General features: G+C 67.3%; 54 protein-coding genes (1 of these 54 running past the window's edge). 18 read left to right on the top strand and 36 right to left on the bottom strand.

Going from position 1 to position 56,030, the window contains the following annotated elements; translation table 11 throughout:
* From ACTJKF_RS01440 to ACTJKF_RS01450, 3 genes are all read right to left on the bottom strand, one after another.
* A protein-coding gene (locus ACTJKF_RS01440) for a Na+/H+ antiporter (protein ID WP_440621759.1) crosses the window boundary here: on the bottom strand, positions 1-510 show its 5' portion. 1,074 nt of this gene lie to the left of the window's left edge; only the first 510 of its 1,584 coding nucleotides appear in the window; its start codon is at positions 508-510; its stop codon lies beyond the left edge, outside the window.
* Between the two features lie 251 nt (positions 511-761).
* A complete protein-coding gene (locus ACTJKF_RS01445) occupies positions 762-2,195 on the bottom strand; it encodes an aldehyde dehydrogenase family protein (RefSeq protein WP_440621760.1) in 1,434 nt (477 codons plus the stop codon).
* 28 nt (positions 2,196-2,223) lie between these two features.
* Positions 2,224-3,864 carry an acetolactate synthase large subunit gene (locus ACTJKF_RS01450; protein WP_440621762.1) on the bottom strand — a complete coding sequence of 547 codons (1,641 nt, stop codon included), beginning with the start codon at positions 3,862-3,864 and terminating at the stop codon, positions 2,224-2,226.
* Between the two features lie 434 nt (positions 3,865-4,298).
* On the opposite strand from ACTJKF_RS01450, the gene ACTJKF_RS01455 reads away from it, so the two are divergent.
* Positions 4,299-4,616 (top strand): type II toxin-antitoxin system RelE/ParE family toxin, encoded by a 318-nt coding sequence (locus ACTJKF_RS01455; protein WP_440621830.1) that lies wholly within the window; start codon positions 4,299-4,301, stop codon positions 4,614-4,616.
* A 3-nt stretch (positions 4,617-4,619) separates the two neighbouring features.
* A complete protein-coding gene (locus ACTJKF_RS01460; protein ID WP_440621763.1) occupies positions 4,620-4,919 on the top strand; it encodes an addiction module antidote protein in 300 nt (99 codons plus the stop codon).
* A 57-nt stretch (positions 4,920-4,976) separates the two neighbouring features.
* Here ACTJKF_RS01460 and ACTJKF_RS01465 read toward each other — a convergent pair whose 3' ends face one another.
* The 5 genes from ACTJKF_RS01465 to andAc all read right to left on the bottom strand — a co-directional run bounded on the left by ACTJKF_RS01465 (position 4,977) and on the right by andAc (position 9,781).
* Positions 4,977-6,263: a DUF445 domain-containing protein gene (locus tag ACTJKF_RS01465; protein ID WP_440621764.1), complete on the bottom strand. Its 1,287-nt coding sequence runs from the start codon at positions 6,261-6,263 to the stop codon at positions 4,977-4,979.
* A gap of 190 nt (positions 6,264-6,453) precedes the next feature.
* On the bottom strand, positions 6,454-7,674 hold the full coding sequence (gene andAa / locus ACTJKF_RS01470) for an anthranilate 1,2-dioxygenase system ferredoxin--NAD(+) reductase (protein WP_440621765.1): 1,221 nt from the start codon (positions 7,672-7,674) through the stop codon (positions 6,454-6,456).
* Positions 7,664-7,990 carry an anthranilate 1,2-dioxygenase ferredoxin subunit AndAb gene (andAb, locus tag ACTJKF_RS01475; protein ID WP_440621766.1) on the bottom strand — a complete coding sequence of 109 codons (327 nt, stop codon included), beginning with the start codon at positions 7,988-7,990 and terminating at the stop codon, positions 7,664-7,666. Before andAb ends, andAa begins: the two co-directional genes overlap by 11 nt.
* 16 nt (positions 7,991-8,006) lie before the next feature.
* Complete coding sequence (gene andAd, locus ACTJKF_RS01480) at positions 8,007-8,492, bottom strand: anthranilate 1,2-dioxygenase small subunit AndAd (RefSeq protein ID WP_440621767.1); 486 nt, start codon at positions 8,490-8,492, stop codon at positions 8,007-8,009.
* A 17-nt stretch (positions 8,493-8,509) separates the two neighbouring features.
* Positions 8,510-9,781: an anthranilate 1,2-dioxygenase large subunit AndAc gene (andAc, locus tag ACTJKF_RS01485; protein ID WP_269503531.1), complete on the bottom strand. Its 1,272-nt coding sequence runs from the start codon at positions 9,779-9,781 to the stop codon at positions 8,510-8,512.
* 213 nt (positions 9,782-9,994) lie between these two features.
* Between andAc and andR the strand changes: the two genes are divergently transcribed.
* On the top strand, positions 9,995-10,966 hold the full coding sequence (gene andR / locus ACTJKF_RS01490; RefSeq protein WP_440621770.1) for an anthranilate 1,2-dioxygenase regulatory protein AndR: 972 nt from the start codon (positions 9,995-9,997) through the stop codon (positions 10,964-10,966).
* A 144-nt stretch (positions 10,967-11,110) separates the two neighbouring features.
* Here the strand turns inward: andR and ACTJKF_RS01495 are convergent, their stop codons facing one another.
* Positions 11,111-12,022 (bottom strand): LysR family transcriptional regulator, encoded by a 912-nt coding sequence (locus ACTJKF_RS01495; RefSeq protein WP_440621771.1) that lies wholly within the window; start codon positions 12,020-12,022, stop codon positions 11,111-11,113.
* Between the two features lie 91 nt (positions 12,023-12,113).
* Here ACTJKF_RS01495 and ACTJKF_RS01500 point away from each other — a divergent pair, with 91 nt between their 5' ends.
* From ACTJKF_RS01500 to catC, 3 genes are read left to right on the top strand one after another with little or no spacing between them, the layout of a single operon-like run.
* Positions 12,114-13,247 (top strand): muconate/chloromuconate family cycloisomerase, encoded by a 1,134-nt coding sequence (locus tag ACTJKF_RS01500; protein WP_440621772.1) that lies wholly within the window; start codon positions 12,114-12,116, stop codon positions 13,245-13,247.
* 36 nt (positions 13,248-13,283) lie between these two features.
* A complete protein-coding gene (gene catA, locus ACTJKF_RS01505; protein ID WP_440621773.1) occupies positions 13,284-14,186 on the top strand; it encodes a catechol 1,2-dioxygenase in 903 nt (300 codons plus the stop codon).
* Positions 14,187-14,229: 43 nt separating this feature from the next.
* Positions 14,230-14,520: a muconolactone Delta-isomerase gene (gene catC / locus ACTJKF_RS01510; protein ID WP_440621774.1), complete on the top strand. Its 291-nt coding sequence runs from the start codon at positions 14,230-14,232 to the stop codon at positions 14,518-14,520.
* A 138-nt stretch (positions 14,521-14,658) separates the two neighbouring features.
* On the opposite strand, the gene ACTJKF_RS01515 is transcribed toward catC, so the two are convergent.
* Positions 14,659-15,444 (bottom strand): NAD(P)H-dependent oxidoreductase, encoded by a 786-nt coding sequence (locus ACTJKF_RS01515; RefSeq protein WP_440621775.1) that lies wholly within the window; start codon positions 15,442-15,444, stop codon positions 14,659-14,661.
* Positions 15,445-15,530: 86 nt separating this feature from the next.
* On the opposite strand from ACTJKF_RS01515, the gene ACTJKF_RS01520 reads away from it, so the two are divergent.
* On the top strand, positions 15,531-16,424 hold the full coding sequence (locus ACTJKF_RS01520) for a LysR family transcriptional regulator (protein ID WP_440621776.1): 894 nt from the start codon (positions 15,531-15,533) through the stop codon (positions 16,422-16,424).
* Positions 16,425-16,588: 164 nt separating this feature from the next.
* On the top strand, positions 16,589-16,993 hold the full coding sequence (locus ACTJKF_RS01525) for a DUF2471 family protein (RefSeq protein ID WP_440621777.1): 405 nt from the start codon (positions 16,589-16,591) through the stop codon (positions 16,991-16,993).
* Between the two features lie 205 nt (positions 16,994-17,198).
* Here ACTJKF_RS01525 and ACTJKF_RS01530 read toward each other — a convergent pair whose 3' ends face one another.
* Positions 17,199-19,232: an oxidoreductase gene (locus ACTJKF_RS01530; protein WP_440621778.1), complete on the bottom strand. Its 2,034-nt coding sequence runs from the start codon at positions 19,230-19,232 to the stop codon at positions 17,199-17,201.
* A gap of 76 nt (positions 19,233-19,308) precedes the next feature.
* Here ACTJKF_RS01530 and ACTJKF_RS01535 point away from each other — a divergent pair, with 76 nt between their 5' ends.
* The 3 genes from ACTJKF_RS01535 (at position 19,309) to ACTJKF_RS01545 (ending at position 21,637) form a co-directional block, all read left to right on the top strand.
* Positions 19,309-20,391: an AraC family transcriptional regulator gene (locus tag ACTJKF_RS01535; protein ID WP_440621779.1), complete on the top strand. Its 1,083-nt coding sequence runs from the start codon at positions 19,309-19,311 to the stop codon at positions 20,389-20,391.
* A gap of 101 nt (positions 20,392-20,492) precedes the next feature.
* Positions 20,493-21,038, top strand: a complete 546-nt coding sequence (locus ACTJKF_RS01540; protein WP_440621780.1) for a hypothetical protein — start codon at positions 20,493-20,495, stop codon at positions 21,036-21,038.
* Complete coding sequence (locus ACTJKF_RS01545; protein ID WP_440621781.1) at positions 21,035-21,637, top strand: hypothetical protein; 603 nt, start codon at positions 21,035-21,037, stop codon at positions 21,635-21,637. The genes ACTJKF_RS01540 and ACTJKF_RS01545 overlap by 4 nt, the downstream gene beginning before the upstream one ends.
* Positions 21,638-21,657: 20 nt before the next feature.
* On the opposite strand, the gene ACTJKF_RS01550 is transcribed toward ACTJKF_RS01545, so the two are convergent.
* The 3 genes from ACTJKF_RS01550 to ACTJKF_RS01560 form a co-directional block, all read right to left on the bottom strand.
* Positions 21,658-22,101, bottom strand: coding sequence for an aconitase X swivel domain-containing protein (locus tag ACTJKF_RS01550; RefSeq protein ID WP_440621782.1), 444 nt, complete (start codon positions 22,099-22,101; stop codon positions 21,658-21,660).
* A complete protein-coding gene (locus ACTJKF_RS01555) occupies positions 22,094-23,341 on the bottom strand; it encodes an aconitase X (RefSeq protein ID WP_440621783.1) in 1,248 nt (415 codons plus the stop codon). Before ACTJKF_RS01555 ends, ACTJKF_RS01550 begins: the two co-directional genes overlap by 8 nt.
* 69 nt (positions 23,342-23,410) lie before the next feature.
* The gene (locus ACTJKF_RS01560) at positions 23,411-23,839 is read right to left on the bottom strand and encodes a MarR family winged helix-turn-helix transcriptional regulator (protein WP_440621784.1); all 429 of its coding nucleotides are present in this window, start codon (positions 23,837-23,839) and stop codon (positions 23,411-23,413) included.
* A gap of 91 nt (positions 23,840-23,930) precedes the next feature.
* Between ACTJKF_RS01560 and ACTJKF_RS01565 the strand changes: the two genes are divergently transcribed.
* The 5 genes from ACTJKF_RS01565 to ACTJKF_RS01585 all read left to right on the top strand — a co-directional run bounded on the left by ACTJKF_RS01565 (position 23,931) and on the right by ACTJKF_RS01585 (position 29,593).
* The gene (locus ACTJKF_RS01565) at positions 23,931-24,851 is read left to right on the top strand and encodes a LysR family transcriptional regulator (protein ID WP_440621785.1); all 921 of its coding nucleotides are present in this window, start codon (positions 23,931-23,933) and stop codon (positions 24,849-24,851) included.
* Positions 24,852-24,958: 107 nt separating this feature from the next.
* Positions 24,959-25,393 carry a MarR family winged helix-turn-helix transcriptional regulator gene (locus ACTJKF_RS01570; protein WP_440621786.1) on the top strand — a complete coding sequence of 145 codons (435 nt, stop codon included), beginning with the start codon at positions 24,959-24,961 and terminating at the stop codon, positions 25,391-25,393.
* A 64-nt stretch (positions 25,394-25,457) separates the two neighbouring features.
* Positions 25,458-26,546 carry an HlyD family secretion protein gene (locus ACTJKF_RS01575; protein WP_440621787.1) on the top strand — a complete coding sequence of 363 codons (1,089 nt, stop codon included), beginning with the start codon at positions 25,458-25,460 and terminating at the stop codon, positions 26,544-26,546.
* 13 nt (positions 26,547-26,559) lie between these two features.
* Entirely contained in the window at positions 26,560-28,134 is a 1,575-nt protein-coding gene (locus ACTJKF_RS01580) for a DHA2 family efflux MFS transporter permease subunit (protein ID WP_440621788.1), read from the top strand.
* 16 nt (positions 28,135-28,150) lie between these two features.
* Positions 28,151-29,593, top strand: coding sequence for an efflux transporter outer membrane subunit (locus ACTJKF_RS01585; RefSeq protein ID WP_440621789.1), 1,443 nt, complete (start codon positions 28,151-28,153; stop codon positions 29,591-29,593).
* A 129-nt stretch (positions 29,594-29,722) separates the two neighbouring features.
* Here the strand turns inward: ACTJKF_RS01585 and yfcF are convergent, their stop codons facing one another.
* The 9 genes from yfcF to ACTJKF_RS01630 all read right to left on the bottom strand — a co-directional run bounded on the left by yfcF (position 29,723) and on the right by ACTJKF_RS01630 (position 41,020).
* Positions 29,723-30,355: a glutathione transferase gene (gene yfcF, locus ACTJKF_RS01590; protein ID WP_440621790.1), complete on the bottom strand. Its 633-nt coding sequence runs from the start codon at positions 30,353-30,355 to the stop codon at positions 29,723-29,725.
* Positions 30,356-30,469: 114 nt separating this feature from the next.
* Positions 30,470-30,880 (bottom strand): TIGR02594 family protein, encoded by a 411-nt coding sequence (locus tag ACTJKF_RS01595; protein WP_440621831.1) that lies wholly within the window; start codon positions 30,878-30,880, stop codon positions 30,470-30,472.
* A gap of 231 nt (positions 30,881-31,111) precedes the next feature.
* Positions 31,112-32,929, bottom strand: coding sequence for a glutamine--fructose-6-phosphate transaminase (isomerizing) (gene glmS / locus ACTJKF_RS01600; RefSeq protein ID WP_440621791.1), 1,818 nt, complete (start codon positions 32,927-32,929; stop codon positions 31,112-31,114).
* 47 nt (positions 32,930-32,976) lie between these two features.
* Positions 32,977-34,077 (bottom strand): hypothetical protein, encoded by a 1,101-nt coding sequence (locus ACTJKF_RS01605; protein ID WP_440621832.1) that lies wholly within the window; start codon positions 34,075-34,077, stop codon positions 32,977-32,979.
* Positions 34,078-34,168: 91 nt separating this feature from the next.
* Complete coding sequence (locus ACTJKF_RS01610) at positions 34,169-36,334, bottom strand: polysaccharide deacetylase family protein (protein ID WP_440621792.1); 2,166 nt, start codon at positions 36,332-36,334, stop codon at positions 34,169-34,171.
* Between the two features lie 338 nt (positions 36,335-36,672).
* The gene (locus tag ACTJKF_RS01615) at positions 36,673-37,443 is read right to left on the bottom strand and encodes a hypothetical protein (RefSeq protein WP_440621793.1); all 771 of its coding nucleotides are present in this window, start codon (positions 37,441-37,443) and stop codon (positions 36,673-36,675) included.
* Positions 37,444-37,457: 14 nt separating this feature from the next.
* Positions 37,458-38,474, bottom strand: coding sequence for a YaiO family outer membrane beta-barrel protein (locus tag ACTJKF_RS01620; protein WP_440621794.1), 1,017 nt, complete (start codon positions 38,472-38,474; stop codon positions 37,458-37,460).
* 11 nt (positions 38,475-38,485) lie between these two features.
* A complete protein-coding gene (locus tag ACTJKF_RS01625; protein ID WP_440621795.1) occupies positions 38,486-39,481 on the bottom strand; it encodes a polymer-forming cytoskeletal protein in 996 nt (331 codons plus the stop codon).
* 3 nt (positions 39,482-39,484) lie between these two features.
* Positions 39,485-41,020, bottom strand: a complete 1,536-nt coding sequence (locus tag ACTJKF_RS01630; protein WP_440621796.1) for a glycosyltransferase family 2 protein — start codon at positions 41,018-41,020, stop codon at positions 39,485-39,487.
* Between the two features lie 1,205 nt (positions 41,021-42,225).
* Here ACTJKF_RS01630 and wecB point away from each other — a divergent pair.
* Positions 42,226-43,443: a non-hydrolyzing UDP-N-acetylglucosamine 2-epimerase gene (wecB, locus tag ACTJKF_RS01635; RefSeq protein WP_440621798.1), complete on the top strand. Its 1,218-nt coding sequence runs from the start codon at positions 42,226-42,228 to the stop codon at positions 43,441-43,443.
* Between the two features lie 125 nt (positions 43,444-43,568).
* On the opposite strand, the gene ACTJKF_RS01640 is transcribed toward wecB, so the two are convergent.
* The 11 genes from ACTJKF_RS01640 to ACTJKF_RS01690 all read right to left on the bottom strand — a co-directional run bounded on the left by ACTJKF_RS01640 (position 43,569) and on the right by ACTJKF_RS01690 (position 53,749).
* Positions 43,569-44,357, bottom strand: a complete 789-nt coding sequence (locus ACTJKF_RS01640; protein ID WP_440621799.1) for a hypothetical protein — start codon at positions 44,355-44,357, stop codon at positions 43,569-43,571.
* Positions 44,358-44,458: 101 nt separating this feature from the next.
* Positions 44,459-46,321 carry a methyl-accepting chemotaxis protein gene (locus ACTJKF_RS01645; protein ID WP_440621800.1) on the bottom strand — a complete coding sequence of 621 codons (1,863 nt, stop codon included), beginning with the start codon at positions 46,319-46,321 and terminating at the stop codon, positions 44,459-44,461.
* A 175-nt stretch (positions 46,322-46,496) separates the two neighbouring features.
* Positions 46,497-47,177: an OmpA/MotB family protein gene (locus ACTJKF_RS01650; RefSeq protein WP_440621801.1), complete on the bottom strand. Its 681-nt coding sequence runs from the start codon at positions 47,175-47,177 to the stop codon at positions 46,497-46,499.
* 18 nt (positions 47,178-47,195) lie between these two features.
* Positions 47,196-47,960, bottom strand: coding sequence for a flagellar motor protein (locus tag ACTJKF_RS01655; RefSeq protein WP_440621802.1), 765 nt, complete (start codon positions 47,958-47,960; stop codon positions 47,196-47,198).
* Between the two features lie 23 nt (positions 47,961-47,983).
* Positions 47,984-49,222 (bottom strand): Crp/Fnr family transcriptional regulator, encoded by a 1,239-nt coding sequence (locus tag ACTJKF_RS01660; RefSeq protein WP_440621803.1) that lies wholly within the window; start codon positions 49,220-49,222, stop codon positions 47,984-47,986.
* Positions 49,223-49,563: 341 nt separating this feature from the next.
* Positions 49,564-50,034 carry a DUF3761 domain-containing protein gene (locus ACTJKF_RS01665; RefSeq protein WP_440621804.1) on the bottom strand — a complete coding sequence of 157 codons (471 nt, stop codon included), beginning with the start codon at positions 50,032-50,034 and terminating at the stop codon, positions 49,564-49,566.
* 61 nt (positions 50,035-50,095) lie between these two features.
* The gene (locus ACTJKF_RS01670) at positions 50,096-50,233 is read right to left on the bottom strand and encodes an HHHH-motif protein (RefSeq protein ID WP_174993086.1); all 138 of its coding nucleotides are present in this window, start codon (positions 50,231-50,233) and stop codon (positions 50,096-50,098) included.
* 366 nt (positions 50,234-50,599) lie between these two features.
* On the bottom strand, positions 50,600-51,367 hold the full coding sequence (locus tag ACTJKF_RS01675; protein WP_440621805.1) for an ABC transporter ATP-binding protein: 768 nt from the start codon (positions 51,365-51,367) through the stop codon (positions 50,600-50,602).
* A gap of 33 nt (positions 51,368-51,400) precedes the next feature.
* Positions 51,401-52,114, bottom strand: a complete 714-nt coding sequence (locus tag ACTJKF_RS01680) for an ABC transporter permease (protein WP_440621806.1) — start codon at positions 52,112-52,114, stop codon at positions 51,401-51,403.
* Positions 52,111-52,800, bottom strand: a complete 690-nt coding sequence (locus ACTJKF_RS01685) for an ABC transporter permease (RefSeq protein WP_440621807.1) — start codon at positions 52,798-52,800, stop codon at positions 52,111-52,113. Before ACTJKF_RS01685 ends, ACTJKF_RS01680 begins: the two co-directional genes overlap by 4 nt.
* A 175-nt stretch (positions 52,801-52,975) precedes the next feature.
* Positions 52,976-53,749 carry an ABC transporter substrate-binding protein gene (locus tag ACTJKF_RS01690; protein ID WP_440621808.1) on the bottom strand — a complete coding sequence of 258 codons (774 nt, stop codon included), beginning with the start codon at positions 53,747-53,749 and terminating at the stop codon, positions 52,976-52,978.
* A gap of 494 nt (positions 53,750-54,243) precedes the next feature.
* Between ACTJKF_RS01690 and hutC the strand changes: the two genes are divergently transcribed.
* Entirely contained in the window at positions 54,244-54,939 is a 696-nt protein-coding gene (hutC, locus tag ACTJKF_RS01695) for a histidine utilization repressor (protein WP_440621809.1), read from the top strand.
* On the opposite strand, the gene ACTJKF_RS01700 is transcribed toward hutC, so the two are convergent.
* Together ACTJKF_RS01700 and ACTJKF_RS01705 are read right to left on the bottom strand one after the other, a co-directional pair.
* Complete coding sequence (locus ACTJKF_RS01700; RefSeq protein ID WP_440621810.1) at positions 54,915-55,172, bottom strand: hypothetical protein; 258 nt, start codon at positions 55,170-55,172, stop codon at positions 54,915-54,917. The genes hutC and ACTJKF_RS01700 overlap by 25 nt on opposite strands.
* A complete protein-coding gene (locus ACTJKF_RS01705) occupies positions 55,169-55,783 on the bottom strand; it encodes a TetR family transcriptional regulator (protein ID WP_440621811.1) in 615 nt (204 codons plus the stop codon). Before ACTJKF_RS01705 ends, ACTJKF_RS01700 begins: the two co-directional genes overlap by 4 nt.
* Positions 55,784-56,030 lie beyond the last annotated feature (247 nt).

Raw genomic sequence — 56,030 nt, forward strand, 5'->3', positions numbered from 1 at the left:
GGCCGCGACCGCGAAGCGGAACAGCACCAGGCCCGCCGCGTCGTTCAGCAGGCTCTCCCCTTCGAGCAGCACCATCAGCCGGCGCGGCAGCGCGACGCGTTCGAGCACCGCCTTCGCCGCCACCGCATCGGGCGGCGACACGATCGCACCGAGCGCGAAGCACGCGGCCCACGGCAGCGACGGCACGACCCAGTGCACCGCAAAGCCGACCGCGAACGTCGTAAACACCACCGCACCGATCGCGAGCATCAGGATGCCGCCGACGTTGCGCTTGAACTCTTCCCACACGGAGAAGTACGCGCCGTCCATCAGCAGCGGCGGCAGGAACACGAGCAGCACGAGTTCCGGATCGAGGTTGATCGGCGGCAGGCCGGGGATGAACGCGATGCCGATACCGCCGAGCAGCAGCGCGGCCGCGGGCGGCAACCGCAACCGCTTGGCGATGCATTCGAGCGCGACGATCGCGAGGAATGACAACAGAACCAGCTTGAATGCCGAGACGGGGGACATGAATCGACCTCGTGAAGAATGAATGCGCATGCCAGCCGGTGTCGCACCCCGGTTGGCGATTTCGCGCGATTACATCACGATGCGATGCTTGCGGTCGAGCCCGTTCGGCCGGCGCGGCGCGACGTCGTCACGCTTGCGCGCGCGGCACCGCCGTCGCGCCCCGCGCGTACGCCGCAACGAAAACGGCACGTGGGCCGGCGCGTTGCGCCCGCCCGCGTGCCGCCGCGGCAGCGCGCCGCCTGGCCGTTGCGCTAGCGCCGCCGCACGACCATCAGCCGCGGCTCGGTCATGTCCTCGATCGCGTAGCGGATCCCTTCGCGGCCGAGCCCCGAATCCTTCACGCCGCCGTACGGCATGTTGTCGACGCGGAACGACGGCACGTCGTTGATCACGACGCCGCCCACCTCCAGTTCGTCCCACGCGCGCTGCGCATGCGCGAGCGAATCGGTGAACACGCCGGCCTGCAGCCCGAAGTCGCTGTCGTTCACGCGCGCGAGCGCATCGTCGAAGCGGTCGAACTTCTCGAGGATCGCGACCGGGCCGAACGCCTCCTTGCGGTACAGGTCCTGTTCGCGGCCGACGTTCTCCAGCAGCGTCGCCTCGAACATCGCGCCGTCGACCTTGCCGCCCGCGACGATCTTCGCGCCCGCCGCGACAGCCGCCTCCATCCAGCCCGACAACCGGCGCGACTCGGATTCGGAGATCATCGGGCCGACGAACGTCGACGGATCCTTCGGATCGCCCATCTTCAGCGCACGCGTCTTTGCGATCAGCTTGTCGCGCAGCGCGTCGTACAGGTCGGCATGCACGAGGATCCGCTGCACGCCGATGCAGCTCTGGCCCGACTGGTAGTACGCGCCGAACGCGAGACGCTCGACCACGTAGTCGAGCTGCGCGCGCTGGTCCGCGTCGACGATCGCCGCCGCGTTGCCGCCGAGCTCCAGCACGACTTTCTTCTTGCCGGCCTTTTCCTTCAGCGCCCAGCCCACGGCCGGCGAGCCGGTAAACGACAGCAGCTTGAAACGCGCATCGGTCGTGAACAGGTCCGCGCCGTCGCGATGGGCGGGCAGCACCGAGAACGCGCCCTTCGGCAGGTCGGTTTCCGCGAGCACCTCGCCGATGATCAGCGCGCCGATCGGCGTGCGGCTCGCGGGCTTCAGCACGAACGGACAGCCCGCGGCCAGCGCGGGCGCGACCTTGTGCGCGGCGAGGTTCAGCGGGAAGTTGAACGGCGAGATGAACGAGCACGGGCCGATCGGCACGCGCCGCGTATAGCCGGTGTAGCCTTGCGCGCGCGCCGAGATCTCGAGATTGATGACTTCGCCGTCGATCCGCACGGCTTCCTCGGACGCGACGCGAAACGTATCGATCAGCCGCGTCACTTCGCCCTTCGAATCGTTGATCGGCTTGCCGGCCTCGATGCACAGCGCCTCGGCCAGCTCGTCGAAACGCTCGCGAAAGCGCGCGACGCAGTGGTCGAGCACCGCCTGCCGCCGGTAGGCCGGCAGCTCGCGCATCGGCTTCGCGGCCGCCACCGCCGCGCCGATGGCCGCATCGATCGCCTTCGCGTCGGCCAGCGCGACGCGCGTCGCGACCTTGCCGCTGAACTTGTCGGTCACGTCCAGATCGGTGTTCGCGTAGACGGCTTCGTTGGCCAGATAGTACGGATAGGTATCCTTCAGCATGGAACGCTCCTTCCGGTGAACTGCGGATTCAGAGTTGCGCCGACAGGCGCTTGATTTCGCGGTTGAGCACGCGCTCGTTGTCCGAATAGTCGATCGGCACGTCGATCACGTGCACGCCCGGTGTCGCAAAGCAGTCGCGCAGCAGCGGCTCGAGATCGTCGGCCGCTTCGACGCGATGCCCGTGCGCGCCGTAGCTCCGTGCATACGACACGAAATCGGGGTTCTGCAGCGTCATCGCGAAATCGGGGAAATTCATGTTTTCCTGCTTCCAGCGGATCATCCCGAACGCATCGTCGCGCAGGATCATCACGACGATGTCGAGCTTCAGCCGCACCGCCGTTTCGAGTTCCTGCGAATTCATCATGAAGCCGCCGTCGCCGCACACCGCGATCACCTTGCGCTGCGGATGCACGATCTTCGTCGCGATCGCCGACGGCAGGCCCGCGCCCATCGACGCGAGCGCGTTGTCGAGCAGCAGCGAGTTCGGTTCGTGCGCACGCCAGTAGCGCGCGAACCAGATCTTGTACATCCCGTTGTCGAGGCAGACGATCCCGTCGACCGGCAGCGCGTTGTATAGGTCGTTCACGATCCGCACCGGATACATCGGGAAGCGCGGGTCGTGCTGGCCCTTCTGCAGGTGCGCGTCGAAATGCGCCTTGATCATCTTGAAGCGCTCGAAATCCCAGTGCGATTGCGGCGTGACCGCCTCCTTCATCTGCCACACCGCGTTCGCGATGTCGCCGACCACCTCGATCTGCGGGAAATAGACCGGATCGACCTGCGCGCCGAGGAAGTTCACGTGGATCACGGTCTTGTCGTCCGCGCGCATGAAGAACGGCGGCTTCTCGATCACGTCGTGGCCGACGTTGATGATGCAGTCGGCATGCTCGATCGCGCGATGCACGAAGTCGCCGTCGGACAGCGTCGCGTTGCCGAGCCACAGCGGATGCGTTTCGTCGATCACGCCCTTGCCCATCTGCGTCGTGAAGAACGGGATGCCCGTCTTGTCGACGAATTCGAGCAGCATCTTGCAGGTCGTCTTGCGATTGCCGCCCGCGCCGATCATCAACAGCGGGTGGCGCGCGGCCTGGATCGCGTCGATCGCGTGCGCGATCGCCTTCTCCTCGGCCACCGGCCGCCGGCTGTAGCTGCGCGGAATCGGCTTGCCGTCGCCCTCCTCGTGCGCGATGTCTTCCGGCAACTCGAGGTGCGCGGCGCCCGGGCGTTCTTCTTCCGCGCGGCGGAACGCCTCGCGCACCGCCGACGGAATGTTGCCGATCGACACGATCTGCCGCGTGAACTTCGTGAGCGGCTGCATCATGTCGACGACGTCGACGATCTGGAAGTGACCCTGCTTGCTGGACTTGATCGGCTTCTGCCCGGTGATCATCAGCATCGGCATGCCGCCGAGCTGCGCATATGCGGCAGCCGTCACGAAGTTGGTCGCGCCCGGCCCGAGTGTCGCGAGACACACGCCGGTGCGGCCCGTCAGGCGGCCGTAGGTGGCGGCCATGAAGCCGGCCGCCTGCTCGTGCCGGGTCAGCACGAGCTTGATCTTCGAGCGCCGCAGCGATTCGAGCAGATCGAGGTTTTCCTCGCCGGGAATGCCGAACACGTACTCGACGCCTTCGGCTTCCAGCGCCTTCACGAACAGATCCGATGCTTTCATGGGGGACTCTCGGTTGATGCCGCCTGCCCGGCTTACGGGCGCGCGACGTTCGGAACGCGCGCCGGCCTACGGCACGCGGACGCTTTACCTAAGGGCCTGCGTTCCATATGCAAGCAGACCCGAGACACTGACCACGGCACTGCCCGCCGTGCGAAGCAACCTGTGCGACGCACCGCGACGCCTCCTGTGCAGGAGGACAAACGGATCCGCCCGCACGCGGCAAGCCAGACGACAACCAGCGCGCGCGGGCGGCAAGGACGTTTTTGATTGTAGACGGATTCGCGGAATGCCGACTTCGACCGAATGGCCGATCCGGCCTCGACAGGATCGGCCTGACGGCCAATTTGGCCCCAAACGGCGCGCGCCGCCCTACTGTAGGGGCCACCGAATTCCATTCACCGGATTTGTGAACCATGGTTGACATCCTGCAATCCATGCCCTACAGTGCGCCTACATTCAGCATCCGGACCACCGACGTCTTCGACGCATGGTTTGCCAGCCTGCCGGATCGCGTCGCCCGGCGGCGCATCCAGGCGCGCATCGATCGCCTGTCGATGGGCAATCCGGGCGACTGGAAATCCGCCGGCTCCCCCGTCGTCGAAATGCGTATCGACCACGGCCCCGGCTATCGCGTCTATTACGTCAGGCGCGGAACGATATGGGTGATCCTGCTCTGCGGCGGCGACAAATCGACGCAACAGGCGGACATCCGCGCCGCGCACGCGATGCTCGCGCGGCTCGACCTGGAGTGATCGATGGACAAGATCAAGACCCGGCCGTGGGATTCGGCCGAACACCTGAAAACCGACGACGACATGGCCGATTACTTCGAGGCGTGTCTGCAGGAAGCCGGCGACGACCCGGCCTTCATCGCGCATGCGCTCGGCGTGATCGCCCGTGCGCGCGGCATGTCGCAGGTCGCGCGCGACGCGGGCCTGTCGCGCGAAGGGCTGTACAAGGCATTGTCGTACGACGGCAATCCGAGCTTCGGCACGATCCTGAAAGTCATCAAGGCGCTTGGCCTGCAACTGCACGGCGCGAAGGCGCACGCGTGATTGCGCGGCGCGCGGCGGCGGGCGATGCGCGTGCTGCGCACGATGGCTGCCGCCGCGTCAGTGCAGCCAGCCGCCCGCCCAGCGCGGCACCAGCGACACCAGATACAGCCCGAGCCCGATCAGTCCGCCGACCAGCGTGCCGTTGATGCGGATGTATTGCAGGTCCTTGCCGATGTTCAGCTCGATCTGCCGCGACATCTCCCGCGCATCCCAGTTGCGCACCGTATCGCGGATGTGACGCATCAGGAAATCCGCGAAATCCGGCGCCATCTCGTGCACGGCCTTCTCGATGTGCTCGTTCAGCGACGCGCGCAGCGCCGGGCTCTCCGCGAGCCGCGCGCCAAGCCAGCCGCCCAGCGTCGCGGCCTGCCGGTGCAGCGCCGAATCGGGGCGCGCGAGATCGGCCTTCAGCCACGCGCGCAATTGGTCCCACAGATCGCGCGCATACTCGTTGAACGCGTCGCCATCGCGGATGTAGCGCCTGATCTCGTCGCCCTTCGCGATGAAGGCGGGGTCATGCTTGAGCCGTTCGGTCAGCCGCACGACCGTGCGATCGAAGCGCTGCCGCAATTCGTGCTCCGGATCGGCCGCCACGCCTTCGAGCACGCGGCTTACGGCACGCGCGAGCATGCGCGCGCCGTTCTCGCCGAACCACTGCGTCGGCATGATCTTCTCGACCTTCGGGTATTGCGTCTTCAGCCATTCGACGATGAAGCCCGCGATCACCTCGCGGTTCTCCTCCTGGCCGAGCACGTCGACCACCTGTTCGATCGCATCGTCGAGCAGCGCCTGGTGGCGGCCGTCCTTCGTCAGCGTATCGAGGATCGCGCCGGCCGACTGCGACAGGTCGATCCGGTCGATCACCGCACGAAACGCATCGTGGACGAACGACTGGATCCGCGCGTCGTCGGTCATGTCGAGCGCGAAGCTCATCAGCTTCGTCACGTAGCCGCCGAGCGCGTCGGTATTCGCCGGCTCGCCGAGCCACGCGCCGAGCTTCTGCGCCGGGTCGTGCTGGCGGATCTGCGCGGCAAGCGCATCGGGCCCGAGGAATTTCTCGCGCACGAAACTCGCGAGGTTGTCGGCGATCTTGTCCTTGTTCTTCGGGATGATCTCCGTGTGGCGCGACACGAACGGGATCGGCACGCGGCGGAACAGCGCGACGACCGCGAACCAGTCGGCGAGCGCGCCGACCATCGCGGCCTCGGCCACCGCCTTGAAACCGTCGACCCATGAGCCGCGCGGCAACAGGATCGTCGTGACGAACACCGCGACGGCGGCCAGCAGCAGCCAGAGCGCGCGGCGCTTGCTGCGTTTCAGTTCGAGGGCTTTGTCTGGCGTCATGGGCGATCGGTTAAACGGCAACGCCGCCAATATGCACCGATCATCGGCCCGCGACAAACCCGCGCGCGTGGCGCGCGCCGGAAAGGGTGTCCGGTACGGGTTGGCTTCTGTCTTCCTTGTCGGGCCAGCCGCACACCGCAGCCCGATACCGGCGCGAACACGGCCTCGACGGCCGCGTTCGCGCACCGCGTCAGAGCAACGTCTTCAGGTTCACCGCCGGATCGGCGAGTTTCACCGGATCGGGCACGGCACCGGCCGCGATCAGCCGCCGCGACGCGCCGATGTCGCGCCCAAGGTTTGCCGCGGCCACCGCCGCGATCTTGCCGTGGTCGTCCAGGCCGAACACCGTAAACGTCCCGCTCGCCGGATCGCCGCGCACGACGGTAGTCCGCTCGCCGCCGAACAGCCCGAGCATCTGCAGGTTGCAGTCGTACTGATCGGACCACAGCCACGGCAGCTCGGCATAGGCTTCGTCCGCACCGAGCAGGTTCGCGGCCGCGACGGCCGGCTGGTTTTCCGCGACCTGCCACGACTCGACGCGCACGTGACGCCCGAGCAGCGGATTGAAGTGCATCGTCACCTCGCCCGTCGCGAAGATCGCGCGATCGGCCGTGCGGCAACCCGCATCGACACGAATCCCGTTGTCGACGTCGAGTCCGGCCGCCTGGGCCAGCTCGACATTGGGCACGACGCCGATGCCGACCACGACGATATCGGCCTGCACGTCGCCGCGATCGGTCTCGACGATCGCGCCGCCGCCCGGCGCGCGCCGAATCGCGCGCGGCAGCGTCGCCATCTGGAAACGCACGCCGCGCGCGTCATGCAGTTGCCGCGCATACGCGCCGACGACTTCCGGCAACGCACGCTGCAGCAAGCGCGCGGCCGGATCGATCACCGTCACGTCGCAACCGAGCTGGCGCGCCGCAGCCGCCACCTCGAGGCCGATGAAGCCGCCGCCGAGCACCGCCACGCGGCGCCCCGGCGCGAGCCGCGCCCGCAGCGCGCGCGCATCGGCCACGGTGCGCACGTAATGCGCGACGATGCCTTCGTCGACCGGCCCGCCGAACGCACGCACCCGCGAACCCGTCGCGAGCACGAGTCGCGCGTACGGCACCGTCGCGCCATCGTCGAGCCGCACACGCTGCGCGTCACGCTCGATCGCATCGACGCGCGTACCGAGCCGCAGCTCGATGCGCTGCGCGTCATACCACGCGGCATCGCGCACGAACGCGCGCTGTTCGCCGCCGTCGCTCAGCAGCGCGTCCTTCGACAACGCGGGCCGGTCGTACGGCAACTCGCGCTCCGCGCCGATCATCACGATGCGCGCGTCGCCATCGCGCGCGCGCAGCGCCTCGGCCGTGCGCCGCGCCGCGTGGCCGGCGCCGACGATCACGAACGGGTCAGTCGACATTGACTTCCACCTGCCCGTCGACGATCCGGACCGGATAGACCCGCACCGGCTCGGTGATCGGCGCGCATTTCGGCGCCCCCGTGCGAATGTCGATCAGCCCCTGGTGCAGCGGGCATTCGACGCAGCCGTCTTCCACATAGCCTTCGGACAAGCGCGCGTGACCGTGCGAACACAGGTCGTGCATCGCGAACAGTTCGTCGCCGATCCGGAACACCGCGATCGGCTTCTGGCCGGCGACGCGCGCCGCCGGTTCGTCTTCGGAGAATTCGTCGAATGCGCCCAGCGGATGCCATTGGGCGAGCGTTGCTTCTGTCATGTCGATTCCTTGGCTGTCAGATCGGGGTCGCGAGCAGCGTCTGCACGCGCGACGTGTCGTAGATCACGCGCTTGGTCTTGTAGCGCAGCCCGTCCGGCGTGCGCACGACCGTGTCGTAGTACTTGCCGGCCTGGTACACGTTCGATTCGCCGTTGCTGCGCGTCTGCACGACCACGTAGTTGCTCTCGGTGTCGATCTCGCCGTCGCGTTGCGCGACGATCGTGAGACCCGACGTCATGTGCCGGTACGTGTGCTCTTCGAAGATGTTCGCGTGCCGCAGCGACACCACGCGATCACGCAGCATCCGCTGGTTCGTGCAGTGGACGATCCCGACCGGCAGCCCGAGATCCGCGTTCTCCTTCGGCACGATCTCGTACGTGCAGTCCTCGGTGAACATTTCCGGCCAGTGTTCGAGCCGGTCGTTGTCGAGGTGGCCGATATAGCAGTTCTGGAGCATGTAAATCTCGAACCACGTCTTCATGTCTTCCGTCAGGTGTTCCATCGTTCCGCGCTCCCGCCTCAATAGCCCATCAGCTTCTGATAACCGACCCAGAACTTGCGGATCAGGCTTTCGGTGATCACCGTGTCCTGCTGGTCCGGATTGCCGCGCGACATCTCGATCACCGACGTCGCGTCGGCATCGCGCACCGTGCCGCGCTGCACGAGTTCGGTCGCCTCGGTGTCTTCCATCGAGATATAGCCGGCCGGCCCGACCAGGTTCGCCTGCTTGATGCGCAGCGCGCGCAGTTCGGGCGTGTCGTCCGCGTAGCCGAAGAAGTGGAAGATCAGCTCGAAGTTGTCCGGCCCCTTCGGCAGGATCTGCCGCGCGACCAGCGTGTTGTGGATCTGCTGGATCACGAGCTGCGGGAAGATCGGCTGGATATGGTTCGTGCAGTCCTCGTCGTATTCCGACACGAGATCGAGGATCGACTCGTCCTCCAGATGGAAGCCCTCGTCGAACGAACGGATGTTCTGCTGCTTGTACGCGGCCGACGTGTCGTCGCCCGTCTTCGTCACCGTGATGATGCTGTGCAGCCCGTGGTTCGCATCCGGAATCGAGCGCGCCTTCATCCCGACGCGGAAGATGTTGAAGGTCGTATGGAACAGGTGCAGCATGCTCGCGTGATACGGATCCTTCACGTTCTCCATGTACAGCTTCCAGTTCGACTTCGAATACTGGCGCGTGCAGCCGAGATACTCGATCGGCTTGTGGAAGATCCGGTCGATCCACGGCCGCATCTGCTCGCCGAGATAGTCCGGCAGCGGCATCACGTCGTCGCTGAAGGTCGCGAACACGAGCCCGCGATAGCTGTCGACGCGCAGCTTGCGCAGCCCGTGCTGCTTCGGGTCGAAGTCGGCCGGCATCCCGGTCATGCCCTTCTGGCCGCGCCGGAACGGCACGCCGAGCAGGTTGCCCTGGTTGTCGAAGCTCCACTGGTGATACACGCACGTATGCGAGCTCGCGTTGCCGCGCGACTTGCGGCAGACCTGCGCGCCGCGGTGCGCGCAGCGGTTCACCCACGCGGACAGCGTGCCGTCCTCGGTGCGCGTGACGACGACCGGCGTATCGCCGACGAACGTGCTCTTGAAGTCGCCGGCGTTCGGGATTTCCGCTTCCAGCGCGACGAAATTCCAGGTCGGCCCGCGGAAGATGCGTTCCTGCTCGCGATCGTAGACCGCGCGCGAGCTGAACACCTTGTACGGCACGCGCGAGCCGTCGTCGTGCGGAAAGTGCACGTCGGACGCGTCGTCGCGCGCGGCGAATACGACGGGCGATTCTGTCTGCTCCATGTCGGACTCCTTGTGGTTCCGTTTCGTTGATTGCATGGAGCCCATTTTTGAAAAGCTAATATTCGGCGTCTATCCGGAAAGTGCGATTGCGGCGGCGCAATATCCACTTTCGGCGGATTTCTGCGCTAGCATGGCGACACACGCGACGCCGCGCACGATCACGCCCCATTCGTCGGATCGAAGCGCGCGTTGTCCATACCAAGGCCGATGCCCATGTCCCCAACGTCGTTCGAGCCGCTCGCGCTGCGCGCGCACCGGCTGTTCGAATCCCGCGATCTCGACGAGACGCGCGAGCGGATCTCGCGCGTGATGCAGCCGCACGCGCTGCTGCCAAGCGGCCGCGTGCACGGCGCATCGCACATGGATTTCGTCCGGCTCGGCGGGCTCGGAATGGGCACCATCGCGTTCGGCGACGCGATGCGCGTGCAGGTCGACGCCGTCGACGGCTATTACCTGCTGATGTTCTGCCTGTCCGGGCAGGCGGAAGTGCACGCGATGGGGCGCCGGCTCGGCGTGGACGGGCAGACGGGCGTGCTGTGCGCGCCCGGCGAGCGCTTCGACGCGGTGCTGTCCGCCGACTGCGAGCAGTTCGTGCTGCGCATCGACGCGGCGACCGTCGGCTCGCTGACCGGCGACCCGCGCGCGACGCTCGACCCCGTGCTGCACATCAGCGACACCGCGCTCGCCGCGTGGCGCCAGCAATTGATGCTGGTCGCCCGCTCGCCCGAACTGCTCGAACGCGCGAACGCCAATCCGCGCGTCGCGTCGCAGCTCGAGCACCTGCTGATCGACCTGCTGATCGAAGGCCACCCGACGTCGGCGCTGAGCGCACGCCACGATCCGGCACCGGGCTTCGTGCGGCGCGCGCAGGAATTCGTGAACGCACACTACGCGCAGCCGCTGCAGCTGGCCGATATCGTCCAGGCGGCCAACGTGCCCGAGCGGACGCTGCGCGACGCGTTCCTGCAGTTCCGCGGGATGAGCCCGATGCAATACCTGCGCGCGACGCGGCTCGATCATGCGCGGGAGTTGCTGCGCGGGTCGGTGTCCGAGCGACGGGTCGCCGATATCGCCCTCGACTGCGGGTTCATGCACCTCGGACGGTTCGCGATCGCGTATCGGGAGAAGTTCGGCGAATCGCCGTCGGAGACGCTCGAGGGGACGCGGCAGGCGGGCGCGGGCTGACGGGCCCTGGGCCCGGCGGCCCGATGACTGGCCGATCCAGCCGGCCTGCCTCTGGTCGCTGCGGACGTCACCGGCGCATGACATCGCGTCGCGATACCCTCTCCGCATTCGGCCCGGCACGCTGAAATAGACCGTTAGTTGCAGTTAAGACACAAACGGCAGCCCCTGCGCCGCCGGCACGATCATTTCCCGCGCGATCGCACAGAACGCGGTCGTCGCGGCGCTTTCGCCGTGCAGCCGGCGGCTCATGATGATCGGCGACGTCGCCGTGGGTTCCGGCAGCCGCCGGTAGACGACACCCTTCACGCGCACGCCTTCGACGCTTTCCGGCACCAGCGACACGCCCACCTGCGCGGCGACGAGCCCGAGCGCCGTCTGCAGTTCGCGCACCTCGTGAACGGCCGCCGGCACGAGCGCGCCGTCGCGCAAGGCCGACAGTTGCTGGTCCGCGAAGCTCGGCCGCGGCGTGCTCGGATAGACGATCAGCGTCTCGTTCGCGATGTCCGCGAGCGTCAGCGGCCGGTCCGGATCCGCGAGCGGATGGCCGGCCGGCAAGGCCGCGATCAGCTTTTCCTCGATCAGCGCTTCGCGCACGAGCTGGTCGTCGTCGAAACGCAGGCGGCCGAATCCGACATCGATCCGCCCGCCCTTCAGCGCGCCGAGCTGCTCGAGCGTGAACATTTCGATCAGCGACAGCTCGACGCCCGGCTGCGCCTCGCGAAACGCGCGGATCACGTCCGGCAGCGCGCCATAGAGCGTCGACGGCACGAAGCCGATCACGATCCGCTCCGACAACTGCGCGAGCCGGCGCGTCAGCGGGCCGAGCTCGTCCGCCTGCTCGACGACCCGCCTCGCCTGCGCATAAAACACGCGGCCCGCGTCGGTCAGCTTCAGCGGCCGCGCGCCGCGCTCGAACAGCGGCAACCCGACTTCGTCCTCGACCGCCTGGAGCTGGCGGCTCAGCGGCGGCTGCGTCATGTGCAGCCGCTCCGCCGCCCGCGTGATGTTCATTTCCTCCGCGACGGCGATGAAGTACCGGAGCTGGCGCAATTCCATTTCATGCCTCAAAGGTATGGAAGTAGTCGGAAAGAGTGTTGGACGACGCCGGGCGGGAATTCCTACCATGTGCACCAACAGGAGGAATCGCATGATAGCAACTGCCGCCACCATCGAACGCATCGAGACGTTGCTGGTCGACGTGCCGACGATCCGGCCCCACAAATTATCGGTCGCCACGATGAATTGCCAGACCCTCGTGCTGGTCCGGGTTCGATGCACGGACGGTATCGAAGGCGTCGGCGAGGCGACCACGATCGGCGGTCTCGCCTACGGCGAGGAGAGCCCCGAGAGCATCAAGGTCAACATCGACACCTATTTCGCACCGCTGCTGCAGGGCATGGACGCGACGCGCCCGGGCGCCGCGATGGCACGGGCGCGCAAGCTGTTCCAGGGCAACCGGTTCGCGAAGTGCGCGATCGAGACCGCGCTGTTCGACGCGCAGGCGCGCCGCCTCGGCGTGCCGCTGTCCGAGCTGTTCGGCGGCCGCACGACCGATGCGGTCGACGTTGCGTGGACGCTCGCGAGCGGCGACACGCAGCGCGACATCGCGGAAGCCGAGGCGATGCTGGACGCGCGCCGCCATCGCGCCTTCAAGCTGAAGATCGGCTCGAATGCGGTCGACGACGACGTCGCGCACGTGATCGCGATCAAGCGTGCGCTCGGCGAGCGCGGCGACGTGCGCGTCGACGTGAACCAGGCCTGGAGCGAAACCGACGCGATCCGCGCCGGCGCACGACTGGCGGACGCCGGCGTGAGCCTCGTCGAACAGCCGATCGCCGCGACCAATCGCGCGGGGCTGAAGCGCCTCACGCAACTCGCGCGGATCCCGATCATGGCCGACGAAGCGCTGCACGGCCCCGTCGATGCGTTCGCGCTCGCGCAGGACCGCGCGGCCGACGTGTTCGCGGTGAAGATCGCGCAGTCGGGCGGCCTGCTCGGCGCGGCGAGCGTCGCCTCGATCGCGTCGGCGGCCGGCATCGACCTGTACGGCGGCACGATGCTCGAAGGCGCGGCCGGCACGATGGCGTCCGCGCAACTGTTCAGCACGTTCGGCTCGCTGAAATGGGGCACCGAACTGTTCGGCCCGCTGCTGCTCACCGAGGAAATCCTCGTCGAGCCGCTGCGTTACCAGGATTTCCAGCTGCACCTGCCGGCGACGCCCGGCCTCGGCATCACCTTCGACTGGGCCCGCATCGAACGGATGCGACGCGACGCCCGCTGATCCCACACGACACGACAACCGAAACCGGAGACACAGATGAACAAGCAAGCCATCGACGCCCTGCTGAAAACCTTCGACGACGCCGCGGAAAAGCCCGGCAATCCGCGCGTGCGCGCGATCGTCAACCGGATCGTGAAGGACATCTGCTACACGATCGAGGACTTCGACGTGCAACCGAGCGAATTCTGGACCGCGCTGAACTACCTGAACGAAGCCGGCCGTGAATTCGGGCTGATCGCCGCGGGACTCGGCCTCGAGCGCTTCCTCGACGTGCGGATGGACGAAGCCGAGGAAAAGGCCGGCATCCAGGGCGGCACGCCGCGCACGATCGAGGGGCCGCTGTATGTCGCGGGCGCACCGGAATCGGTCGGCCATGCGCGCCTCGACGACGGCACCGATCCGGGCCAGACGCTGATCATGCGCGGCCAGGTGCTCGGTCACGACGGCGCGCCGATCGCGAACGCGCTCGTCGAGGTGTGGCACGCGAACCATCTGGGCAACTACTCGTACTTCGACCCATCGCAGCCGGCGTTCAACCTGCGCCGCTCGATCCGCACCGATGCCGACGGCCGCTACAGCTTCCGCAGCGTGCTGCCGGTCGGCTACAGCGTGCCGCCGGGCAGCAAGACGGAGCAGCTGCTCGACCAGCTCGGCCGCCACGGCCATCGTCCGGCGCACATCCACTTCTTCGTTTCCGCGGACGGATATCGTAAGCTGACGACGCAGATCAACATCGAAGGCGATCCGCACATCTGGGACGACTTTGCATTCGCGACCCGCGAAGGGCTGATCCCGAAGGTCAAGCAGGCCGAGGGCGACCAAGGCAAGCCGTATGGCATCGACGGACAGTTCGCGCTGATCGACTTCGATTTCTCGCTGCTCAAGGACCAGCAGGACGTGCCGGCGAGCGAAGTCGAGCGGGCGCGGGCGCAGGCCTGAGCGGCCGTTCCGTTCGACGAATCGACAACGCAAGGAGTGCAGGATGCTGTTTCATGTGGAAATGACCGTCCGTCTGCCGACGGACATGGATCCGGTCAAGGCGGCCACGCTGAAGGCCGAAGAGAAGGCGATGTGCCAACGGCTGATGAACGACGGGACCTGGCGGCATCTGTGGCGCATCGCGGGGCAGTATGCGAACGTCAGCATCTTCGATGTCGAGAGCGTGCAGCAACTGCATGACCTGTTGAGCCAGCTGCCGTTGTTTCCGTATATGGAGATGGACGTGCGGGCGCTGTGCCGGCATCCGTCTTCGGTGCGGGACGATGATCGGTAAGTGACGGCGAAGCGCGCCGTTTCCGAACGGCCGCAAGACACGCCACACGGGCGGCAGGCGCGCACATCGCCTGCCGCCCGTGTCGTTTCGCAGCGCTTGCTTCGCGTATTGCGACGCCTCACGTCGATGTCGCGACGATCACATCTCGCGCGCCAGATGCGCGGCAAATCCCGCTTTCCCCGGCGCGATCTCCTCCTTCAACGTCAGCGCCGGAATCTCGTAATCGCCCGCGTTCTGCCGCCGGAACGGAATCGGCTGTGCCGTCCACAGTTCATCGAGGCGCTTGCCGAGCGCGGCACGCGTTTCGTCGAAGCGCGCGCCGTTCATCTTTCCCGTCCGATAGATCACGAACGGCGGCAGCACGTCGAACCCCGGGTAATACAGCATCCCGTGCTGGATCGGGAACAGTACGTCGTCGATCGGCCCGTTGATGCCGCGCGCGCTGTAGTGCGACGCCCAGCCGCCCGCCGTGACGATCAGCATCGCGCGCTTGCCGGCGAACGACCCTTCGCCATAGCGATCGCCCCAGTGCGTATCGGAATGCTCGCCCACGCCATAAGCGAAACCGCACGCATAGACGCGCTCCACCCAGCCCTTCATGATCGCGGGCATCGAGAACCACCACAGCGGGAACTGCAGGATCACCGCATCGGCCCACTTCAGCTTCTCCTGCTCGTGCGCGATGTCGTCGCTTTGCAGGCCCGCCGCAAACGCATTTTTCGAGTCGAGCGACGGATCGAAACGCGCATCGGGCGCGCGACCGGTCACGTCGTTCGCATCGAACGCGGCCTTCCAGTTCATCGCATACAGATCGGTCACCTGCACGGTGTGGCCCGCCGCTTCGAGATGGTCGACCGCGAAGTCCCGCAATGCGCCGTTCAGCGAGCGCGGTTCGGGATGGGCATAGACGATCAGCACGTTCATGTTCACTGCTCCGTTGATTGAATGACTGCAGGATGCCGCCGCCAACGATATAGTTGAAATGAATTCCTGATATTCCAGGTATAGCCATGAACAATCTCAGACGACTGGACCTGAACCTGCTCGTCACGCTCGACGTGCTGCTCGCGGAGCACAACGTCACGCGTGCCGCGGACAAGCTGAACATGTCTCAGCCGTCGGTCAGCGTGCAGTTGCAGAAGCTGCGCGACCTGTTCGGCGATCCGCTGCTGCTGCCGGGGCCGCGCGGAATGCGGCCGACCGCGCGCGCGGAAACGCTGCGCGAGCCGCTACGGGATGCCCTCGAAGCGGTCGAACGCGCGGTGCTGACGGCCACGCCGTTCGATCCGGCGACCGCGACGAACACCTGGCGCGTGGCCGCGACCGACTATGGCGAATCGACGATCGTCCTGCCCGCGCTGAACACGCTGCGTTCAGCCGCCCCCGCGACGCGGCTCGCCGTCGTCGAGCTGGTGCCGCCGCGCATCGAGCAGGATGCCGAACGAAACGGCATCGACCTGGCGTTCCATACGACCGAAGGGTCGCCGGAAGGGATGCGGCGCCTGCCGCTGTTCGTCGAGCGCTACGTGCTGGTCGGTCGCGCCGGCCATCCGAAGCTGAAGCGGCGCCCCACGCTCGCGCAGTTCGGCGCGCTGGAACACGTGATCGTGTCGCCCGACGGCGGCGGCTTCCTCGGCGTGACGGACGAAGCGCTGGCGAAGGCAGGCGCCGCGCGACGCGTCGTGTTGTCGGTCCCGCATTTCCTGTTCGTGATGTCGGCCGTTGCCAGCACCGACCTCGTCGCGATGCTGCCCGAGCGGCTGGTGCGCGACGTCCCCGCGTTGCGCGTCGTGGAGGCGCCGGTCGAGGTGCCCGGCTACGAGATGTCGATGCTGTGGCACGAGCGCGTGCATCGCGATCCCGCGCATCGCTGGCTGCGGGAGACGATCGCGGCATCGGTTTGAATCGCGTGCCGGGGCCGCGCGCCGATCGACAAAAACCCGTCGCCGCACACGCCTATTCATTCGGGACTTGAAACCGCCTCGAACACTGTATATATTTACAGTGTTTTTGCACCATTTGACCCGAATTCCGTCACCCATGACGGACGGACTTTTGTGAGGCGACCATGTTCCAGTCATCCGCATTCGATCCCGAGCAACCCGGCTTCAACCCCGCCCACTTCGAGCGTGCCGCGCAGCGGGCGGTCGTCGACCTGCAGCGTGTCGCCGGCGGCCCCGCGCAACGCGCGCTCGGCCTGCGGCGCCGCACGCATCCAGCGGCCGCCCGCACGATGAGCTGGCAGGCGCTGCTGAACATCGAGGAGCTCGCCTTCTCGAATACCGGTTTCCTGAGCCGCAACGACCCGACGGTCGTCGACGCGTTCATCCGCCTGCGCGACAGCCGCCTGGTTGCCGCGGACGTCGAGGAGCCCGTCGACTGGCGTCGCGACGACGACGACCTGCCGGCCATCTATCTGATCGTCAAGGCGATGCTCGAAGCGGAAGCGGAAGAACGGGCCGAAGCGGCCTGACGCGCGCCGGCCGGCGGCGGATCGCTATCTGCCGGGATCGCGTCGCCACGTTGCAGGGCGACGCCGTCCATTCGTTCGACGCAGGTCGGCATGCCCGCGCATGCCGCCAGCATCAGCGGGCGCAAGGCCGCGAGTCGCCGCCGCACGGCCCCTTCGCCTCACGACCGGCCTCACCACCGGCCTCACCACCGGAAGCGACAGCCCGTTACAACCGCGCCGCCAGCCGCGAGCCCTGGTCGATCGCCCGCTTCGCATCGAGTTCGGCAGCCAGTTCCGCGCCACCGATCAGGTGCACCGAGCGTCCGGCTGCCTGCAGCGGCGCGAGCAACGCACGCTGCGGTTCCTGCCCCGTGCACAGCACGATCGTGTCGGCTTCGATCAGTTCATGGCCGGTGCGCTGCTCGCCGTACGACACGTGCAGCCCGCACGCATCGATCCGCTCGTAGTTCACGCCGCCGATCATCTTCACCTGCTTCATCTTCAGCGTCGCGCGATGAATCCAGCCCGTCGTCTTGCCAAGGCCCTTGCCGAGCGGCGCGGCCTTGCGCTGCAGCAGCGTCACGTCGCGCGCGGGCGCCGCAACCTGCGCGCGCGTCACGCCGCCGCGCGTCGCGGCCGGATCGGTCACGCCCCACTCCGCTTTCCATTCTTCCAGATCGAGCGTCGGCGACGCGCCGTCCAGCACCAGATACTCGGCGACGTCGAAGCCGATGCCGCCCGCGCCGACCACGGCAACACGCCGGCCGACCGGCTGCCGGCCGGTGAGCACGTCGATATAGCTGAGCACGTTCGGTCCGTCCTGCCCGGGAATCTTCGGGTCGCGCGGCGCGACGCCGGTCGCGAGCACGATCTCGTCGTAGCCACCCGCGATCAGGTCGCTCGCGTCGACGCGACGATTCAACTGCAGGTTCACGCCGGTCAGTTCGACCTGGCGGCCGAAGTAACGCAGCGCTTCGTCGAACTCCTCCTTGCCCGGAATCCGCTTCGCCAGGTTGAACTGGCCGCCGATCTCCGCCGCGCTGTCGAACAGGTCGACGCGATGGCCGCGCTGCGCGAGCACGGTCGAGCAGGCGAGCCCGGCCGGCCCGGCACCGACCACCGCGATGCGCTTCGGCTGCTGCACGCGTACATAGATCAGCTCCGTCTCGTGGCAGGCGCGCGGGTTCAGCAGGCATGACGCGATCTTGTTCTTGAACGCATGGTCGAGGCACGCCTGGTTGCAGCCGATGCAGGTGTTGATCTCGTCGGCGCGGCCCTGCGCGGCCTTGACGACGAACTCGGCATCCGCGAGCAGCGGGCGCGCCATCGACACCATGTCCGCGCAGCCGTCCGCGAGAATCTGCTCGGCCACTTCGGGCCGGTTGATCCGGTTGGTCGTCACGAGCGGGATGCCGACCTCGCCCGTCATCTTCTTCGTCACCCATGCGAACGCGCCGCGCGGCACGGAGGTCGCGATCGTCGGCACGCGCGCCTCGTGCCAGCCGATCCCCGTGTTGATGATGGTCGCGCCCGCGCGCTCGACCGCCTTCGCGAGCTGCACGGTCTCGCGCCAGTCGCTGCCGTCCGGGATCAGGTCGAGCATCGACAGCCGGTAGATCAGGATGAAGTCGCGCCCGACCGCTTCGCGCGTACGCTCGATGATCTCGATCGGCAGGCGAATGCGATTCTCGTACGAGCCGCCCCACTGATCGCTGCGCTTGTTCGTGTGCATCGAGATGAACTGGTTGATCAGGTAGCCCTCGGAGCCCATGATCTCGACGCCGTCGTAGCCGGCCTCGCGTGCGAGCTGCGCGCAGCGGACGAACGCGCGGATCTGCCGCTCGACACCGCGCGCGCCGAGTTCGTGCGGCGCGAACGGCGAGATCGGCGACTTGATCTTCGTCGGCGCGACCGCGAACGGGTGGTAGCCATAGCGGCCGGTATGCAGGATCTGCAGCGCGATCTTGCCGTCGTCCGCATGCACGGCGTCGGTGATCACGCGATGGCGCCGCGCGCCGGCCGACGTCATCAGCGTGCCGCCGAACGGCTTGGTCCAGCCGGCCACGTTCGGCGCGAAGCCGCCGGTCACGATCAGGCCGACGCCACCGCGCGCGCGTTCGGCGAAATAGTCGGCGAGGCGCGGCAGTGTCTTGCGGCTGTCCTCGAGGCCCGTGTGCATCGAGCCCATCAGCACGCGGTTCTTCAGCGTGGTGAAACCGAGATCGAGCGGCGCGAGCAGATGGGGGAAAGAGGTCGTCATGATGATCCTGCCGGTAAGCGATGGGTGTCATCGTAGGCCGCCCGCCGCCTTGAACGTGAGGGGGCAAACAGCCATAATGCTTGTCATTTCCGGCCAAAAAGACATGACCTCCCTGCCACGCAAGGACCACCTCGGGCTACGCCGGCCGACGATTCCGGTCGCCTATACGCGCCTGCTGCTGCAGGCGCTGGCCGCGCGCGGCGTTGATCTGGCCGCGGTGCGCGCGGGCACCGGGCTGCGCGACGCGGTGTTGGCCGAACCGGACGCGCGCGTCGCGCCGACGCAATGGGGCCGGCTCGTGCTCAACGCGATCGAGATCGGCGGCGATCCGGGCATCGGGCTCGCGTTCGGGCTGCTGCTGAAACCGACCGTGCACGGCTTCCTCGGCTACGCCACGCTGACCGCGCGGGACATCCGCGACGCATTGGTCGTCACGCACCGCTACTTCCGGATGCGCAACCGTCAATATCGGCTGACCTATGCGGAAGACGAACACGGCGCGACGCTCGAACTGCACGGCGTGCAGACGAGCCCCGTGCTGCAGCATCACGTGATGTTCGAGTTCGTGCTGACGGGGCTCGCGCAAAATATTTCGCAGTGGTCCGGGCGCGCGTCGCCGCCGATCGCGCTGCGCTTCACGTGGCCGGAACCCGGCTATTTCGCGCGCTATCGCGATCAGTTGCCGCCGGTCGAATTCGGCTGCGCGGCGAATGCGCTGTGGATCGCGCGCGACGTGCTGGACTGGCCGCTGCCGCTCGCCGACGACGTCGCGCACCGGCAGGCGCTCGTGCAGGTCGAGCGCGAGTATGCGCAGGTGCGCCAGGAGGAAGGCGATCTCGTCGAGCGCGTGCGCGCTGAACTGGCGCGCACGGCCGGCGACTATTCGAGCCCGGAGGCGCTCGCCGACGCCCTGCTCGTATCGACGCGCACGTTGCGGCGCCGGCTCGAGGAAGCCGGATGGAGCTACCGGCAACTGCTCGACGAAGCGCGGTTTCGCGACGCGAAGCAGTTGCTCGCGGCATCGGACCTCGACCTGAAGACGATCGCCGAGCGGCTGCAATTCACCGACCCGGCGAATTTCACGCGGGCGTTCCGACGGTGGGCCGGGCAGACGCCGAGTGCCTATCGGGAAGCGGCGGCGGGCACGGCGCTCGAATGACGGGAAAACGCGGGCGGCGCCGCGCGCCGGGCCTGCACATCACTTCATCGGTATGATGAATGCCACGTCAACGTGATACGGGCCGACGCCCACTTTCAGCCATGCGCAATCACACCACCGTGATCGAGTCGACGATCGACCGTATCGATACGAATCTCATCCGTATCGCGGCCAATACCAACCAGGTGCCGCTTTATCGCCTGACGATGCAGGACACCTGCTACTTCATCGCAGCGGGCGACGTCGATGCAGAAGCGTTCAAGCAGATCGATAGGCTCCAGCCCGGCATGCCGGTAAGCGCGTGCATTTTCGACGATCATGGCCGTCGCAGAATCGCGTGGATCGTCAGCAACGATCTGGCGATTCCACCCTACGACGCGCTCGCGCAGAGGGAACACAACCTGTCGCTGCTCACGTGGGCATCGTGCGTGTTCGTGCTGAGCCTGCTGATCGGCAGCGCCGCGTTCAACGGCGGCTGGGCACTCGTCTTCGCACTGACCGTGTTCGTCAGCATCATCAGCCTGCTGGGCACGCTGATCGCGATCGGCGGCTTGTCCGAACTGGTGTTCCGGCCGCAACGGCGCGAAGCCCAGGAAAAGTGGCAATGCCAGCCGCCCCGACTCACGTTCGAACGGAGCAACGTATGACGGATCGTTCCATGCGAATCGCGTCCGGCTGCGTGACGTCCGTCGGCCAGAAGACGATCAGTACGAAGGTATGGAGCAACAACCTCGGCTGGACGACGCAGAGCATCGAAGAGATCGAGCTTCGACTCGACGCATTCGATGCGCCGCTCACGCTCCGGACAGGCGGGACGCGCAACCTGTTCGTCGTTGCAGGCGACCGGCTGCATGTCGCGTATGCCGAGGGCCGCGATAGTCTCGCGATCTACGGCATCCACAACGTGACCGACGGTTCGATCTATCTCGTTCGTCCCGCACGCGTCGCCAGCGCCCGAACCGATGTCATCGCGACGATCGGCATTCTGATCGCCGTGGCGTTCGCCATCGGCATCATGTCGGTGCTACAAGGCAGCACGAACGGCATGCTCGACATCTTTGCGTGGTTTGGCGGAACCGCACTCGGCTTCTTCGTGCTGAGCGCGATCCTGCGTTCGGCGTTCGGCCTGATTGGCTGGCCCGAAATCCGGCGGCTCAAGCAGCCAGGCGGCAGACGCGAGATGAATGCGGCAAAACATGCGCTGTCGCTCACCGCGGACGATGCGCCGCGCATCCGCTTCCTCTGAACCGACGAGCGCGCGATGCGTCAGCCGCCTATACCAATGCGCGCACCGCCCTCCCCCGCCTCGATCCGCACCTCGCCGTTCGCGGCGACGATCGCGTCGTACACGGCATCCGTCACGCACACCACCGGCACCGCGATCGCATACAGCTCCGCAGCGACGATCGCGCCGATCGAGATGATCAGGTCGCGCTCCTTCAGCACGATCCCGACCGGCCCCGTGCCGTTGCGCACCGCTTCCGCGAGCACGCTGCTGCTCGAACTCGAGCCCTTCGCGTGCGGCATCACCATGATCCGGCCGGCCAGGCTCGCGCCGGCCTGCGGATGCCCGCGATCGACGATCCGCCCCGCGCCCGAGTCGTAGCCGCCCCAGAAACTGAGCGGCTTGTCGAGCACGATCGTGTTCGCGCATGCGCTGCCCGGCACGAGCGTGTCGCCCGTCAGTTGCCCGTTCGTTGCGTCAGTCATCGAATCGCACCTTGCCTTCGAACGCGGAGCGCACGCACTCGCGCATGCTGCCGTACGCCACCGTGACGCCGATGTTCGCCGGCGCATACGATGCCCATTTCCCCGAGTTGGTCATCACCAGGCCCGACAGTTGCTTCATCACCGGCGTGATGTACGTGCAGGTGTCGACGACGATCTGGATGCCGCGCGCATCGAATTTCGACGCGAGCCCGAGCTCGCCCAGTTCCCACAGGATGAAGCGGCTCGTGTTCACGTAGAAATCGCACTTCGGCTTGCCGTCGAACCGGTCGAGCAGCGCGTCGAGCGTGCGGAATTCGGCCAGCGAGAAATGCGGCGTGCCGAGCGCGACCGCGACGAGCGCATCGCCCGCCGAGCCATGATTCAGCGTGCGACGAATCTCGTCGAGATCGGCCATCGCGACGTCGACCGTGCGTTCGGCGGCGCGACCATGCAACGCGGCATCGAGCGTCGGCGCCTCGGGCGTGACGCCCACCGCATGGAACAGCGCGACCGCGCCGCTCGATGCGGCGGCCGCGCCGAGTGCCTTGAGTTCGTCTTCGCTGGTGTCCGCGGGCAGCCCGACGATCGCCGGTACGATCGCGCCGGCGATCCTGCCGATCAGCAGCCCAAGCGCCGCGAAATAGATGTCGCGCGACGGCCGGCCGCCGAAGTCCGGCGCGTTGAACACGATCCGCGCCGCGCGATTCGCCTCCACGTGCAGCCCCGCATACGGCGCGCGGCCGGTGATCGCGGCGGCCAGATCGAGAAAGTCGCCGTAGCGGCTGGTGCGCGCACCGAGCACCGAATTGGCGAACACGATCGCATTCGATTCGGCCCATGCGATCTGCTCACCGAGACGCGGACGATTCTTCAGCTGATACGGCGCGCACGTGAAACTCGATTCGCAGCCGAGTTGCAGGTGCGCATCCATCAGGCGCTGCGCGTCGCGCTGGATCGTGCGGTCGCCGTGATAGAGCTCGGGATGGATCAGGTCGAGCGACCCGACGTTCAGCGTGGTCGGCACCGCGACTTGCGCGCCGGTGTCGACGAAATACTCGACGAAGTCGAGGCTCGTCTGGCCGTGGTAAAGACAGCCGTCGATATGCGCGGACGTGATGTCGATCAGGTGCGGCGCCGACATGACTTCGGCCGTGCGCGCGACGATCCGCATCGCGCGCGCGACGCCGTCGCCGAATGCGCCGCGCAACATCGCGTCGTCGCGCTCGCTCAACTGCAGCATGGGGGGTGCTCCTCGTGTCTCGTCCGGTGGATCCGGATCGCCTTTGCAATACTACCGTGCGCGCCGGGCCTAGCGCATCGCCGTCAGGCTGAACAGCTCGTCACGCAGCGCCTTGGCCCGGCCGCGGCCGAACTGCGTCTCGAACTCGTCCTGCGCGGCCTGCCACGCGACTTTCGCCTGCGCATAGGTGCGCTCGCCGAGCTTCGTCAGGCTGAGCGCATGCGCGCGCGCATCATGCTCGGACGCCGCCGCGGCGACGAATCCGTCGCGCTGCAGCGGCTTCAGCGCGCGCAACAGCGTCGTGCGATCCATCACCAGCGTATCGGCGAGCTCGCTCATCACCAGCCCGGGCCGGTGCGACAGGTTCGCCATGATCGAGAACTGCGCGGGCGTGACCCCGACCGGGGCCAGATGCCGCTCGTAGCGTTGCGTGACGAAGCGCGCCGCCTGACGCAGCGCGAGGCAATTGCAGGCCTGGGCCATCTGGAGATCGTTCATGACCGGCAATTTATATGTGCATATGCATAAAGTCAATGTACACTCCGCCGTAACGGCGCCGGCGGCCGGCCACCGCGTCAAGGAGACGGACATGGACTACATCGACAAGCTGCGGATTTTCCGGTCGGTGGTGGAAACGCGCAGCTTCACGCGCGCGGCCGACATGCACGGCCTCGCACGGCCGGTGGTGTCGCGGGCGGTCGCGGATCTGGAGGCGCGCTTCGGCAGCCGCTTGCTGCACCGGACCACGCGCCAGGTGTCGCTGACCGAAACCGCCGAGCGCATCTACGAACGCTGCGCGGCCGTGCTCGACGAACTCGATTCGCTGGAAGCACAGGCGCAATCCCATACGCGCGAACCCGAGGGGCTGCTGCGCCTCGTCGCGCATACAACGGCCGCGCTGAACCGGCTCGTGCCGCTGATCGCCGGCTTCAAGGCCGCGCATCCGAAGGTGCGCCTCGACGTCACGCTGACCGAGCGCCCGGTCGACCTCGTCGGCGAAGGCTACGACATCGGCATCGTCGTGCCGTACATGTTGACGAGCGAGACGACCGTCGTGCGGCTGGTCGAACGCATCCCGGTGGTGATCGTCGCGACGCCTGCGTATCTGCGCACGCATCCGCGCCCGGCAACGCCAGCCGAGCTCGCCGGGCACGCGTTCGTGCCGATGTCGCCGTCGCTGCGCCGGCCCGCGCTGTCGTTTCGTGTCGACGGCGATTTGCTGACCGTGCCGTTGAACTTCGACATCGCGTCGAACAGCCCCGTCTTCAATCGCGAAATGGTGATGCACGACTTCGGCATCGGCGTCGTGCCGAGAACGCTCGTCGAGGTCGAACTCGCGTCGGGCGCGCTCGTGCAGTTGCTCGAAGGCGCCGATCTCGTCGACGCGTTCGTCGAAATCAAGCTCGCTTACGCCAACCGCGCGCTGCTGCCGGCGAAGGTCAAGGCGTTCATCGACTACACGGCCGCGTACTGTGACCACGAAGGCGGGATTGTTCCCGCCGCGGCCTGATCCGGCGCGAAAACGCGCCGTCCGGCCATCGATTGGTACAGCCACGGCACCAATCTGATCCTGCGCCGCCGCTCGCTTCGCCTCGCCGTGCCACCTAATATGTGCACATGCACACGACCAAGCTTACCGATGACGATTGCTTCGCGGTTCGGCAAGCCGCACGGCGGGTCTCGCAGTTCTACGAGCGCTATCTGTCGCGGGCGGGCGTCACGCCGTCGCAGTACAGCATTCTCGCGCTGCTGCGGGAGCGCCCGGGCCTGACGATGGCGACGCTGTCGGCCGCCCTGGTGATCGAGCGCACGGCGCTGCTGCGGGCCCTCAAGCCGCTGATCGGCGCGGCGCTGGTGACGGGCCGGATCGAGCCGCGTTGCCGCCGCCAGACGTTCGCGCTGACCGCGCACGGCGAAACGAAGATCGCCGACGCGCATGCGCACTGGCTCGCCGCACAGCAAGCGTTCGAGCAGCGGTTCGGGTCGGCCCGCGCGGCCCGCCTCAGAGACGAATTGTTCCGGATTACGCACAACCTGCCGGAGCGCGATTGACGACTTCCCCGATCGGCGACGTGTCGTCGGTCGCTTCAATAAGTGCATATACATAGGTGAATCGATGGAAACGACCCCAACCGCTGCCGCCCGCGACGCAGCCACAATCGACCGGCCGGCCACGCAGCGCCGCGTGCCGTGGATGCGGATCGCGGTGGGCGCCGTCATCGTCGCGGTCGCGGCCGCGACGCTCGACTGGCTGTGGGTGCTGCGCTTTCAGGAAAGCACCGACGATGCGTATGTCGGCGGCGACGTCACGGTGCTTGCGCCGAAGGTGAACGGCTTCGTCGACAAGATCCTCGTGACCGACAACCAGCGCGTGAAGGCCGGCGACGTGCTCGTGCAGCTCGACGCGCGCGACTACGATGCGAAGCTCGCGCAGGCCAGCGCGGAAGTCGACGGCGCACGCGCCGCCGTGACGGAGCTCGAAGCGAAGCAACAGCTTCAATACGCGGTGATCGGCCAGCACGCGGCGGACCGGAACGCATCGTCGGCCGAGCTCACGCGTGCGTCGGCCGACCGCGTGCGCTACCGCGCGCTCGTGAAATCCGATGCGGTGTCGAGCCAGATCGTCGAACGCGCGGACGCCGACTATGCGAAGGCGGCTGCGGCCGTCGCCCGCAGCGACGCCGCGTGGCTCGCATCGAAGCGGCAGCTCGACGTGCTCGGCGCGCAGCTCGCCGATGCGCGGGCCCGCGTGAACACGGCGCTCGCCGCGCAACGGGTCGCGGCGCTCAACGTCGAATACACGACGATCCGCTCGCCGGCCGACGGCTACGTCGGCAACCGCACGGGCCGCGTCGGGATGCTCGCGAACGTCGGCGTGCCGCTGCTGACGATCGTGCCCGCTTCCGGGCTGTGGATCGACGCGAACTTCAAGGAGGACCAGCTGCGCAAGATGCGCGCGGGCGATCGCGTCGACGTCGCGCTCGATGCGTCGAGCCTGCGCCTGCATGGCCGCGTCGACAGCCTCGCGCCCGCGACCGGCGCGACCTTCAGCGTGCTGCCGCCCGAGAACGCGACCGGCAACTTCACGAAGATCGTGCAGCGCGTGCCGGTGCGCGTGCAGCTCGATCCGCAGCCGGGCATCGAGCAGGTGCTGCGCCCGGGCCTGTCCGCGGTCGTGACCGTGCATACCGGCCACGCGAACTGAACGGGAGCCGACGATGACCACCGCATTCTCCGGCGACCCGGCGTCGCAACCGACGAAACAGCGTGTCTTCGCGTTCGCGCTGATGTGCGTCGGCTTCTTCATGGCGACGCTCGACATCCAGATCGTCGCGTCGTCGCTGCGCGACATCGGCGGCGGGCTCTCTGCAAGCCAGGACGAGCTGTCGTGGGTGCAGACGGCCTACCTGATCGCCGAGATCATCGTGATCCCGATGTCGGGCTGGCTGTCGAAGGTGATGTCGACGCGCTGGCTGTTCGTCGCGTCGGCGATCGGCTTCACGATCACGAGCATGCTGTGCGGGCTCGCGTGGGACATCAATTCGATGATCCTGTTTCGCGGGTTGCAAGGCGCGCTCGGCGCCGCGATGATCCCCACCGTGTTCACGACCGCGTTCGTGCTGTTCCCGGGCAGGCAGCGGCTGGTCGCGTCGACGACGATCGGCGCGCTCGCGTCGCTCGCGCCGGCAATCGGGCCGGTGATCGGCGGCTGGATCACCGATCAATGGTCGTGGCACTGGCTGTTCTACCTGAACCTCGTGCCGGGCGTCGTCGTGGCCGCGCTGGTGCCGCGCTACGTGCGGATCGACGCCCCCGACCTCAGCCTCGTCAGGCGCGGCGACTATCCCGGCATCGTGCTGATGTCGGGTTTCCTCGGCTGCCTCGAATACGTGCTGGAGGAAGGCCCGCGCAAGAACTGGTTCAGCGACGACGTCATCCTGATCTGCGCATGGATCTCCGGCATCTGCGGCTTCCTGTTCATCGTGCACGCGCTGAGCGCCGACGATCCGGTCGTCGACCTGCGCGCGCTCGTCGTGCGCAACTTCGGGATCGGCAGCCTGCTGTCGTTCGTGACGGGCATCGGGATCTTCGTGACGGTGTTCCTCACGCCGCTGTTCCTGGCGCAGGTGCGCGCGTTCAGTTCGCTGCAGATCGGTATCGCGCTGCTGTCGGTCGGCGCGTTCCAGCTGCTTGCGCTGTGCGTGTATGCGTTCGCCGCGCGCTACTTCAGCATGCGCGCGCTGCTCGTGTTCGGGCTCGTCTGCTTCGGCCTCGGCTGCTACCTGTACACGCCGATCACGCACGACTGGGGCTGGCGCGAGCTGTTGCTGCCGCAGGCGCTGCGCGGCATCGGCCAGCAATTCAGCGTGCCGCCGATCGTGACGATGGCGCTGGGCTCGCTGCCGCAGTCGCGCCTGAAATCGGCAAGCGGCCTGTTCAACCTGATGCGCAACCTCGGCGGCGCGATCGGCATCGCGGTGAGCGCGACGATGCTCAACGACCGGGTGAACTTCCACTACCTGCGCCTGAACGAGCACGTGAGCGCGGGCGAGCCGCAGGTCGCGTCGCTGCTCGATCGCCAGGCCGCGTACTGGACCTCGGTGGCCGGCAACACGCTGGATACCGCGCAGGCCGGCCTCGCGAACCTGCACCGGCTGATCTATCGCGAAGCGCTGACGCTCACCTATGCGGATGCGTACTACGCGCTGTCGCTGTGCTTCGTCGTCGCGCTGGCCGCCGTCGCGTTTTCCCGTCCCATCACCCTGAACGCGCCGCCGCCGGACGCGCACTGAAGCCGAGGTCGTCATCATGAAAAAGCTACTCGCCGCCCTCGCTGCCAGCGCATTCGCCGCCGGCTGCGCGGTGCCGCCCGCGCAGCATCCCGCGCTGCACGATGCCGTTCAAGCGCTCGCCCCCGCCGCGTGGGATACCGACGTGCCGCGCACGGGCGCCGATGCCGCCGCGTGGTGGGCGCAGTTCCACGATCCGGCGCTCGACCGGCTGATCGACACCGTGCTCGACGGCAACCTCGATCTGCAGGCCGCCGCCGAACGCGTGAAGCAGGCGCAGGCGCTGACCGTGCAGAAGCGCGCGGTGCTGCTGCCCGCACTCGACGCGACCGCGCATGCGGCCGACGCGCGCCAGAACACGCCGCCGCCGCTCGGCTATGTGCGGCAGGCCGGCGCGGGGCTCGCGCTGAGCTGGTCGCCGGACGTGTTCGGCGGTGAACGGCTCGACCTGCTGGCCGCGCAGGCCGAACGGGTCGGGCAACAGCACGCAGAAGACGCGATGCGGCTCGCGCTCGCGGCCGATGCGGCGTCCGCGTATGTCGACCTGCGCTGGGCGCAGCAGGAACTGAAGATCCTGCAGGACAACGCGGCGATCCGCCGGCATGCGCTCGACCTCACGCGCAAGCGGCAGGCGTTCGGGCTGTCGACGGAGCTCGACGTCACCCGCGCGCAGAACCAGCTCGATGCGCTGGACGCGCGGATTCCGCCGACGCAGGCGCGGATCGCGCATCAGCTCAACCTGATCGCCGTGTATTCGGGCCGCACGCCCGAATCGGTCGACCGGCTCGTGCTCGCGCAGGCCGGCGCGATTCCGGTGCCGCCGGCCGGGTCGCCCGACACGCTGCCTTCGCAGGCGCTGCTGCGCCGGCCGGACGTGCTCGCCGCGTATGCGCAGGTCGAGCGGCGCGCGGCGCAAGTCGGTGTCGCGAAGGCCGAGCGGTATCCGAAGTTCTCGCTGAACCTGACGGACGGAATTCTGGCCGCGTCGTACCTCGGGTTGCCGACGCTGACCGACAACCTGTTCAGCGCGGCGTTGAGCGCGACGAGCCCGATCTTCAACGCAGGGCGGATTACCGCCGATATCTCGCAGAGCGAAAGCCGGATGCGCGAGTCGGAACTCGGGTTGCGACAGACGATGTTGCAGGCGCTGCGGGACGTCGAGGATGCGCGCGCGAACCTCGTCGGCAGCGATGAAGCGACGCGGCGGCTCGACAGCGCGCTCGCGGCGTCGGGCCAGGCGCTCGGGCTGGCGAACCAGCTCTACAAGGGCGGCGCGACGGATTTCCTGGATGTGCTGTCCGCGCAGGAGGTGTATCTGCGGGATTCGGATGCGCTCAACCAGGCCAAGCGCGAGCATGCGCTGGCGGCGGTCGCGTTGTATCGGTCGCTTGGAGGTGGATGGAGCCGGAATGACGCGGCGGGTGACGCGCAGACGGAAGCCGTCGCCGCAGCAAAGGATTGATCGCGAAGGACTGACCGCGACCGCCCGCCGATACCGGACGCGCGATCTCGCGGCCGGAGGGTCCGTGTGTACGGGCCGCGCGGGCAGTCGGCCGGGTCACGCCGCTGCGTCGCCCGGCCCCGCCGTGCGTTACAGCGGCGGCCGCTTCAGCTTCACCCAACGCTGCACCGACGGCCGCTCCCACTGCGCGCGCGCATAGTCGGCCAGACGCTGCGGCACCGGATCGTCGTTCAATACCAGGCGATTCAACATCACCGCCAGGTCGACATCGGCGATGCTCCACGCGCCGAACAGGTTCGCCGCGCCCGGTGCGAGCAGTTTATCGGCGGCCGCGAACAGCTTCTGCGCGGCGGCCTGTGCCAGATTCGACAGCGGCTCGCTCGACGGGCGGTAGAACAACACTTCGGTCGACCGCTCCGTGCGGATCGGCATCAGGTCGCTGCGCAGCCACGCCTGCACCTGGCGCGCCCGCGCGCGCTGGCGCGGCTCGGCCGGATAGAGCCGTGCGCCCGGGAAAGTCTCGTCGAGATATTCGGTAATCGCGGACGATTCCGACAGCGCGAAGTCGTCGTGCACGAGCGTCGGCACGCGTTGCGTCAGCGACGTCGCCGCATAGTCCGGCGCGAAATGCGCGCGGTTGCCGAGATCGACGGTCACCAGGTCGTACGGCAGCGATTTTTCCTCGAGCGCGACGAACACGGACATCGCGTAAGGGCTCGCATATTGCGAGTCGGCGTAGAGGCGGAGATTACCGGTTTGCACTGCAGGCTCCTTGTGAATGCGGAGGCCGGGCATCGCGAGCGGATGCGCCGGGGGCCTCCGGTTGGGTCATTTCATTGCGGGATGAAACAGCTACACGGCGGGCAATCGGCGCGATCAACCCGCGTCGGGCCATCGGTATCCGATCACTTCGCTCACCGGATACGCGAGTTCGCGCACGGCTTCGAGCTGATTGCCGCCGAACAGGTGCACGTGCTGGTCGTCGTGACGCAGATAGAACCCGACGTGGCCCTTCCAGCTCGCGGGATCGTCGCGCGTCAGGACCGCGATGCAGCCGTACACCGGGCGCTCCAGCGGCCGCCCCCATTCGAGCCACGAGCGCGCGAGCGCGGAGCCCGTGCCGCGGATGCCGGCACGCGTCATGCACCAGTTGGCGAACGACGAGCACCACGAAATCTTGTCGTCGTAACCGACGAGATTCGTGTGGTTGTTGTATTCGACGATGCGCGGATTGATGCTGCCGGGCGGGAACCGGCGGATGCCCAGTTCGGCCAGCGCGACGGGCATCCACGGCGGATGGCCGGCTGGCGGGTTGCCCTCGGGGTTCGATCGGATCACGACGGTCTCGGGTTCGGTGGTCGAAACGCCGCCTATATTCGCACGAATGCGGCGGCATGGCAGTGCCGTTTCGGGCCCGGCGCGCCCGGCCATGCCCGGCCGCCGTCGGCCTTCCCGAATCCCGGCCAAGGCCGCCCCGCATGGCGCGGAAACGGCCTGACCGCCCTCGCGCCCCGCCCGTCACTCCACCGTCACCGATTTCGCCAGGTTCCTCGGCTTGTCGATATCCGCGCCGCGCAGGCACGCGGCGTGATACGCGAGCAGTTGCAACGGCACGACGTGCAGGATCGGCGACAGCAGCCCGTAGTAATCCGGCATCCGCAGCACCGACACGCCCTCGCCGTTGTCGATCCGCGTATCGGCATCGGCGAATACGTAAAGCTGCCCGCCCCGCGCCCGCACTTCCTGCATGTTCGACTTGAGCTTCTCGAGCAGCGCGTCGTTCGGCGCGATCGTCGCGACCGGCATCGCATGCGTCACGAGCGCGAGCGGCCCGTGCTTCAGCTCGCCGGCCGGATACGCTTCCGCGTGGATATACGAAATCTCCTTCAGCTTCAGCGCGCCTTCGAGCGCGATCGGGTAATGCAGCCCGCGCCCGAGAAACAGCGCATTCTCGTGCCGCGAGAACTCCGCGGCCCAGCGCTCGATCTGCGGCTCCAGCGCGAGCACGTCCTCGAGCGCGTTCGGCAGCCGCCGCAGTTGCGTCGTATAACGGGCAAGCTGCGCGTCGTCGACATAACCGCGCAACCGGCCGAGCGTCACCGCGAGAATGAACAGCGCGACGAGCTGCGTCGTGAACGCCTTGGTCGACGCGACGCCGATCTCCGGGCCGGCCCGCGTCAGGAACCGCAGGCCGGTCTGCCGCATCATCGCGCTGGTCGGCACGTTGCAGATCGCCAGCGTGTCGATATGACCGAGCGCCTGCGCGTACTTGAGCGCGGCGAGCGTATCGGCCGTCTCGCCGGACTGCGACACGCTGACCACCAGCGTATTCGGCAGCGCGAGCGCATCGCTGTAACGGTATTCGCTCGCGATCTCGACCTGCGCCGGCACGCGCGCGATCGTCTCGAGCCAGCGGCGCGCCGTCAGGCCGGAATAATGACTCGTGCCGCACGCGAGGATCAGCACGTTGTCGATCTGCTCGAACGCGCGCGCGGCATCCGGGCCGAATGTCGCCGGATCGAACAGCCCCGCATCGGGGATGGTCGCGGCGACGGCCTGCGGTTGCTCGAAGATTTCCTTCTGCATGAAGTGGCGGTACGGCCCGAGTTCAACCACGCCTTGCGTCGCCGAAACGGTCTGGACCGGGCGTTCGACCGGCGTGCCGCCGCGCGCGAGCACCCGCACGCCGCCCGGCGTCAGTTCGACGATGTCGCCTTCCTCGAGAAAGATGAACTGATCGGTGATCCCGGCCAGCGCGAGCGCGTCCGATGCGAGAAAGCATTCGCCGTCCCTCACCCCGACCACCAGCGGCGAGCCGGCGCGCGCGCCGATCAGCCGCTGCGGCTCGTGCTTGCTGAACACGGCAATCGCATACGCGCCGTGCAGCTGCGCCGTCGCGTCGCGCACGGCGGCGAGCAGGTCGCCGCGATACTTGCTGTGGATCAGGTGCGCGACGACCTCGGTATCGGTTTGCCCGTCGAATTCATAGTGCTCGTCGGACAGTTGCCTGCGCAACGTTTCGTGATTCTCGATGATGCCGTTGTGCACGAGGGCGATCTCGTCGCGCGAGAAGATCGGATGCGCGTTGCAGGTGGCCGGCGCGCCATGCGTCGCCCAGCGGGTATGCGCGATGCCGGTGCTGCCGGACAGCCCGGCGTCGCGGACGTGCGCGTCGAGATCGGCGACGCGCGATACGCTGCGCTCCCGGCGCGCCTGGCCGTCGACGACGGTCGCCACGCCGCATGAATCGTAGCCGCGATACTCGAGGCGGCGCAATCCTTCAATCAGAATCGGAACGATGTTCCGTTGCGCGACCGCGCCGACGATGCCACACATGACACGCCTCCTTCCCTTTGTCCGCCCATGAACGGTGCGCCGCCGTGTCAACGCGATCCGGCCACCGTTGTTTCCGTTGTCTCCGCGGTCGTGAACCCGCATTTGGCGGGTGCGAGCGGATCGGTCATCCGGCTTTCGAATGCCAGGTACAGCGACTCCTCCAGTACGTTCCAGTGCGTGCCGTGACGATACGGGCCCGAGCGCGCATACCAGCAGGCGACGGTGCTCCAGTCGTTCATCTTGTAGGCGACCAGCGCGATCAGCCCCCACGGAAAATCGGAGCCGGCGAGCTGCATCCAGGTCTTGCCGTACTTCTGCATCCACTGCGCGTAGATCGTCTCGTTCGACTCGTCGGGCACCTGGATGCCGGACAGGATCGGGAAGATCTGCGCGACCTTCGCCGGATAGAAGCTCGTGTCGCTGATCTTCTGCGTGCTCGCGCGAAAGCCGGATCGCGTCCCGCGCCAGAACACCTTCACGATCGCCGACGACAGCCGGTCGGCCCGCTGGCTCCACGGGCCCGCATGCGCGTAGTCGGCACGGCGCACGTAATACGCGGCGAGCGCCTGGAATGCGCTGTGCACCTCGACGTTGTCCATCAGCAGCGCGACGTGCAGCGTCGACGAGATCTGATAGACGCCGGTCGGCTTGTCGAGCAGCAGGTCCAGGTGCGCGCCCGCGCGATTCAGGCTGGCTTCCCACGCGGCCGGCATGCCGTCGGGCGGTGCGAAGCGCGCGAGCAGTTCGATCCAGGTCGCCATCATCGCGTCGTCCGCGTCGGCTTCCGCGCACGACGCGACCTGTCCGCCGCTCTTCACGCAGTAGCGATCGAAGCCGCCGTCCGGACGCTGGCGCGGCAACAACCATGCGATCCACGCGAGTGCGGGCTGACGGGCGTCCATCTTGGTGTCGGCTGCGGCAAGCAGCGCCTTCGCCGCGAAATAAGGATCGATGCCGGCGCCGTTCAGACGCACGGTGATCGCACCGTCCGGGCGTTGATACAGCCCGTTGAGTCGAAGGTCGGCGGCGCCCGCGTGCAGCACGGAGCAGCACGCGGCGACGCAGCAGGCGGTGCGCCAGTAGCGGCACAGCCTGACGGTGGCCGCCACGCACGCGCGTGTGGCCGGGAAAAGCGCGGGCCGGTTCATCATGGGAGGCTCCTGCGCGGTCATCCTGCGCAATCGTCGCCGGACGCGGCGTTGGCCGCGTCGCGTCCGGCGACCGTGTCGACGACGTGGCTCAGTGCACCTTGGCGCTGGTGAACTTGAGGCTGGTACCGCTGTTCGCGGTCACGAGCCAGTACGTCGAGTCGGTGATCCCCACGCTGCCGCTGCCTTGCGTGATGATCGGCAACGCATACGCGGCCTTCGGCAGCAGCCACGTCATGTTCGCGAGGCTGGTCGGGTGGCTGGCCGAGAACGCCCAGCCACTGCCCGTGTCGGTGGCCGACCACGTGACGTTCAGGCGCGACCGATCGAAGATCGTGATGTCGCTCATCGTGTACCAGCGGAACTGCCCCGTCAGCTTCAGCATGTTCGCTTGCGAGAAGATCGCGGACAGCGTCGACGTGTAGGACGATGCGCCGAGCGGGTGCGCATAGATCAGCCGGCTCGTGTGGTTCGCGACGACCCAGTTCATCAGCGCGGCGTACCAGTTGTTCACGTCGGCCGTCGGCACCGCATACTGCTGGAACTCCTCGAACGTCGCGTACTTGCCGAACGGCATCACCGGGTAGGCCCACAGACCGGGGTTCAGCATCGCGCCGTTGCGATAGGCGCGGGTCGGCGCCGAGCCGGTGTGGCCGGTGAAGTAATACCCGTTGAAGCCGTTGCTCTCGAGCCAGTTCACCGACCAGGTCGGCGTGTTGCCTTCCGGCGCCGCGTACTCGACATCCGGCTGGCCGGTCGCCGCCTGGACGGCCTGGTGGTTCATCACCAGGTACTGCGTGAACGTGCTCGCGTTCGTTTCACTCGCGTTCGCCCCCCAGTAGTCGTGGATCCAGCCGCCGTGGCTGCCGACGTGATGGCCCTTGCTCAGGAGGTACTTGATGAGATTCTGCGCGGTCGGATTGTTCGCGAGGTTCACGCCGTCACCGTCGCCGAATGCCGCTTCGTCCGGGCCGGCCGTGACCACGAGCGAGAACGGCCCGTTGTTCCATACGCCGAGGCTCTTCAGCTGAAGTGCAGGCTGGATCTGGTCGCCCGCGCAGAAGTGCCAGTTGAACACGAGGCCGGCCTGCGCCTTCGGCAGCGGCGACAGCGACGGCAGGTTCAGCATCTGCGTGCCGAAATAATGCAGGTAGCCGTGGATCAGCATCCCGTCGGTCTGGCCGTCGAGGTAGGCCAGCGGCAGGTTGACGAACAGCACCCCGCCGTTGCCGTAGGGGTTGTAGCCCGACACCAGCCCGAACGTCGGCGACGTCAGGATCGTCGTGCCGGTATACGTGCCCTGCGTGACGAAGCTCGGATAGGTCAGGAAGCCGTACACATAGCCGGAGATCCCTTCGAGCGTGTCCGTGGTGGTGGCCAGCGTGGACGCGAGCGTGCTGGCCGTCTTGCCGGTCGCGGTGCTCAGCAGCGAGCCGGCGCTATACGACGTGATCTTCTTGAGCTTGCCGGTCACGGTGCCGGTCAGCTTCGGCAGCGTCTGGTTCAGCACGCCACTGCCGTTGGTCGGCGTCTGGTACTGGAACCATGCCTGGTGGTTGTAATTGGCGAGGCCACCCGGGTTCGACGGGCTGGCGGGCAGGAACAGCGCACTGCCAGACGTCGGCGCCGACGAAGTCGACGCCGATGTCGTCGACTGACCCGAGCTGCTCGTCGACGCGAACGAGCTCGTGGGGCTGGCGGTCGTGGTCGACGTCGTCGTCGTCCATGCCATCGACTTGCCGGGGGGCACCTGCAGCGTGCGCAGCCAGCTGCTCATGCCGGTCACGTTGCCGAGGCCGATCATGTTGCCGCCGTATTGGTCATACAGCACGTAATCGACGCCCACCATGTTGCTGAAACGCGACTTCGGGCTCACGTAGAAGCCGGCCGAGTTCAGCACGCCGAAATCGTAGACGAGCATGACCTTGCCGCCGTTCAGCGCATAGTTCTGGATCGCCGTCACGAGCGTGTCGTCAGCCGTCGTATGCACCTGGTCCGGCAGGATCAGCCCGGGATACTGCGACAGCGACGCGCCGGCCGCCATGAACTGGCTGTCGGTCATGACCTTGATCTGCAGCCCTTCCTCCTGCGCGGTGTCGAGCCACGCGGAGACACGCGAATCGGGCAACGTCAGCGTGTCGGGCACCAACAGCAGAAGCTGGTTGGTGGCCGCCCGAACGCCGCCCGGACTGAATGCGAACGCCAGCGCGAACAGCGCGAACAGGATCCGCAAGAACTTGCCTGACTTTGCCAACATGGTGTGCTCCTCGCTTAAGGAATGGGTGGCTTGCGGCAGCAGCGGTATGCGTGCCGCCAGGTCAACCAACCTTGCCCGGTAGATAGGTGCGGCTGCCCAGTTCGTCGACCATCGACCGGCGTCGGCCCTCGGCAGCCGGACTCGCGAACCTGCCCCGGCGTGCCGCGCCATCCTCTCCGCTGCACGCGAATCGATGCGACGCGGTGAAAGAAGCGAACAACGTGCCATTGGCGCCGAAGGCGCGGGCGTGCTGGCTCGCTGCCGCGAGCGACCGCCATTTCGTGAGGAAACCATACAAAATCGTTTCATCGCTGATACGGCGGCCTTTGCGAGCGGGTTCAGCGCGAATCGTCGGACGGATTCGTCAGCGCGCCGGGCCAGCTCGCGCAGTAGGTGTAGAGGGTGACCAGCAGCCCGATCAGCAGTGGCCCGCCGAGCATGAAATAGCAGAATGGCAAGAACAGCAGCGACCCGTGATGGAGGATGACGACGTGCAGCAACATCACGAACGGCAACGCGAGCAAAAAATAGCCGAGCACGAGCACCGATGCGGCCGCCTTCTGCAGCAGCGAGAAATCGAGCGGGTAGTAAAGCGCCGCCATCACCAGCGGGATCAGCGCGATCGCCGCGCCCTGCAGCACGAACATGTCGCGCAGATGCAGCATCGGCACATACGGGAAGGTGCCCGGCGCCAGCCAGAAATACGCGCAAATCAGCAGCTGCGTGAAGCTCCCGATACGTAACAGATATGCAACGGGCAGCCAGTTCGCGCGGCGCAGGAACGACGCGCCGAAGCCGATCGTGCAGAGCGCCGCGGTCACGGCCAGCAGCGTGCCGCCAGGCATGCGCGCGGCGACGTCGATCGACAGCAGCGGCACGCGCGGCGCGTCGGGCGGATAGCCGATCACGATCACGTGCAGCGCCGGATCGATCTGGTGCGCACCCCAGGCCATCACCGCGCGCCAGTAGCGCCAGGCCAGCGGCAACGCGAGCCACAGCGACGCGTACAGCGCCGGCGTCAGCACGACGATCGACATCAGCCAGCGCTGCGGATGCGGGTGGGTCCGCAGCGAACGGTCGGCGACGGGACGGACGGGATGCGTCTGCATGGCGCCCGCCCTCGCTACCAGTGGTAGAACACGCTCAGCTCGCCGCCGATCCGTGAATAGTAGGGGTTATGGTAGTAGTCGAATTCGACTTGCGTCCCCCACTTGCGCGTGAACCAGTAGCGCCACTTCGCGGACATCTCGTGACTGCGGAAATCGGCGATCTGCGAACCGGAACCCGTGACCTGGTAGGCCTCGCGGCCGAACCCGCCGCGCAGCACGATCACGCTCTTGCCGACTTCGCCGTAGGTGACGGCGCCGTAGTATTGGGGCGCCTTCACCGAGCCCGGCGAATCGATCACATAGTTCGCGCCCGCCTCGAAGATCCACTTCGGCATCGCATACCAGATCAGGCCGGCGTGATACAGCTGATCCTTGTGGCCGCTGCGGTTCCGTGCGTAGCCCGCGCCCAGCGACACGATCAGCGAACGGTCGGACAGCAGCTTGCGGTTGATCGACGCGTCGACGCGCACGCTCGGCAGGATCGTCCCGGACGTGGTGCTGGCGAAGCCGATGCCGCCGAACCAGTCCGGTCCCAGGTCCTGCACAACCGTCAGCGCACCGAGCTGCGTAGACTCGCCGAAACGGTGCAACTGCGCCAGTTCGCCGAGAATCGTGTGGCCGCCGTCGTGATAGAGGCCGCGCAGATGCACGCCGTACCAGTCGCCGTAACCGTTCGTCAAGTGCGCGCTCGACACGCCGAGCGACATTTCCACCTGCGGCTGGCTCGGGGCCTGCGCGTGCGTGACCACGGCATCGGGCAACGGCGGCCGGTTCGGTTCGTCGGGCGACACTTCGGCGAGCGACATGCCGTCGGGCAAGCCTTCGGCCGGCACGCGCACGAACCGGCCGCCATCGAGGGTCCGCGGCACGATGACGTGCGTGGCGACGTCGGGAGACTGGGCGGGCGGCGGCCCGCCGGCATCGCCGGGTGTCGCGGCCAGCGCCGGGAGCGGGCCGGCGGCGACGCCGTACAGCACCGCCAATGCGGCGACCGGTACGCGCGAGCGGCGGCGGCAGGAACGATCGGACATGAAGGCGCTCCTTAACGGGATGCGTGGAACCAGCCGCTGCGGCAGGCGACGAGATCGCCGTGCACGCAGGCATGACCGATGACCGAGACGTCGCGCGCACAGGCGCTGACGGGATGGCCGGCGACGCCGATGCGCGCGCCGGTCAGGCGCAGCAGACCGCCGGCCGACACGACGCCGTCGATGCAGCTGCCGCTGGCGAGCAGCACGTCGTCCCGCGCGAACACGGCGCCGTGCAGCAGCGCGTGGCGCGCGAGTTCGACGCGATGCGCCTTGACGCTGCCGCGCAGCACGCAGCCGTCGCCGAGCACCAGCGTGCCGTCCACCACGAGGTTGCCCTGCACGGCCGTATGCGCGGGCAGACGCACGTCGCAGGGCAGCAGATAACGGCCGTGCACGTAGCGATGCGGCAGCTTCTCGAAGTGGCGGGTCAGCGATACCGCGCGGCGCGGCGCGTCGGACGTGTCGCCGGACGGCGCGTCCGGCGCCTTGCCGAACACGATCGGCTCGCCGTACAGGCACGCGAAGCCGCCCGCGCCATGCAGGGTCATCGTGCCGCCCACCACCACGCCGCGCAGCACCGCGCTGTCGACGTCGACGTGCGGCGCATGCGCGAGCATGCCGATGGTCGCGCCGGCGCGAATGTCGATGCGCTGCTCCGCGAACGCATACGCGGCGCGCGCGCCGCTGTCGAGCGTGATCGCGCAATCCGCGTACAGCACGTCGTCGCAATGCTGGTCGCGCAGCAAGCGGATCTCGTCGTCATGCCGCACGAGGAGCCCGAGCGCGTGCCACGGCGGCGCCGCGCGCGCATCCGCCGGCTGCGCGCCGCCGGCATGCGCGCGCAGCGCATCGCGCCAGCGCGCGGCGAGCAGCGCCTGGTCGACGAACGGGCCGTCGCCGATCGGCAGCGCCGCCACGTCGCTGCGCCGGATCAACTCATGCAGCAGGGGCAGGAACGGCAGGCTGAGCACACCGGCCACCGGCACCATCACGTTGAAGGTCGTCATCGTTCATCGCCCCGGTTTCAGTTGCCGGCGAAAGCGCTCGGTCTTGTCCCATTTCAATTCGCGGCGCAACGCGGCATCGAGCAACAGCCCCCACAACGCGGCAACCACCGCGGCAATCGTCACGCAAAAGCCGACCACGTTGACCGGCACGAGCCGCAGGCGAGTCGCGCGCCCGTCGAGCCGGGCCGCGACCACGATCTCGAAGAACACGCCGAAGTTGCCGAAGGTGCTGAACGCGAACAGCGCGAACACCGACACGAGCAGGCCGAGCGCCGTCGAGTTGACGCCGTTGAGCAGGTAGAGCGCGAGCGCCGTCCCCCACGCGATCGCGAGCAGCGCGGGCATCAGGAACACGCCGAGCAGCAGCGCGCCGTCCAGCCGGCAGCGCCGCGAGATCAGCGGATTGCGCAGCACCGGGCCCAGATAGCGCAGCAGCGTCTGGTTGTGGCCCTTCGCCCAGCGCGTCAGTTGCCGCGCGCGCACCGCCCAGCGCTCGGGCACTTCCTCGTAGCATTCGGCATGGTTGAGGTAGACCGTGCGCCAGTCGCTCAGCAGCAGGCGGTAGGTCATGTCGGTGTCTTCCGCGAGCGTGTCGTCGCACCAGCCGCCCACCGCGTCGAGCGCGCCCTTGCGGATGCCGCCGACGGTGCCGCCGTACTGCGGCACCAGGTTCAGGTTGTTGCGCGCCTGCTGATTGACCTGATAGCCGCCCGCGCGCTCGAGATCGAGCAGCCGCGCGAGCAGGTTGCTGTCGGCGTTCTGCGGCACGACGCGGCCCATCACCGCACCGACTTCCGGATCGAAGAACGGCGCGACGAGTTCCTTCAGCAGCCCGGGGCGCGGCAGGTAGTCGGCGTCGAACACCACCATGATGTCGCCGTGAATGAAGCGCAGCGCGTCCTTCAGCGCGGCCGCCTTGCCCGGCTTGCCGCTCTCGCGGTGAAACGGCTTGATGAGCTCGGGCGCGAGCGCCTGCACCGCGTCGATCAGCGCACGCGTGTTGTCGGTCGACCGGTCGTTCACCGGAACGATCGTCAGCCGCTCGTGCGGATAGGTCGTCGCGAGCAGCGCCATCAGGCAATCGGCGACGACAGCTTCCTCGTTGTGGGCGGCAACGAACACCGTGAGCCGCGGCCATTCGCCGTGGGTGATCGTCTGATAGGGCGCGTGCTGCGGCTTGAACAGGCGGTCGAGACTGAACACGTAATGCCGCGCGGCATAGACGCAGGTCAGCAGCACGAATAGCCACAGATACGCGACGCATGGCGTCAACAGCAGGTCGGTGTCGAACGCGATGCGCGATTCGGCGGCCGGCGCCGGTTCGAGCTGCGCGTCGGGATCGGCGGACACGCGCAGCGCGCGCGGCGCAGCACCGGGATCAGCCGCGTCGCGCGCGGCCGCGCCGGCGACCGGCAGGCCGACGCGCACCGCGTCGCCATAGGGTAGCAAGGCGGTGTCTCGCACGGCCTGCGAGCAGGTCAGCACGATCAACAACAGGATGCCTTCAATGCAGAGTGACGCCGTCCGACGGTTCTTCATGCCCTGCCCCCGGTTCCCGCGACGGCGGCCGAAGTGCGCTTGAGCACGGGCCGTGGATCGCGCGGATGTCAATGGGATGCGGCCGACCGTTCGTCGTGCGAGCGCGGCAGCGTTCCGCTGCCGGACGAGCGTGCCGTGCCGCTTTCCGGAATCGTTGCTTTGGCGTCCCGTCCTTCTGCTGTGGTTCGAACGCGTCGGGACGCACATGTCCTGCCAGAACAAGCAAGCCGCGAGCCATCGATCGCGATGCCGCGTGCAGCAAGGGGTTGCGCACCTCCGCACGGTGCGGCCGGGGTGACGGACGCAGGTTTTTGATTCACCGGCGAATCAGCTTTCGCACGTCGCGCGGCAAATCGTCTGCTGATCGCGCGAGTCGCCTCGCGTGACGCGGTTGCGAGACGCGACGCGTCGCACGCCGTCGCGGCGCGTCGCGGCGCACGCGTGCGCAAGGCCCGCTGCCTGCGCATCGGCTGGCCGGAATGCGGTTACCGGCACCGCATTCCGGCCAGGCGTTACAGATACGCAACATTTCGGAAGGGTCGACCCGGGCGCCACGCGCGCCGCCTCGGAGCGGAAAAACGCGTCATGCGTCACCGGAATCGGACAATCGATGACGCCCCGTCGATTGCCCAGACGAAATTCGCAGACCAAAGCGATTCAAAGCGATTCGAAAGATACGCGCGCTTCGAACGGCTGCCGGGATTCGATCCGCCTCGTCGTCAAACCATTCGTGTGACGACGCCAATCGCGCGATCGGCTGCACGGTTGTCTGCGTCGCGCCGGTCCGCCGACGGGGCCTCCGTAGCACTTGTGAAACGTTCCGTAGCGAACCGGGCGCGCGGCACGAACCGGACCCGGCCGCAGGGCCGCTGGTTTGAATATTGCTGTATCGAATGCGAGATCACCTGCCGCGTGCGCTGCCACGCGGCGAGGCAAACGGTGTGACGGACAGACGTGGCGATCGCTACAACGAGGAGCGCTCATGACGTGATTGACGAAGAACCCGGGCAACGGCCGTAGTCCGACGATTGCGTGGCGGAGACCGCGCGGACGAGAACGGTGCGCTCGCCCCGCCACACCGCTGCATGTCGCGTAGCCGGCGCCGGCCCACGCGATCGCCTGCGGGGACGGGACGAGTCGCCCGCTTGCATGCTTGGCGTCAGTTGCCGGGTCTTCCGGCGCGCAGAAGCTCAACGAGGATAACGATGAAAAAGATCTTGCTTGTGTTCGGGACTCGGCCGGAAGCCATCAAGATGGCGCCGCTCGTCCGCGCGTTGAAGGCGCGCAAGGATGTCGACGCCAGGGTATGCGTCACCGCCCAGCATCGCGAAATGCTGGATCAGGTCCTCACGCTGTTCGACATCAAGCCCGACTACGACCTCAATCTGATGCGCCAGAGCCAGACGCTGACCGACGTGACGACCGGCATTCTTCAGGCGATCGGGATCGTCTTCGACGACTTTCGCCCGGACGTCGTCCTCGTGCACGGCGATACGACGACGACGCTGGCCGTCAGCATCGCGGCGTTCTACCGCTATTTGCCGATCGGGCACGTGGAAGCGGGCTTGCGCAGCGGCGACATCTGGTCGCCGTGGCCGGAGGAATTGAATCGCCGCGTGACCGACGCGGTGTCGTCATGGCATTTCGCGCCGACCGGCCAGGCGCGCGACAACCTGTTCAGCGAAGGCGTGCCGGTCGGTGCGGTCGTGATGACCGGCAACACCGTGATCGATGCGCTGCACGACGTCAAGCGCATGCTCGAGCACGACACCTCGCTCAACGACAAGGTCGCCGCGCACTTTCCGTTTCTCGACGCGTCGCGCCGCGTCGTGCTCATCACCGGCCATCGCCGCGAGAGCTTCGGCGAGCCGTTCCGGCGTTTCTGCGAGGCGCTCTGCGCGCTGGCGAACCGCTATCACGACGCGCAGTTCGTCTATCCGCTGCACCTGAATCCGAACGTGCGCGAGCCGGCGCGCGCGCTGCTCGGCGGCGTGCCGAACATCTACTTGATCGAACCGCAGGAATATCTGTCGTTCGTATTCCTGATGTCGCGCGCGCATTTCATCATCACCGATTCGGGCGGCATCCAGGAGGAAGGGCCCGCGCTCGGCAAGCCGGTGCTCGTCACGCGCGAGACGACCGAACGGCCCGAGGCGATCCAGGCCGGCACCGCACGGCTCGTCGGCACGGATCAGGAGCGGATCGTCTGGGAGGCGTCGCGGCTGTTCGACAGCGAGAGTGCCTACGAGGAAATGTCGCGCGCGAGCAACCCGTATGGCGACGGCCATGCGAGCGAGCGGATCGTCCACGCGCTGATGCATACGCCCGGGGCAACCGCGATGGCCACGGGCTTTTCGATGGGCGCCGCGGAAATGCCGTTCAACGCGCTCACGCTGGGGTTGCTGGCGTTGCGGTCGCCTTGAAGCCGGGCGGCGGGCGGCGGGCGGCGGGCGGCGACGCCAGTTTTCGCTGCCCGTCGTTCGTCCGCCTCGAACATCCCGCCCGCGCCACCGCGGCGCGCCGGGCGAGCGATGACCGCTGCCGTTCGCTATCGGGCCACCGCATCGGCCATCGCTTGCGCCTGCGCGACCAATCGCGGGTAGATCCGCTGGGCAACCACGTGTCTGGCGAAACACGCCTGCCGCGCCTCCTCGGGCACCCGCGCCGCGCCGCACGCCGCGATCGGGCGCAGCGTCACGCGCTTCCACAGGATATAAACCCGCTCGCCCTGCCTGACCGACACGGCCAGCGTGTTCGGTCCGTCCGGCACGCCATCCTGGCTTTCGCCGAGCAGCCAGGCCTTCACCACGCCATCGGCCGGCTGCCGCCTGACGGGCAACTCGGCGAAGCGGAACGCCGCGGCGTCGTCGCCGAATACGTTCGTGTAAAGCGTTTCATTCGTGAGAATGACCGCGACGTCGTCGGTCGGCTCGATGCCCGCGTTCGCCGTCGTCACCCAGGCCTTCAGCAGCGGCACCGTCGTCACGACGAGATTCGTCTTGCCATCGTCAGACTTGAACGACAAGCCGTCCGGCCCCGGCGGCATCCCGTCGACGGGGCCGACGCTCTGCACCGTCCCCTCCGCCTTCGCGCCGAACCCTCTGGCCCGGACCGGGCCGATCAGTTTCGCGAGCCGTGCATTCACGTCGGCCGTGTATTGCTTGTCGAGGCCCGCCTGATCCTCCATCCGGGCCGCCGCCAGGGCCGCCGCGACCTGCTTTCGATGGGCCAGATACGAATCGGCCGGCGATGCGATCACCTTCGCCCCGACCGCGGCGAGCACCGCCGCGAGCACCACCGCCCCCACCCCGACCTTCACGCTTGAAATGCGCTTCATTTTTTTGACGTTATCGAATCCCGCGCCGACAGCGAAAACGGCTGCCGTGATCTCACGACAGCCGCCCCCCGGAAACGCGTCATTCTAACGTCGCGCGGACGTCATTCGTCGACCTTGAACGCCGAGACCAGGCGTGTCAGTTCCGCCGCCTGCTGCTTCAGGCTTTCCGCGGCCGCCGCGCTTTCCTCGACCAGTGCCGCGTTCTGCTGCGTCATCTGGTCCAGCGACTGCACCGCATCGCCGATCTGGTCGATGCCCGCGCTCTGCTCGAGGCTCGCCTCGGCAATCTCGCTCATCATCGCGCTGACGCCCTGCACCTGCGACACGACATCGCGCATCACCGCGCCGGCCTCGCTGACGAGCCGCGACCCGGCATTCACGGTGCCGGCGCTGTGCTCGATCAGCGCCTTGATCTCCTTCGCCGCCTGCGCGCTGCGCTGCGCGAGGTTGCGCACTTCCGACGCCACGACCGCAAACCCGCGCCCCTGCTCGCCGGCTCGCGCCGCTTCCACCGCGGCATTCAGCGCGAGGATGTTGGTCTGGAACGCGATGCCGTCGATCATCACGATGATCTCGGCGATGCGTTGCGACGCGTCGCTGATCTGCGCCATCGTGGTCACGACTTCGCCGACGACCTGGCCGCCGCGCGCCGCCGTATCGGATGCGCCGGTGATCAGCGTCGCGGCCGTCGTCGCGGTTTCGGTGTTGTTGCGCACGACCGCGGTGATTTCCTCCATCGACGAAGCCGTGCGCTCGAGATTGCCCGACTGCCCCTCGGTCCGCTCGCTGAGGTCCGCATTGCCCGACGCGATCTGCGCGGACCCGGTCGCGATCGACGCGGACGCCGCCCGGATCCGGTGGACCAGCGTCGACAGCGACGACACGAAGCGGTTGAACGCGTCCGACAGTTGCCCGATCTCGTCCTCGCTCTCCACCGTCAGCCGCCGCGTCAGGTCGCCCTGGCCGCTCGCGATCTCGGACAGCAGCGTCGCCGCGCGGCGGATCGGCGCGGCGATCGCGCGCCCGACCAGCCAGATCACGAGCAACGCGACACCGAGGCCGGCCACCGCCGCGACCAGCGCCGCGCTGCGAATCGCGCGCGTCACCGGGCCGAGCAGCTCGGCCTGCGGCACTTCGACGACCACGTACGCGTTCAGCTCCGGAATGAACGACGTCGCGATGAAGCGCGCGCCGCCGTCGCCGCTGTAGCTCATGTACGCATACGGCTTGCCGGCCAGCAGCGTCGACGCTGCGTCGTCCGGCAGGCCCGGTTCGTCCTTCATGAAATGCTTGCCGTCGATCAGCGACGTATCGCGATGCATCATGATCGCGCCGTCCGGCCGCACGAGGTAGGCGAAGCCGGTATCGCCGATCCGGTACGCGGCGATACCCTTCGCGAGCGCGTCGACGGACAGGCTCATGCCGGCCGCGCCGACCGGCGTGCCGTCGAGCTCCACGCGGCTGTTGATGAACATCATGTAGCCGCCGGTCGTGACCTCGCGATCCATGTTCACGTCGCAGGTCTTGCCCGACGCGAGGAAGTGCGTGAGCCACTGATCCTCGCCGGTCACCTTGCGCTGCAGGCCGGCTTCGTTGTAGTAGTTGCCGCTCTTCACCGACACCCACTGCACGGACGCCGCCTTCTGCTCGTCCTTCACGTTCCTCGCGAGCCGGATCCAGTCGCGCGTGCCGGCGTCGGGCTCGCCGTCGGCTTCCCATTGCAGCAGGAACGCATCGCGCGCGAGGACGCGCGACGCGGCAATCGGCCCGGCCAGCTGCCGCTGCACGTCGGCGCGAATGCCGTTCACGGCCGTCGGCAGTTCCTCTCGGACGACGCGCTCGCGCACGGCGTTGCCGATCAGGCGCACGCTCAACCCGCTCGAAATCGCGACGAACACGAGCAGGCAGCTCGTCATGCTGAGAATCAGCTTGTTCTGAATGGACAGCTTGCGCCAGAAATGCATGAGGTTCCCTCGATAACCGCTCGGTCTGAGCCAGCTTGGGTTATCGGCAGGCGCACGCGAAATCGCATCGCTGCGTTCACATGGCCGTCATGCGGGATTCGATATGTCGTTGACGGACGGGCTCGCCTGCCCGTCGCGAATCGCTGGTCGCTGGTCGCGGATCGCGCGATCCGCATCAATACGCGACGAAGATCGTCACCCGCCGGTTGCGCGCCCGCGCGGCCGCATCGTCGCCCGCGACGAGCGGCTGCGTATCGGCCCGGCCGATCGCCGCGAGCCGGTGCGGCGCGACCCCGCGCTCGGCCAGATAGCGCACGACGCTGCCCGCTCGCGCGGACGACAGCTCCCAGTTCGATTCGTATTTCGCGTTCGCGATCGGCACGCTGTCGGTATGCCCTTCGACGAGGATGTCGCCGGTCGCATGCTCGCTCAGCGCCTGCGCGATCTGGCTCAGCACGGGCGCCGCGTCGTTCAGCAGGTGCGCATCGCCGACGTTGAACAGGATCTTCGCGTCGATGCCGATCTCGATCCCGTGCGGTGCCCGCACGACCGAAATGCGGCCGTTCGCCTTCAACGCATCGAGCGACGCGAGCCACGCGGGGGCGCGATCCGCGATCGCGGCCGCGGATGGGCTTGCCGCGCCGCCAGCGTGGCGCGCGAGCGTCTGGTAGCGTGCATCGAGCGCGTGGTATTTCGCGAGCTGCAGCACGTACAGCGCGAGGAACAGCACCATCAGCGTCGTGATGAGATCCGCGTAGGAAATCAGCCAGCGGCCGGACTGCGTGCCCTCGGCGTCATCGTCGTCGCGATCGGCGCCGGCCGAGCCCGCCCGCACGCGGTCAGTTCGAACCGTCATGTCGAAGCTCCCCGTGCGTCATGTGAGCGATTCCGCCGCGCGGCCGCGCACGTCGCCGGTCAACCGCGTTTCGATCGTGTGCGGCGATTCCTTGCGCGAGATCGCGAGCAGGCCGTCGAGATACAGCTTGCGAAACCGCAGCTCGCTGTCGATCTGCGCGCGCAGCTTGCCGTAGAGCGGCAGGAACACGAGGTTCGCGAATGCCAGGCCGTACAGCGTCGCGATGAACGCGACCGCGATGCCCGGCCCGAGCTGCGCCGGTTCGAGAATATGGCTCGTCACCTGCACGAGCCCGAGCACCGAGCCGAGAATGCCGAAGGTCGGCGCATAGCCGCCGGCCTGCTGCCACACGCGCGCGGCCGCGAGCCGGCTGCGCTCGTAGGCGTCGAGCTCGCGCTGCAGCGCGTCCTCGAGCACGGCGGTCGACACGCCGTTCGCGAGCAGTTCCAGCCCGCGCCGCGCAAACGGATGGATGCCGCTGACGTCCATCGATTCGAACGCGAGCAACCCGTCGAGCTTCGCGCGATCGCCCCATTCGAGCAGATCGGTCAGGTGCTTGCGATCGACTTCCTGGGCGCGCACGAATGCGAGCCGCAGCTGCTTCACCGCATCGAGGAACCGCGCCCACGTGTTCTGGATCATCACCGCGCCGAGCGTGCCGCCGAGCACGATGACGAGCGCCTCGAACTGGAACAGCGTCGAGAAATGCCCGCCCTCCAGCGCGAAGCCGAACACGATGGCCACGCCGCCGAGTATCACGCCGGCCAGGGTCAACAGGTCCATATGCGTCTCCGTCAGGTGGTGCGTTACGCGTCGGATGAAGCGAGCGGCGCGGCTGCCGCCGGCGCCTTGGCCGCGCGCACCGCATCCAGCACGCGCCGCTCGATGTCCTCGATCTCGATCGGATCGAGCTTCAGCTCGCGGCGCATCACCCACGACACCTCGTTGCGCCGCGCTTCCGTCATCACGGAGAACAGCTTGTCGGCCACCGCGCGATCGTCGAGGCTCGCGATCAGCTTCGCGAGATCGTACGTATCGAACGCGCTGATCACGTCGAACAGCGTACGCTGGTCGACCCACACGATATCCTCGAGCGCGCGCACGTCGCCGCCGGCACGCGGGCTGCGCCGCGAGAAATACGCGACGCCTTTCTGCTCGACGTAACCGAGCACCTTCGACTTGCGGAACGCGAACACTTCGTCGGCGATCTCGCCGTGCGTCAGCTTGTTGAGCAGCAGCTTCCGGTCGACGCCGATCAGCGCTTCCAGATCGGCCAGCTCGATCAACTCCAGCTCGCTGTTGATCGACACGTCGAGATCGTGATCCGCGACCTGCTGCGCGCGATCGATCACGCGCGCGGCATCGAACGTGACGACCTGGCGCGCGTCCGACGATGCCGCGTAATCGGCGCCGCCGCCGGCATGGTCGGCCTGCGCGGCTTCGATGGTGACGAGATTGAGCTTCTCCATGCGGCGCAGCATCGCGAGCACGTGCGGCCGCGAATGGCCGGCGATCGCGCGGCAGCGGCGGATCACGTCGGCGAGCGGCACCGACGTCTCCGCCCCGTGCGCCTGCATCGGCCGGCGCGACCACGCGTCGTCCGGGCCGCGCGTGTCGGTACCGGCCATCAGCGACAGCACGTGCGCATACGACAGCACGCCGGGCATGAAGTCGGCATGCGTATAGGTCGCGAGCTGGTCGTCCTTGCGCTTCACGCGGCGGATCATCGTGCGCACGATATGGCGAAGCAGCGCGGACACGTGCTCGATTTCCTCGTCGAGCAGCGTGGCCGGCACGACCGTGAGCTGGCAGAACGACAGCGCCTTCGCGGTATGCGCGCGCGGCTCGGATGCGAGCAGCGCCGATTCGCCGAAGAACTCGCCGCGCCCGAGCGTCGCGACGACGACGCGCTTGTCGTCGCAGCGCGTCGACAGCTCGACCTTGCCGTCGGCGATCAGAAAGATGACGGGCTCGCCGGCGAAGCCCTCCGAGTAGATGATCTCCCCGGGCGCGGCCGTACGCGTCCACGATTGCTGACGATTCAAGTTGGTTCCCCTGCTGCGCTGGTTGTTGCGGACTGCGCGTCGCACGTCGCATGCATGCGATCGACAGTCATCCCCGTGCCCGTTTAACGTCATCGGCGCCGGCATCCTTTAGCGAATTCGTACTCTTTCCGGCGGAAATCGACGTAAAACGTTTGCGCCTCATTGCACGCTTTCGGAAAATTCATTTCGATGCCCGCGCCTGTAGCCGAATCGAAAGCCGTCACCCGCGCGCGCGGCGCAAGCGCGGTCGCACCCAAAAAAACGCCCCGCCGAAATGGCGGGGCGTGATGCCCGACAGACAGGTGGCGAGCAATGCGCGAGACGAAGCTCGCGCGGCCGGCTTACGAGCAGGCCTTGCCGTGCGACGGATGGAAGCCCTTCGCCTTCGCATCCGCTTCCGGCATGTAGCTGCCGTGCTTCGTCTTGCCGTAGTACTTGTCGGTCGAGCAGTGATACACCTTCGTGCTGTCGTTGACCCACACCTTCCCCGCGCCGCCGCCCGGCGCTGCGGCCGTGGTCGCCGTCGCGCTCTTCGCGGGCGCGGTGCCGGATGCCGCGGCAGCGGATGCCGCCGTTGCCGGCGCCGCGGCCGGTGCGCTCGCGGCAGCGGCAGCGGCAGCCGACGCGCCGTACCAGGTCTTCACGCCCTTGTGGCCCGCGCATGCGCCCTTCTTCGACGCGCCCGAATAGAACGAACCGTCCTTGCACAGGCCGGTCGTGCCTGCCGGCGCGCTGGCGGGCACCTGTGCGAACGCACCGATCGACAGCCCCATGCCGGCAGCAAGCGCGGCGATCAACATCGTCTTTTTCATAGTCCTCTCCTGATTGGCCTGAATGGTGAAAGTGTCCCGGGCGTCCCGGGGAAAGCCCGGCTTACCGCACCCAGCGACACACGCGATGGTGGTGGTGATCGAAATGGCACACGCGGTGCGAATGCGCTTCGGCCAGGGCCGGCACGAGCACGACACAAGCCAGTGCGGTGGCCGTCAGGATCTTCGCGATGCGGTTCATGGAGCTCTCCCGGATAGATCAGCCGGTCATCCGGCTGATACCTGCTTAACGCCGGTCGGCGGATCCCGGTGTACCGCCCCCGCGCGAAATTGACGATCTTTGACATCGACACGCGTCACGGCGCCGAAGCTGACAGTTATGTGCACGAACATGCTTTCGATGCTTTCAGCCAGTCGCGCAACGATCGGGATTTCAAATGAAGCGACGCGGCCGCAACCGGCGCGCGCGTGCGAGGCGGGATAAAAAAACGGCGCGATGAGCGATCGCGCCGGTCAGCAAACAGGAAGGAGATGGACCGCCGCCGCGTGCAGGACGGGCGCATCGAGCGCGCACGTCCTGCATGCGGCCTTGCAACTGGCTTGCGCCTTACTTCAAGCGTCCCGACAGGAACTGTCCGAGCCGCTCGCTCTTCGGATTGACGAGAATCTCCTGCGGATCGCCCTCTTCCTCGATCTTGCCCTGATGCAGGAAGATCACATGGTTCGACACGTTGCGCGCGAAGCCCATCTCGTGCGTGACGACGACCATCGTGCGGCCTTCCTCGGCGAGCTTCTGCATCACCTTCAGCACTTCGCCGACGAGCTCCGGATCGAGCGCCGACGTCGGCTCGTCGAACAGCATCACCTCGGGTTCCATCGCGAGCGCACGTGCGATCGCGACGCGCTGCTGCTGGCCGCCCGACAGATGCGACGGATACATCCCTTCGACGCGCGGTGCGAGGCCGACCTTCTCGAGATACTTGCGCGCGCGCGCGACGGCTTCTTCCTTGCCGACACCGAGCACGGCCATCGGCGCCTCGATCACGTTCTCGAGCACCGTCATGTGCGACCACAGGTTGAAGTGCTGGAACACCATCGACAGCTTGGTACGCATGCGCTGCAGCTGCTTCTGGTCGGCCACGCGCAGCGAGCCGTTGCGATCGCGCGTGGTCTGGATCGGCTCGCTGCCGATCGTGATCTGCCCCGAGCACGGCTGCTCGAGGAAGTTGATGCAGCGCAGGAACGTGCTCTTGCCGGAGCCGCTCGAGCCGATGATGCTGATCACGTCGCCGGCCTTCGCCTTCATCGACACGCCCTTCAACACCTCGTTGTCGCCGAACTTCTTGTGGAGATTGTCAACGGTGAGCTTGTACATGCTTGGTCCTTCCTTGCGAATCTTGCGAATGCATTAATGGCTGCGCGGCGAGAGGTACGCGAGCCAGCGCGTCTCGAGCTTGCGGAACGCCCAGATGAGCGTGAACACGACGACGGCGTACATCACGGCCGCGATGCCGTACGCCTGGAACGACATATAGGTGGCGGAGTTGACGTCGCGCGTGACCTTCAGGATGTCGGGAACGGTCGCGGTGAACGCGAGCGTGGTCGCGTGCAGCATCAGGATCACTTCGTTGCTGTAGCTCGGCAGCGCGCGACGCAGCGCGGACGGCAGGATGATGCGCGTATAGAGCTTGAAGCGCGACATCCCGTAGGCCAGGCCGGCCTCGACCTCGCCGGCCGACGTCGCCTTGATCGAGCCCGCGAAGATCTCGGTCGCATACGCGCATTCGTTCAGCACGAACGCGAGCAGCGTGCAGTTCATCGCGTTGCGGAAGAACGTGTCGAGCAGCACGTGGTTGTGCACGACCTGCAGGCTGTAGATGCCCGTGTAGCACATCAGCAGCTGCACGTAGAGCGGCGTGCCGCGGAACACATAGGTATAGAGCCACACGGGCATCGAGATCCAGCGGTTCGACGATGCGCGCGCGATGGCGAGCGGCACCGCGAGCGCAAAGCCGAGGGCGATCGACACGACCAGCAGCCACAGCGTGATCGCGAGGCCGCTGAAGCGGTAGCCGTCGGTGTAGAGATAGCTTTGCCAGTACTGGCTGATGATTTCGATCACAGTGCAAGCCTCCGGACGCCGACCGAATAACGTTTCTCGAGGTGGTGCAGCACGACGTTCGATACCGTCGTGATCGCGAGGTAGATCGCGCCAGCCGCGAGCGTGAAGAAGAAGAAGTCGAGCGTGCTCTTGCCGGCGTCCTGCGACGCCTTCACGACGTCGGCGAGACCGATGATCGACACCAGCGCGGTGGCCTTCACGAGCACCTGCCAGTTGTTGCCGATGCCCGGCAGCGCGAAGCGCATCATCTGCGGGAACAGGATCCGGTGAAACACGCGCCAGCCGCTCATCCCGTACGCGAAGCCCGCTTCGAGCTGGCCGCGCGGCACCGCGAGGAACGCGCCGCGGAACGTCTCGGTGAAGTACGCGCCGTAGATGAAGCCGAGCGTGATGACGCCCGCCACGAACGGATCGATGTCGATCTGGTCCCAGCCCAGCGCGTCGGTCGCCATGTTCAGCAGGATCTGGATCCCGTAGAACAGCAGCAGCATCAGCACGAGATCGGGCACCGCGCGAATCAGCGTCGTATAGAACGTGCCGGCCGACTTCAGCACGCGATTGGTCGACAGTTTCGCGGCCGCGCCCGCGAGGCCCAGAATGAGCGACGCGGCAAGCGACAGCACCGCGAGCTTCACGGTCTCGACCGTGCCGGCCCACAGCAGCGGGCCAAATCCTTGGAAGATCATAGAAGGGATCCAGAACGATGTGGCTGGATTGTCAATAGCCATTAACCGCGCATCAAACGAGTTCTGCGCACTACGTGATGCACCCTGCTCATCAAGCCGGACGCATCACGCGAAGCGAGTGGCCCCCGGCAACCGACGCGGCGCGCGCCGCAACCGACGCGCGCCGCATCGGCGGTCAGCCGCCGTAGACGTCGAATGCGAAGTACTTCTTCTCGATCTTCTTGTACGTGCCGTCCTTGATGATGTCGGCGATCGCGTGGTCGAGCTTCGCCTTCAGGTCGGCGTCTTCCTTGCGCAGCCCGATGCCGGCACCGTTGCCGAGCGTCTTCGGATCGTCGATGGCGTTGCCGGCGAAGTCGAAATTCGCGCCGCGCGGGGTCTTCAGGAAGCCGAGGTCGGCCTGCACCGCGTCCTGCAATGCGGCGTCGAGGCGGCCGGACATCAGGTCCTGGTACACCCCGTCCTGGTTCTGGTAAGGCACGACCTGCACGCCCTTCGGCGCCCAGTACGTCTTCGCGTAGGTTTCCTGGATCGTGCCCTGCTCGACGCCGACCGACTTGCCCTTCAGCGATTCGGCCGTCGGCTGCAGGTTCGCGCCCTTCTTCGCGACGAGACGCGTCGGCGTGTTGAACAGCTTGTCGGAGAACGCGATCTGCTCGGCGCGCGCCGGCGTCATCGACATCGACGACAGCACGCCGTCGAACTTCTTCGCCTTCAGCGCCGGGATCATCCCGTCGAAGTCGTTCTCGATCCAGACGCATTTCGCCTTCAGGCGTGCGCAGATCTCGTTGCCGAGATCGACGTCGAAGCCGACGACCTTGCCGCTTGTGTCCTTCGATTCGAACGGCGGATAGCTGGCGTCGACGCCGAACCGGATCGTCGACCAATCCTTGGCGTGGGCACCGACCGCGATGCAGGCAAGGGCAATACTGAGCGCGAGTTTCTTCATGGCGTTCCTGTCATAGGCGAACTGGGCACGGGTCCCGTCGGGCGTCGCCGCCGTGAACCCTTCCAACCCGGATGCCGCCCATCCGGCGACGCTCCAAGTTGTACATACAACTTTGCCTTTTCCAGGTCACTGCCGGCAATCCGTGTTTATCTCTAATTGTCGGTGGATTGTTTCCATGAGCGAATTTCCCTTATATTTCAATTCGCTACACATTACATGCAGCTGAAATTCCGCTTTCGGCACGATTCCGGCAGGCCGTCGCCGTGCGCACATTTGTCTATACTTTTTCGCTGGCAGGATCCGCATGCCTGCGGATCGCCCTCCGCGCCGCCGCGCCGGCCCGCGATCCGCCGTGCGGATGCGTGCCGGAATTACCCGAATCTCCGGCTCACAGTGGGGCCCGCGCGGCGTCGAACCCGGTACACTCCGCCCGGACACCGCACGAAGGCCGGCCTGCGACGGCAGGCGGCCGCCGTCTCTCGAACAGCAACGCAATGACCACACCGATCTATCAGGAAATCAAGGATTTCATCCTCGCGCGCATCCATGCGGGCGAGTGGGCGGAAGGCGACCAGGTGCCGTCGGAGAACGAGCTCGCGCGCGAATTCAACGTCGCGCGGATGACCGTCAACCGCGCGCTGCGCGAACTGACGGCCGAGCAGGTGCTCACACGCACGCGCGGCTCCGGCACGTATGTCGCGTCGCCGAAATACGAGTCGACGCTGGTCGCGATCCGCAGCATCTCGGATGAAGTCGCCGCGCGCGGCCATGCGTATCGTGCGCACGTGCTGGAGGTGGGCGCGGCAATCGCCGACGCGAAGCTCGCCGATGAACTGCAGCTCGACGCCGGCAGCCCGATCTTCCACTCACGCGTGCTGCACTTCGAAACCGACACGCCCGTGCAGCTCGAGGAGCGCTGGGTCAATCCGGCCTGCGCGCCCGAATACGCGTTGCAGGACTTCACGACGACGACGCCGAACCAGTACCTGACGCGCGTCGCGCCGCTGCAGCGCGTCGAATACCGGATCGAGGCCGCGATGCCCGATGCGCAAACGCGCCGCCACCTGACGATGGACGAACGCGAGCCGTGCCTGCTGCTGCATCGGCGCACGTGGTCGCAAGGGATGGTCGCCGCGGTCGCCAACCTGTGGCACCCGGGCAGCCGCTACCGGTTCACCGGGCACTTCTGACGCGCGGCGGGCGCGTTCGGCAGGCCCGGGCGGCCCCTGGCCACGACGCCGTCGCGATGAAGCAGAGCGGCGCGCAAGCGGACGTCGCGAAGCGCACGCCATGCAGCGACTTCCGACGAAGGAAGCCGCGCGCGCACCGGCTCAAAGGCGAACTCGCGCGTGATCTCGCGCGTCTGCGGCGTGCGCCCGAAGCGGGCGAGCGCCGCCCCGCACGCAACGAACGTGCGCGTCACTTCCTCCGCGACGTTTTCGCCGCCGGCGCGCGACGCTTCGCCGTGCCGGTGCCGGCCGCCGGCCATTGCGCCTCGTCGAGCAGCCGGTCGAACAGGCGCGCGCGCTCGTCGGCCGACAGCGGGCACAATCCGAACATCGCCGATAGCGCGATGCCCCACGCCGCCTTCCAGCGCAGCAGCGCCAGATCGGGATCGTCGGATTCGGCGGCGATGCGCTGCGCGTTCCTCGCATCGGTGTCCCGAACCATCTGCAGCGGCTCGGGATCTTCCACCAGCGCGGCCATGATCGCGAGCGCCGCCGACGGCTGCTGGTCGATCACTTCGCGCATCGTCGCGATCTGCGCGGACAGCGTCGGCTGCGCTTCGCCCGGATCGCGCGCGGCCAGATAGTCGCGCTGGAAGCGTTCGTAGTAGTCCTGCTGATGTTCCATCAATGCGTTCAGCACATCGCCCTTCGTGCGGAACTGATGCATCAGCCCGCCCTTGCTGATGCCGCTTTCGCGCGAAATCGCGTCGAACGTGAGCTTGCCCGGGCCGTCGCGCTCGAGAATCGCGAGCGCCGCCTGGATCGCGGCAGTACGCGTTCGCTCGGAACGCGTCGGGTTGTCCATGACCTTTCCCCGGTATGAAGTGGCGCAATGCGGCGGCGCCGAACCGGTGCCGCCGCATGCAGGAAGTGCGCGGAGTCTATCACAAACAAACCGCCTGGTCGGTTTACATCCCAAAACGGCGGTGCTACGATCGGCTCCCGCGTCGCCCGCCGACTGGCGGCGCGGTGGCGCCACGAACCGGCCATCGGCATGCGGGCGCCGCCTGTGGCAGGGCTGTCCGGCCGACCACCGAAATCCGGAAGGCCCT

Source organism: Burkholderia sp. 22313 (genome assembly GCF_052045245.1).
GTDB lineage: Bacteria > Pseudomonadota > Gammaproteobacteria > Burkholderiales > Burkholderiaceae > Burkholderia.

Excerpts from the sequence above, each read along its gene's own strand:
- ACTJKF_RS01445 (WP_440621760.1), bottom strand. The coding sequence starts at position 2,195 with ATGCTGAAGGATACCTATCCGTACTATCTGGCCAACGAAGCCGTCTAC.
- ACTJKF_RS01450 (WP_440621762.1), bottom strand. The coding sequence starts at position 3,864 with ATGAAAGCATCGGATCTGTTCGTGAAGGCGCTGGAAGCCGAAGGCGTC.
- ACTJKF_RS01455 (WP_440621830.1), top strand. The coding sequence starts at position 4,299 with ATGCCCTACAGTGCGCCTACATTCAGCATCCGGACCACCGACGTCTTC.
- ACTJKF_RS01460 (WP_440621763.1), top strand. The coding sequence starts at position 4,620 with ATGGACAAGATCAAGACCCGGCCGTGGGATTCGGCCGAACACCTGAAA.
- ACTJKF_RS01465 (WP_440621764.1), bottom strand. The coding sequence starts at position 6,263 with ATGACGCCAGACAAAGCCCTCGAACTGAAACGCAGCAAGCGCCGCGCG.
- andAa (WP_440621765.1), bottom strand. The coding sequence starts at position 7,674 with ATGTCGACTGACCCGTTCGTGATCGTCGGCGCCGGCCACGCGGCGCGG.
- andAb (WP_440621766.1), bottom strand. The coding sequence starts at position 7,990 with ATGACAGAAGCAACGCTCGCCCAATGGCATCCGCTGGGCGCATTCGAC.
- andAd (WP_440621767.1), bottom strand. The coding sequence starts at position 8,492 with ATGGAACACCTGACGGAAGACATGAAGACGTGGTTCGAGATTTACATG.
- andAc (WP_269503531.1), bottom strand. The coding sequence starts at position 9,781 with ATGGAGCAGACAGAATCGCCCGTCGTATTCGCCGCGCGCGACGACGCG.
- andR (WP_440621770.1), top strand. The coding sequence starts at position 9,995 with ATGTCCCCAACGTCGTTCGAGCCGCTCGCGCTGCGCGCGCACCGGCTG.
- ACTJKF_RS01495 (WP_440621771.1), bottom strand. The coding sequence starts at position 12,022 with ATGGAATTGCGCCAGCTCCGGTACTTCATCGCCGTCGCGGAGGAAATG.
- ACTJKF_RS01500 (WP_440621772.1), top strand. The coding sequence starts at position 12,114 with ATGATAGCAACTGCCGCCACCATCGAACGCATCGAGACGTTGCTGGTC.
- catA (WP_440621773.1), top strand. The coding sequence starts at position 13,284 with ATGAACAAGCAAGCCATCGACGCCCTGCTGAAAACCTTCGACGACGCC.
- catC (WP_440621774.1), top strand. The coding sequence starts at position 14,230 with ATGCTGTTTCATGTGGAAATGACCGTCCGTCTGCCGACGGACATGGAT.
- ACTJKF_RS01515 (WP_440621775.1), bottom strand. The coding sequence starts at position 15,444 with ATGAACGTGCTGATCGTCTATGCCCATCCCGAACCGCGCTCGCTGAAC.
- ACTJKF_RS01520 (WP_440621776.1), top strand. The coding sequence starts at position 15,531 with ATGAACAATCTCAGACGACTGGACCTGAACCTGCTCGTCACGCTCGAC.
- ACTJKF_RS01525 (WP_440621777.1), top strand. The coding sequence starts at position 16,589 with ATGTTCCAGTCATCCGCATTCGATCCCGAGCAACCCGGCTTCAACCCC.
- ACTJKF_RS01530 (WP_440621778.1), bottom strand. The coding sequence starts at position 19,232 with ATGACGACCTCTTTCCCCCATCTGCTCGCGCCGCTCGATCTCGGTTTC.
- ACTJKF_RS01535 (WP_440621779.1), top strand. The coding sequence starts at position 19,309 with ATGCTTGTCATTTCCGGCCAAAAAGACATGACCTCCCTGCCACGCAAG.
- ACTJKF_RS01540 (WP_440621780.1), top strand. The coding sequence starts at position 20,493 with ATGCGCAATCACACCACCGTGATCGAGTCGACGATCGACCGTATCGAT.
- ACTJKF_RS01545 (WP_440621781.1), top strand. The coding sequence starts at position 21,035 with ATGACGGATCGTTCCATGCGAATCGCGTCCGGCTGCGTGACGTCCGTC.
- ACTJKF_RS01550 (WP_440621782.1), bottom strand. The coding sequence starts at position 22,101 with ATGACTGACGCAACGAACGGGCAACTGACGGGCGACACGCTCGTGCCG.
- ACTJKF_RS01555 (WP_440621783.1), bottom strand. The coding sequence starts at position 23,341 with ATGCTGCAGTTGAGCGAGCGCGACGACGCGATGTTGCGCGGCGCATTC.
- ACTJKF_RS01560 (WP_440621784.1), bottom strand. The coding sequence starts at position 23,839 with ATGAACGATCTCCAGATGGCCCAGGCCTGCAATTGCCTCGCGCTGCGT.
- ACTJKF_RS01565 (WP_440621785.1), top strand. The coding sequence starts at position 23,931 with ATGGACTACATCGACAAGCTGCGGATTTTCCGGTCGGTGGTGGAAACG.
- ACTJKF_RS01570 (WP_440621786.1), top strand. The coding sequence starts at position 24,959 with ATGCACACGACCAAGCTTACCGATGACGATTGCTTCGCGGTTCGGCAA.
- ACTJKF_RS01575 (WP_440621787.1), top strand. The coding sequence starts at position 25,458 with ATGGAAACGACCCCAACCGCTGCCGCCCGCGACGCAGCCACAATCGAC.
- ACTJKF_RS01580 (WP_440621788.1), top strand. The coding sequence starts at position 26,560 with ATGACCACCGCATTCTCCGGCGACCCGGCGTCGCAACCGACGAAACAG.
- ACTJKF_RS01585 (WP_440621789.1), top strand. The coding sequence starts at position 28,151 with ATGAAAAAGCTACTCGCCGCCCTCGCTGCCAGCGCATTCGCCGCCGGC.
- ACTJKF_RS01595 (WP_440621831.1), bottom strand. The coding sequence starts at position 30,880 with ATGCCCGTCGCGCTGGCCGAACTGGGCATCCGCCGGTTCCCGCCCGGC.
- glmS (WP_440621791.1), bottom strand. The coding sequence starts at position 32,929 with ATGTGTGGCATCGTCGGCGCGGTCGCGCAACGGAACATCGTTCCGATT.
- ACTJKF_RS01605 (WP_440621832.1), bottom strand. The coding sequence starts at position 34,077 with ATGAACCGGCCCGCGCTTTTCCCGGCCACACGCGCGTGCGTGGCGGCC.
- ACTJKF_RS01610 (WP_440621792.1), bottom strand. The coding sequence starts at position 36,334 with ATGTTGGCAAAGTCAGGCAAGTTCTTGCGGATCCTGTTCGCGCTGTTC.
- ACTJKF_RS01615 (WP_440621793.1), bottom strand. The coding sequence starts at position 37,443 with ATGCAGACGCATCCCGTCCGTCCCGTCGCCGACCGTTCGCTGCGGACC.
- ACTJKF_RS01620 (WP_440621794.1), bottom strand. The coding sequence starts at position 38,474 with ATGTCCGATCGTTCCTGCCGCCGCCGCTCGCGCGTACCGGTCGCCGCA.
- ACTJKF_RS01625 (WP_440621795.1), bottom strand. The coding sequence starts at position 39,481 with ATGACGACCTTCAACGTGATGGTGCCGGTGGCCGGTGTGCTCAGCCTG.
- ACTJKF_RS01630 (WP_440621796.1), bottom strand. The coding sequence starts at position 41,020 with ATGAAGAACCGTCGGACGGCGTCACTCTGCATTGAAGGCATCCTGTTG.
- wecB (WP_440621798.1), top strand. The coding sequence starts at position 42,226 with ATGAAAAAGATCTTGCTTGTGTTCGGGACTCGGCCGGAAGCCATCAAG.
- ACTJKF_RS01640 (WP_440621799.1), bottom strand. The coding sequence starts at position 44,357 with ATGAAGCGCATTTCAAGCGTGAAGGTCGGGGTGGGGGCGGTGGTGCTC.
- ACTJKF_RS01645 (WP_440621800.1), bottom strand. The coding sequence starts at position 46,321 with ATGCATTTCTGGCGCAAGCTGTCCATTCAGAACAAGCTGATTCTCAGC.
- ACTJKF_RS01650 (WP_440621801.1), bottom strand. The coding sequence starts at position 47,177 with ATGACGGTTCGAACTGACCGCGTGCGGGCGGGCTCGGCCGGCGCCGAT.
- ACTJKF_RS01655 (WP_440621802.1), bottom strand. The coding sequence starts at position 47,960 with ATGGACCTGTTGACCCTGGCCGGCGTGATACTCGGCGGCGTGGCCATC.
- ACTJKF_RS01665 (WP_440621804.1), bottom strand. The coding sequence starts at position 50,034 with ATGAAAAAGACGATGTTGATCGCCGCGCTTGCTGCCGGCATGGGGCTG.
- ACTJKF_RS01670 (WP_174993086.1), bottom strand. The coding sequence starts at position 50,233 with ATGAACCGCATCGCGAAGATCCTGACGGCCACCGCACTGGCTTGTGTC.
- ACTJKF_RS01675 (WP_440621805.1), bottom strand. The coding sequence starts at position 51,367 with ATGTACAAGCTCACCGTTGACAATCTCCACAAGAAGTTCGGCGACAAC.
- ACTJKF_RS01685 (WP_440621807.1), bottom strand. The coding sequence starts at position 52,800 with ATGATCTTCCAAGGATTTGGCCCGCTGCTGTGGGCCGGCACGGTCGAG.
- ACTJKF_RS01690 (WP_440621808.1), bottom strand. The coding sequence starts at position 53,749 with ATGAAGAAACTCGCGCTCAGTATTGCCCTTGCCTGCATCGCGGTCGGT.
- hutC (WP_440621809.1), top strand. The coding sequence starts at position 54,244 with ATGACCACACCGATCTATCAGGAAATCAAGGATTTCATCCTCGCGCGC.
- ACTJKF_RS01705 (WP_440621811.1), bottom strand. The coding sequence starts at position 55,783 with ATGGACAACCCGACGCGTTCCGAGCGAACGCGTACTGCCGCGATCCAG.